We start from the raw sequence: 55,712 nt of genomic DNA, 5'->3' as shown, positions 1-55,712 counted from the left end.
CATAGGGCAGTCGGGTGACGGCGACGGTGAGGTCCTCGCCGCGCTGGAAGGCGACCAGGTGCGGGCCGGTGGCCAGCGGCCGGTAGGGGCCCAGCGGGCGCGGCAGGTGCAGCGCCGTGCTGGTCAGATGGCGCTTCTCGTGGTCGAGCTCGGAGAGTTCGGCCTCCCGGTCGCCGAACGCGACCGGCGCGCGGTTGTCCGGGTCGACCAGGGTGTACAGCATCCGCTCGCTTCCCTGGTAGAGGTCGGGCACGCCCGGCACGGTGAGGTGCAGCAGCGCGGCGGACAGGCTGTTGCTGCGGGCGTAGGGGGCCAGGAAGTCGACGAACGCGCCGATCCGATCGGTCAGTTCGGGGTTGGCCAGGGCGGTGCGGGCGTAGTCGACCAGCTCCGCCTCGTAGCCGGGATCCGGCGAGGTCCAGCTGGTGGCGAGCTTGGCCTCGCGGACCGACTTCAGCAGCACCGCCACCAGCCGCTCGACGTCGATCGGCCAGGCGGCCACCAGGGTCTGCCAGAGCAGCCACTCGGCGTTGCGGTCGGCCAGGTGGCCGGCCGCCTCCGCCCAGGCGGTGCACTCGGCGAGCCAGCGCTCCGGCAGCTCGGCCAGCACCGCCAGGCGGGCCCGGGCGTCCGCGCTGCGCTTGGTGTCGTGGGTGGAGAGCGCGGTCATGGTCAGCGGCCAGTGCTGCTGGATATCGGCGCACCAGCGGTGGAAGTCGGCCGGTTCGACGCCCGGGTGCGCGGGGTCACCGCCGACCTCGTTGAGACTGAGCAGCGGGTGCCAGCGGTAGAAGGCGGTGTCCTCGACGCCCTTGGCGGCCACCGCCGAGGCGGTCTGCGCGAAGCGGGTGCGGAACTCCTCCTTGGCCGGGCCGCCGCCGAGCCGCCCGTGCGCCAGCAGCTCCACGAACTGCTCGGTGCTCTGCGGCGCGGTGACGGTGCGCGGGGCGGGCGAGGGGTAGGGGCGGTAGACCGGGTAGCGGGTGAGCAGTTCCTCCAGAGCGGCGCGCACGGCCAGCGGGGCATGGTCGGCCAGCGCCGGTTCGGCGGCGCCGATCCGCCCGGCCAGCCGGACCAGCCGCTCGACCTCGGCGGCCAGCTCGCCGTCCGGCGCGATCATCTCGGCCCGCCCGCGCAGCGCGGCCTCGGGGGCGGCGGTGTGCTCCTCCCCGGTGTAGTGCGCGTACAGGTCGGCCAGGCGCTGGGCGCCGGGGCCGTCGGTCAGCACGCCGTCGATCCGGCGCAGCGCGTCGTAGCCGGTGGTGCCCGCGCACGGCCAGTCGGTGGGCAGCCGCTCCTCGCCGGTGAGGATCTTCTCCACCACCACGTACGCCCCGCGCCCGGCCCCGGCGAGGCGGCGCAGATAGCCGCGCGGGTCGGCCAGACCGTCCGGGTGGTCGACCCGGAACCCGTCCAGCACGCCCTCCTCGCGCAGCCGCAGCAGCACGCCGTGGGTGGCCTCGAAGACGTCCGGGTCCTCGGCGCGCACCGCGATCAGGTCGTTGACCGTGAAGAAGCGGCGGTAGTTCAGCTCGGTGTGGGCCAGGCGCCACCAGGCCAGCCGGTACCACTGGCGCTCCAGCAGCTCCGGCAGTGGCAGCCACTGGGTGCCGGGGCGCAGCGGGAAGACATGGTCGTGGTAGCGCAGGGTGTCCTGCTCCACGCTGAGCTGGTCGAGCACCGCGCCCAGCCGGTCGCCGAGCACCGGCAGCAGGACCCGGCCGCCCTGCGCCGCCCAGTCGATGTCGAACCAGCGCGCGTAGCTCGACTCCGGGCCGTCCCGCAGCACCTGCCAGAGCGGGGCGTTGAGCCGTTCGGGGACGGGCAGCGCCATGTGGTTGGGCACGATGTCGGCGATCAGCCGCAGCCCGTGCGCCCGGGCGGTGGCGGCCAGCTCGCGCAGGGCGCTCTCGCCGCCCAGCTGCTCGCTGATCCGGGTGTGGTCGACCGTGTCGTAGCCGTGGGTGGAGCCGGGGGTGGCCTCCAGCAGCGGGGACAGGTGCAGGTGCGAGACGCCGAGCGCGGCCAGATAGGGCACCGCGGCGGTGGCGTCCGCCAGGGTGAAGGACGGTTGCAGTTGCAGCCGGTAACTCGCGGTGGGTGCTGACGTCACGCTCCTATGACTACCCGCTGCGTCGGGACCGTACGACCCGGCGGCGGCGGCCGGGTGAACGGGCGTCAGGCGGGCCTCCGCAGCACCAGCAGCGAACGGTCCGTCAACCACAGTCCGTCCCCGGCCTTCACCCGCAGGCCGGTGCCGGGGGTGGGCAGGGTGGGCAGGGTGGTGTCCACCACCACCTGCCACTGCTCGCCGTGGTCGGCCGGCACGGTGAACTGCAGCGACTCGTAGTGCGCGTTGAACATCAGCAGGAAGGAGTCGTCGGTGATGGTGCCGCCGCGGCGGTCCGGCTCGGAGATCGCGCCACCGTTCAGAAAGACCGTCAGGGACTGGGCGTAGCTGGCGCCCCAGTCCCGGTCGGTCATCTCCTCGCCGCTGGGGGTGAACCAGGCGATGTCGGTGAGGTCCTCGTGGGTCCCGGCGACCGGGCGGCCGCGGAAGAAGCGCCGGCGCCGGAAGACCGGGTGGTTGCGGCGCAGCCAGACCATCCCCTGGGTGAACTCCAGCAGCTCGCTCTCCTTGGGCCAGGGCACCCAGGAGAGCTCGTTGTCCTGGCAGTAGGCGTTGTTGTTGCCGTGCTGGGTGCGGCCCACCTCGTCGCCGTGCGAGAGCATCGGCACGCCCTGGGAGAGCAGCAGGGTGGCGATGAAGTTGCGCTGCTGGCGGGCTCGCAGCTCCAGCACCGCCGGGTCGCTCGTCTCGCCCTCGGCGCCGCAGTTCCAGGAGCGGTTGAAGCTCTCGCCGTCCCGGCTCTGCTCGCCGTTGGCCTCGTTGTGCTTGTCGTTGTAGGAGACCAGGTCGCGCAGGGTGAAGCCGTCGTGGCAGGTGACGAAGTTGATCGAGGCGATCGGGCGGCGCCCGTCGTCCTGGTAGAGGTCGGAGGAGCCGGTCAGCCGGGAGCCGAACTCGGCCAGCGTCGCGTTCTCACCGCGCCACAGGTCGCGCACGGTGTCGCGGTACATGCCGTTCCACTCCGTCCACAGCGGGGGGAAGTTGCCGACCTGGTAGCCGCCCTCGCCGACGTCCCAGGGCTCGGCGATCAGCTTGGCCTGCGAGACCACCGGGTCCTGCTGGACCAGGTCGAAGAAGGAGGAGAGCCGGTCCACCTCGTGGAACTGCCTTGCCAGGGTGGCCGCGAGGTCGAAGCGGAAGCCGTCCACGTGCATCTCGGTGACCCAGTAGCGCAGCGAGTCCATGATCAGCTGGAGCACGTGCGGGCTGCGCATCAGCAGGCTGTTGCCGGTGCCGGTGGTATCCATGTAGTAGCGGCGGTCGGCCGCCAGCCGGTAGTACGAGGCGTTGTCCAGGCCGCGCATGGAGAGCGTGGGGCCCAGGTGGTTGCCCTCGGCGGTGTGGTTGTAGACCACGTCGAGGATCACCTCGATGCCGGCCGCGTGCAGCGCCTTGACCATCGACTTGAACTCCTGGACCTGCTGGCCGCGGTCGCCGACCGAGGAGTACGAGCCGTGCGGGGCGAAGAAGCCGATGGTGTTGTAGCCCCAGTAGTTGGTCAGCCCCAGGTCGCGCAGCCGGTGGTCGCGGACGAACTGGTGCACCGGCATCAGCTCGATCGCGGTGACGCCCAGCTTGGCCAGGTGCTCGATCAGCGCGGGGTGGGCGAGCGCCGCGTAGGTGCCGCGGATCTCCTCGGGGATGCCGGGGTGCAGCATCGTCAGGCCCTTGACGTGCGCCTCGTAGAGCACCGAACGGTGGTACTCGGTGCGCGGCGGACGGTCGTTGCCCCAGTCGAAGTACGGGTTGATGACCACCGAGTGCATGGTGTGGGTGGCGGAGTCGAGGTCGTTGCGGCGCTCGGGGGTGCCGAAGTGGTAGCCGTAGACGGACTCGTCCCAGTCGATGGTGCCGCTCATCGCTTTGGCGTACGGATCCAGCAGCAGCTTGGCGCTGTTGTGCCGTCTGCCGCGCGCCGGATCGTAGGGGCCGTGCACCCGGAACCCGTAGCGCTGGCCGGGCTGCACGCCGGGGAGGTAGGCGTGCCGGACGAAGGCGTCGGTCTCGCGCAGCTCCACGGCCGTCTCGGAGCCGTCCGCGAGGAGCAGGCACAGCTCGATCCGGTCGGCGCTCTCGGAGAACACCGCGAAGTTGGTGCCCACCCCGTCATAGGTGGCCCCCAGCGGGTAGGACTGCCCCGGCCAGACCTGCATATGCCTCAACCTCCTTGTCAGCCAAGGGAACTGACGCTCCCTCGGGACAGTCGCGCCACTGCGTGCGGTATGCCCGAACGGCGCGCCCGACATGTCTGCCGGATGCCCGCCGTGACGCACGGCACACCTGTCACTGACGCACTGTCATGGGCATCGTTGCCGCTTCCGCACCCTTTGTGACGCTCTTTCGGCCGTAGTTCGCCCGAACGGGTGTCCATCTGCTGCCGGACCCCCGGTGGACGACCCCGGCGGTGCTGCACCAACGGGCTGCGGCTGCGGCGCGCCGCGCAGTACTCTTGATCGTCAGGCCCCTCCGCGCGGGAGGCGGCGGCCGAGAGGTGAGGTAAAGCATGGTGTTCCCCGCCGATGAGTGGCCCGACGGGCTCGGCGGCAAGGCACCAGGCGCCCGCACGGAGGCGCCGACGATCGTGCTGGGCTCCCCGGGCGGCGGCCGGCTCATCCCCGCCCAGCTCACCCCCGACGCCGGCGCGCCGGGCTGGAGCCCCGAGCAGTGGCAGCGCGCCTACCAGCGGGTCAGACTCACCGGCCGGGCGTACGTCTGGCTCAACCTGGTGGAGCAGCGGCTGCGCTCGCTCCTGGACGACCTGCTGCGCCCGGTCTACGCCCCCGCGCACGGCGCGGACTGGGTGACGGCCGCGGCCGGCCCGGTCGGTGAGGAGTGGGTGCAGCGCGCCGCCGCCGTCCGCGAGGTCAGCCGCCGCAAGGGCTACCTGCTGGATCCGGCCGACGACGACCCGCTGGTCTTCCTGACGCTGCCCCAGCTGCGCGAGCTGATGGTGCAGCACTGGCCGTGCTTCGAGCCCTACCTCGACGACCGCCGGGAGATCGAGCTGGCGCTGGACGAGCTGGAGGTCGCCCGGCACGTGGTCTCGCGCAACCGCAGCCTCTCGCCCACCGTGCTGGCCCAGGCCGAGCGGGCCGCCGCCCGGGTGCTCGGCCTGCTGGACGGCCGTCCGGCCGGCACCGCCGGCCTGCCCTCGGACATCATCGAGGAGCTGGTGGCCGGCCGGTACGCGGATGTGGCCGCGGTGCACGCGGACCGGGTCCGGCTGCAGCGCGACCTGCCGATGGAGGACCTGCTGGACGGCGCCCGGCGGCTGGACGCGATCGGCATCGGCCTGGGGATGCTCTGTCAGAACTTCACCGGCAAGCGCCTGGTGCAGCTGGCCGGCGAGGGCTGCCGGGTGCGGCTGCTCTTCCTCAACCCGGCCAGCAGCGCGGTGCGCCGGCGTGAGCGCGAGCTGGGCCTGGGCCGCGGTGAGCTGTCCCGGTCGATCGAGATGAACATCATGCATGTGCGCCGGGTGCGGGCCCGGCTGCGCGATCCGGGGGCGTTCGAGATCCGGGTCTTCGACGAGATGCCGCGCTTCACCGCCTATCTGGTGGAGGGTCCGCGGGTGCTGGGCTCGCGGCGGCGCAGCGGTGACCTCGGGGTGGTGCAGCCGTATCTGCGCCGGGCGCGCGGGATCGAGTCGCCGGCGCTGGTGCTGCGGGCGGGGGCGGTCGGGTCCCAGGGGGCTGAACCCGGGCTGCTGGAGGTCTATCGAGAGGAGTTCGAGGGGGCCTGGGCAGACTCTCGGTCCGTCAGCTGAGGGAGTGACACGTGAGGTGGGCCTCACTTTGCCTTTCGGCCATCCCGACGTGGACGACCCATTCATCGCTGGGTAAGGTATGCCTAAGCTAAGCGGCGAAGCGCTGAGCGGGAACAGACGTTCTCAGGTACGTACCGGGCGGGTCCGGGGAGGAGTCCACTCTTTATGTGGGACGACGCTTTTCCTAGCTTTCTGATCGGGCTCAGAGAGGGACTCGAGGCCGGTCTGATCGTCTCGATCCTGGTCGCCACGCTGGTCCGCTCCGGACAGAAGTCCCGCCTGCCGCAGGTCTGGACGGGTGTGCTCGCCGCCATCGCGCTGGCCCTGAGCTTCGGTGCGGTGCTCACCTTCACCGCCGCCAACCTCTCGGGGACCGCGCAGGAGGCCTTCGGCGGCACGCTGAGCCTGATCGCGGTGGCCTTCGTCACCGCGATGGTGTTCTGGATGCGCCGCTCCGCCCGCTCGCTCTCCTCCGACATCCGCGAGAAGGTCGCCTCCGCCCTCACCATGGGCGGCGGGGTGCTCGTCCTCACCAGCTTCCTGGCCGTGGGCCGGGAGGGTCTGGAGACCTCGCTCTTCCTGTGGACCACCGCGCGCTCGGCGGGCGAGTCCACCGGCCCGGCGATCGGCGCCGCGGTCGGCCTGGTGCTGGCGGCGCTGCTCTGCTGGGGCCTGTACCGCCGGGTGCTGAAGATCAACCTGACCCGGTTCTTCACCTACACCGGCGCGGTGCTGATCGTGATCGCGGCCGGCGTGCTCAGCTACGGGCTGCGCGACCTTCAGGAGGGCGGCGTGCTGCCCGGCGTGCACGCCTACGCCTTCGACCTGAGCGGTTCGCTGGACGCCGGCTCCTGGTACGCCACGCTGGTGCAGGGCGTCTTCAACATCATGATCACCATGACCTGGCTGCAGGTCGCGGGGTATGTGGTCTACCTGGCGGTCGTGATGACGCTCTTCGTGCGCGGCCTGCGGGCCGCCGCGGCACCCAAGGCCGCGCCGGCGGCCGAGCCCGTCGCGGAGGTCGCGGAGGTTGCAGCGGTCGCGTCGAGCCGCAACCGCTGGCTGCTGCCCGCCGCCCTGGTGACCGTCCCGGCCGTGGTCGCCGTCGCGGTGATCGCCGCCAGCGGCGGCAAGCCGGCCGCCACCGCGACCGTCGCCGTCTCGGACGCGAAGGGCGACTGCGGAAAGGGTTTCAGCACGCCGCAGCCCGGCCAGCAGACCTTCCAGATGCACAACACCGGCGGCAAGACCTCCGAGGTCTACCTGGTCAACCCCACCACCAACGCGGTGTACGGCGAGATCGAGGGCCTGGCCCCCGGCACCACCCGTCCGCTGACCGCCACCATCGGCGCCGGCGACTACGCCTGGCGCTGCGTGCCCACCGGCGGCGACGCGGTCACCTCGGCCGCCGTCCACGTCAGCGGCGGAACGGCCGTCAAGGCGGTCGCCCCGGTCTCCGAGGACGACCTCAAGGCACCGCTGGCCGGCTACAAGGCCTACGTCCAGAGCGGCCTGGCCACCCTGCTGACGCAGACCCAGAAGCTGCAGGCCGACCTGCACACCGGCGACCTGGCCGCGGCCAAGGCCGACTGGCTCACCGCGCACCTGCAGTACTCCTCGCTGGGCGCCGCCTACGGCACCTTCGCCGACTTCGACAAGAAGATCAACGGCCGGGCCGACGGTCTGCCCGACGGCGTCAACGACAAGGACTTCAGCGGCTTCCACCGCCTGGAGTACGGCCTGTGGCACAACCAGGGGCCCGCCGAGCTGGCCCCGATCGCCGACCAGCTCTCCGCGGACGTGGACGGTCTCGGCAAGGCCTTCCCGACCCAGGACTTCGACCCGACCGACCTGCCGCTGCGCACCCACGAAATCCTGGAGAACGCCCTCCAGTTCGAGCTCACCGCCGACACCGACGAGGGCAGCGGCACCAACCTGGCCACCGTCCAGGCCAATCTGGCCGGCACCCAGGAGCTGCTGACCGTCCTGCAGCCGCTGATCCAGCAGCGTGACGCCGACGGGCTGGCCGTCATCAACGCCGAGATCGCGCGGGTGAGCGCCCTGCTGGCCGCCGCCCACCACGCCGACGGCAGCTGGACCCCGGTGCAGCAACTGGACCCGGCCACCCGCGCGCAGCTCAACGGCGCCACCGGCCAGCTGCTGGAAGACCTCGCCCCCGTCCCCGACCTTCTTGAGATCCGGAAGTCCGCCTGATGACCACCCAGAACGCAAGCAGCGGATCCTGCCCCTTCCCGCACGAGGCCCTGGCGGCCGCGAAGGCCGCCGAGGCGGCCGGCTGCCCGGCCGCCCCCGCGCGGCGCAGCTTCCTGGGTGCCGCTCTCGGCGTCGGCGCGGCCGGTGCCGCGCTGGCCGGCGGAGCCTTCGCGTTCGGCGGCTCGGACCGGGCGGACGCGGCCGAGCCGGCTGCGGCCGACCAGAGCGTGGCCTTCCACGGCGAGCACCAGGCCGGCATCCTCACCCCGGCGCCCAGCGCCGCCGCCTTCCTCTCCTTCGACGTGATCGCGACGGACCGCAAGGCGCTGGAGGACCTCTTCCACACGCTGACCGACCGGATCCGCTTCCTCACCTCCGGCGGCACCCCGCCGGACCTGGGCGTCGGCGCGCCGCCGTCCGACAACGGGATCCTCGGCCCGACCGTCCCCAGCGACAACCTGACCGTCACGGTCGGCGTCGGCGCCTCGCTCTTCGACGCCCGCTACGGCCTCGCCAAGGCCAAGCCGGTCAAGCTCGGCCCGATGAAGACCTTCCCCAACGACAACCTGCAGGCTGCCGAACTGCATGGCGACCTCTCGCTGCAGATCTGCGCCAACAGCCAGGACACCGTGCTGCACGCGCTGCGCGACATCGCGAAGCACACCCGGGGCGCGATGCAGGTGAAGTGGCGGATCGACGGCTTCCAGAACGCCCCGCGCCCGACCGGCGCGCAGCGCAACCTGCTGGGCTTCAAGGACGGCATCGCCAACCCGGACGTCAAGTCCGGGCGGGAGATGGACAAGCTGATCTGGGTCAAGGACGGCGGGGGCGAGCCCGCCTGGGCCACCGGCGGCAGCTACCAAGTACTGCGGATCATCCGGATGCTGGTCGAGTTCTGGGACCGGGTCTCGCTCGCCGAGCAGGAGAAGATGTTCGGCCGCCGCAAGGACACCGGCGCTCCGCTGGACGGCGCCAACGAGAGCGACATCCCCGACTACGCCAAGGACTCCAAGGGCGACGCGATCCCGCTGGACGCGCACATCCGGCTGGCCAACCCGCGGACCGACAAGACCGATGACTCGCGCATCCTGCGCCGCGGCTTCAACTACGACCGCGGCGTGGACAAGGTCGGCAACCTCGACATGGGCCTGGCCTTCTGCTGCTACCAGCAGGACGTCACGCGCCAGTTCGAGGCGACCCAGACCCGCCTGATCGACGAGCCGCTGGTCGACTACATCTCGCCCACCGGCGGCGGCTACTTCTTCGTGCTGCCGGGCGTGCGCGACGCCTCCGACTGGCTCGGCCGGGGCCTGTTCGCGGCGGTCTGACCAGCACTCGCTCCTGCCTGCCGGAGGCGTTGTCACAGGCAGGGGCGATGATGGGTCCCGTCAAAACCGCATCTCGACGGAAGGACCCGGGCGATGGCCGATCCGAACGCGCGCACGAGCTGGTGGCACCGGCCGCTGGTCGGCTTCGACCTGGAGACCACCGGCACCGATCCGGCGCAGTCACGGATCGTCACGGCGGCGCTCGTCGAGGCCGTCGGTGGCGAGCCGGTGCGCACCACCTGCTGGCTGCTCGACCCCGGGGTGCCGATACCCGCCGAGGCGCAGGCGATCCACGGGATCAGCGACGAGCAGGCGCGCACCCGGGGCAGACCGCCCGCCGAGGCGGTCGAGGAGATAGCCGCCGCGCTCTGCGCCCGGCTGGGCGAGGGCAGCCCGGTGGTGGCCTTCAACGCGCCGTTCGACCTGTCGCTGCTCGACGCCGAGCTGCGCCGCTACGAGCTGCCCGGCCTGGCCGAGCGCTTGGCGGGCCGCCAGGTGGTGCCGGTGCTGGACGCCCTGGTGATCGACCGCGCGGTGGACCGCTACCGCAAGGGCTCGCGCACCCTGCAGCGGGTCTGCGAGATATACGGGGTCGACCTGCTCGACGCGCATGACGCGGCGGCCGACGCGCTGGCCGCCGTCCGGGTCGCGGTCGCGCTCGGCGAGCGCTACCCGGGCCAGCTCGGCGAGTTGACGCTGGCCGCGCTGCACGAGCAGCAGGTGCACTGGTACCGCGAGTGGGCCGAGGGCCTGCAGGCCTGGCTGCGCAAGGACCGGGACCCGCTGGCGGTGGTCGACTCCCGGTGGCCGATGCGCTGACGCCAGGATGTGCCGACGCTAGCTCGGTTCGTCGAAGCGGGCCGCCGCCGCCCGGAGCAGCTCCAGCGAGTCCCGCGGTGACGAGGCGGCGGCCCGGACGTAGTCGTAGGAGCCGCGCAGGCGCGCCACGTTCTCCGGCCGGTCGATCAGGTGCCCGCCGAAGGCGCTCTCGACGCGCGCCATCGCCGGCCGGTCCGGGAAGGTCAGCAGGGTGAGGGGGCCCTCCATGGGCGGATGACCGGATTCGTAGGTCAGCACCTGGAGCACCAGCCGGCGGCGCTCCGCCAGCTCGACGAGACACCGCAGTTGGGCGGCCGTCACGGCGCGCGAGCCGATCGGGCGCATCAGGACGCTCTCGTCCAGGATCACCCACACCGTGGGCGGCGTCGGTCCCTCCAGCAACCGGCCCCGGGCGACCCGGCTTTGGACCAGCTCCTCGATCTCCTGCGCCGACCGGTCCGCCTGCGCCGCCCGGATGAGCGCGCGGGCGTAGGGCTCGGTCTGCAGCAGCGGCGGCACCAGGGTGGGCGCGTACTCGCTGATTGTCGCCGCCCGCCGCTGCAGGTCGGCGATCGGGAGGAAGTGGTCGGGCTCGGCCGGTCGGTCGGTCAGCGCCTGGCAGATCCGGGCGAAGCGGTTGCCGCTGCGCAGCTCGCGGTCGAACCTGATCGCCAGGTCGAGGGCGGGCCGGCGGCTGGCCGCCTCCAGCAGGCCGATGTACGACCCCGAGCAGAGCACCCGCCGGCCGAGCTCCTGCCGGGTCAGGCCCGCCACCTCGCGGTGCCGGCTCAACTCCGAGCCGAAGACCTCCCAGACGTTGTTGGACATCGCTGAACTCCTCTGCCTGACGGACCCGTTGTCCTGGGTTCTCGCCTGGCGAGCGTAGTGTGCGAGGTCTGCGCGAGGGGTGTGAACAGTGAGGATTCACTCGCACAGGGTGAGAAAAAGCGGAGGGGGCGTCAGCTCGCCGGGAAGTCGAAGGTGTAGCCCTGCTGGACCAGCCAGGGGAGCAACTGGGCCAGTGCGGCCACGGTCTGGCTGCGGTCGCCGCCGCCGTCGTGCATCAGGATGATCCCGCCGGGGTGCAGCTGCCGCTGGGCGGTGGCGACGATCGTGGCGACGCCCGGGCGGGACCAGTCGCGGGTGTCGACCGTCCAGCCGAGCGGGCGCAGGTCGTCCTGGACGGCGATCTGGCGGTTGTCGGCGCTGAAGTCGCCGCCGGGGGCGCGGAACCAGCTGACCTCGGTGCCCGGGCCGCCGGCCTTGGTGATCATGTCCTTGGCGGCGTCGATCTCGTAGACCTGCTTGTCGTGCGAGAGGGTGTGCATCGGCTGCGGGTGGTGCACGGTGTGGTCGCACAGGCGGTGGCCGGCGGCGCGGATGCGCTGCACGATCGCGGGGTCGCCGGCGGCCTGCGGGCCGATCTCGCAGAAGGTCGCCTTGGCGTGGTACTGGGCCAGCAGGTCGAGGATCTGCGCGGTGGCCGGGCCCGGGCCGTCGTCGAAGGTGAGGGCGACGGTGCGGCCGCCGGTCGCGGTGGAGTAGGCGATCGTCGGGCTGGGGGCGCCGACCGCGAGCACCGGAGCGGCGGCGGTGGTGGGCTGCGGGGGTGCGGGTGCGGGGGCGGGGTCGGCGGAGGCGGATGTGCCGGCCGAGGGGCGGGCACCGGCTGCCGCGCCGCCGGTCGACTGCGTCGGCCCGCAGGCGCAGGCGAGGGCGAGCGAGAGCACCGCCGCGCAGCCGGCGGTGGCGCGGCGAAGCAGGCGGCGGTGGGTGCCGTGGGTCGGCATGGCGGCGGCTCCTGGAGTGGTACGCGTCGCCCGGGGTGGATGCGACTGCCCTGTACGACGCCACTGTCTGACCGACAGTTCCGGTACGTTCATAGGAACTTCAGAGAATTCTCAGAGAACGTCAAAAGGCATACCAGCGGACTGTGCCATCCCCCTCGCGCAGTGAGGCGACCCGGCGGCGGAACTCGGCCAGGGCCGCCGGATTGCCCGGGGTCTGCTGGGCGACCCAGGAGGCGCTGGCCGTCTCGCGGGCGCCGCGCAGCACGGCGCAGCCGGACCAGTCGCGGACGTCCCAGCCGTAGGCGTCGGTGAAGGCGCGGTAGTCGGCGGCCGGGACGCCGTAGCGGTCGTGGCTGAGGGCGAGGACCACCAGGTCGTGCTCGCGCAGGTCGTCCGAGACGGTCTCCAGGTCGAGCAGGATCGGGCCGTCGGCGCCCAGGTGCACATTGCGCGGCAGCGCGTCGCCGTGGATCACGCCGGGGGTCAGCTGCGGTGTCAGGTCGGCCAGCTCGGCGGCGAAGCCGTCCCGGCGCCGACGTAGGAAGTCGGCGTCGGCCGGGTCGATGTGCCCTTCGGCGGCGCTCAGCCAGCGCTCCACCCCGGACAGCAGGTCGCGGCGCGGCAGCGCGACGGGCGGTGCGGGCAGCCGGTGCAGCGCGCGCAGCAGCGGCGCGAGGTCGGCCGGCCTGGCGGGGGCGATGGCGGGGGCCAGCCGGTGCCAGAAGGTGACGGGGTGTCCGTCCGCCGTCAGGGCCTGCGGCCGGTAGGCGCGGACCACCGGGATGCCCTGGCCGTCCAGCCAGCGCGCGACGGCGAGTTCACCGCGGGCCCGCTCGGCCAGCCCGGGACCGCGGCCGACCTTGGCGACCACGGCCGGGTCGCCCAGGTCGAAGACGGCGTTCTCGCCCAGCGCGATCAGCCGCGCGCCGCCCGGCTCGGGCAGCCCGGCCGCCGCGCAGGCGGTGGCCAGCAGGGCGCGGGCACGGGCCTCGTCGAAAAGGATCACCCGCCAAACGTACCGGCCGGGACCCGCGGTTGCGGGGCCCGGCCGGTCGCTGTGAGGGGGCGTCAGGCGGTGGTCAGCTGCTCGGCGTGGGCCGGGGACGGGGCTGGGGCTGCTGGGGCCGGGGGCTCGCTGTGCGAGAAGTCCGGGAGCCAGCCCAGCCAGCGGGGCAGGTACCAGTTGCGCTCGCCCAGCAGGCTCATCAGCGAGGGCAGCAGCACCCCGCGGATCACCGTGGCGTCCACCAGGACGGCGACCGCCAGGCCCACGCCCATCTGCTTCATGGACTGCATCGACAGCGTCCCGAAGACCGCGAAGACCGCGACCATGATGACCGCCGCACTGGTGACCACCCCGGCCGTCGAGCGGATGCCGTGGCTGATGGCGGCCGACGTGCTCAGACCGCGGTCGTGCGCCTCCTTGATCCGGGAGACCACGAAGACGTGGTAGTCCATGCTCAGCCCGAAGAGGATCACGAAGAGGAACAGCGGCACCCAGGACTCCACCGCGCCGACCCCGGCGGTGCCCAGCAGCGAGGCGCCCACCCCGTGCTGGAAGACCAGCGCGAGCACTCCGTACGCGGCGCCCACCGACAGCAGGTTGAGCACCACGGCGGTGACCGCGATCCCCAGGGAGCGGAACGAGGCGAGCATCAGCAGGAAGGCGAAGGCGACCACGAAGCCGAAGACCGGGAGCAGGCTGCCGGTCATCTGCTGGTTGAAGTCGTACGAGCCGGCCGTGCTGCCGGTCACCGGGGCCTCGGTGCCGGGCACGGTGAGCAGGGTGTGCGGGACCACGTCGGTGCGCAGGGTCTTCAGGGCCGCGACGCTGGCGGCGTCGTTGCCGCTGCCGTTGAGTGGGACGTCGATCAGGGCGACGTTCTGGGCGGCATGCACGGTGACGTCGATCGGCCCGTGCATCCTGCCGGTGGCCAGCGCCCGGGTCTCGAAGTCGGCGATCGCCTGCTTCATCGCGGGGGAGTTGATGTCGGCGGCCTTGACGACCACCGTGGCGGGGGAGGGGCTGCCGGGGAAGGCGGCCTGGATCCGGTTGGAGGTCTGCACCAGGGCGTTGCCCTTGGGCAGGTTCTGCTGGAACGTCAGGGTGGCGGTGTGCATGCCCACCAGCGGGCTCGCCAGGCCGAGCAGCAGGCCGCCGGCCAGCAGGGCGGCGGCGAGCGGGTGGCGCAGCACCGGGGTCAGCACGGCGTTCCAGACTCGGCCGCCGTTGCCGGTGTCGCGCTGCTTGAGCTTGTGCAGCAGTGGCACCCGGCCCTTGTCGACCCGGTCGCCGAGCATCGACAGCAGGGCGGGCAGCACGGTGAGCGAGCCGACCACCGCGGTGATCACCACGACGATGGTGGCGTAGGACATCGCCTGGAAGTCGCCGATCCCGGTCAGGAACATGCCCGCCATCGCGACCACCACGGTCACCCCGGAGACCAGCACGGCCCGTCCGGAGGTGGCGGCGGCGATCTGCAGGGCGGTCGCCGCGTCCCGGCCGGCCGCTCGCTCCTCGCGCTCGCGGCGCAGGTAGAAGAGGCAGTAGTCGACCCCGACGGCCAGGCCCACCAGCAGCATCACCGAGCTGGCGTCGTCGCTGGTGTGCAGGAAGCCGCTGCTCAGGGCGACCAGCCCGCCGGCCGCGATGAAGGCGGTCAGTGCCAGGCCGACCGGTAGTACGGCGGCGACCAGCGCGCCGAAGGCGATCAGCAGGATGCCGAGCGCGAGCGGCACGGCCGTCCACTCGGCGCTGGCGAAGTCGTTCTTGAACTGGTCCTGGCTCCACTTGTTCGCCGTCGCGTCACCGAACTCCTGCACGGTGAGGGAGGGGTTGGCCTGTTGCACCCTGGCCACCGAGGCGAGCACGGCCGGCACGTTGCGCACGGCGTCGTCCTGGGTGCCGGTCATCGCGAACTGCACCAGGGCGCTGTGCCGGTCGGCGGAGATCGCCCCGCTGTCGTAGGGCGAGCGGACGCCGGTGGCCTTGCCGCTGCCGTCCACCGCGGCCAGCACCTGCTGGACGGTGGCCCGGAACGCCGGGGCGTCCGCGGTCTGGGTGCCGCTCTGGACCAGGACGGTCTCGCCGGCCGGGCTCTTGAGGCCGGCGGCGTCCATGATCTGGGCGGCGCGGGCCACCTGGCCGGGCATGGACTCGGCGTCGGTGACCTGGGTGCTGCCGTGCATCCCCCCGAGGACGGCGGCGAGTACGACGAAGAGGAGCCAGCCGAAGACGGCCGTCTTGCGATGGCGGGCGCTCCAGGCGCCCATGGTGGCGGCCAGGCCCAGTTTTGATGACACGGGAGTTCTCCCCCAGGAGATGCGGCTAAGGGTGCGCGGCAAGTGCGGCCGACCGGTGCTCCGGCCTCGTAAAAGACACTAGGGATGGGGGAGTTGAGCGGTAATCCGGCCAGCGGGTGAGCCCACCCTGGGCCTTCCCCCAGCGCGGGGGTGGGGTTAACCCCAGGGTTGTCTCCGCCTTGGGGGCGGCGCGAACTCCACCCTGAGGGGGAGGGGTCTCCACCCGGAGTACGAGGTCAACTGGCACGCCCACAGGTCAGGATGGTCTAGGGGACGGCTGGACCGCCCCCTAGGGGAACAGTCGCGGGGGCCACAGTGGGGGTCACTTGCCGGTCGGCAAGTAAGAACCCGTAGGATGCTCCCGTTGTTCACTTACCTGCCGACCGGCTAAGGCGCTGCCGCCTCAGCCGGGTCACAGTCGTCGCCCGGCGTTCCGTCCCCCCAGGGCTGCGATGAGCCATGCCCAGGAGGCATCACAAGCATGTTCCATCGAATCGGGCAATTCGTCGTCCGTCGGGCCTGGTGGGTGATCGCCGCGTGGATCGTGGCGGCCATCGCCATCGTCGCCACCGCGCCGACGCTGACCGCGAACACGGACGAGAGCTCGTTCCTGCCGCGTCACTACGAGTCGATCCAGGCTGCGGATCTCCAGGCGAAGGCTTTCCCGGCCGCGTTCACGCCGTCCGCGATGCTGCTCTTCGAGCGCACCGACGGTGGCAACCTGGATGCTGCCGACCACGCCACCATGGAGAAGGTCGTCCAGGGGCTGACCGACAAGAAGATCAAGTACGTCCAGACCATCCTTCCGGTCGGCGACCGGTCGGTCTCCAAGGACGGCAAGTACGCGATCTCCTCGATCGGCTTCACGAAGGACGCTCCGCAGGGCCCGCCCACCGCGGACACCGCCAAGAGCCTGCGGGACGACGCCAAGGCGATAGCGGCCGGCAGTGACCTCAAGGTCCAGCTCGGCGGCCCGGCCGCGCAGCAGCTCGACCAGCAGGACTCCTCCAAGCTGGCCAACACCCTGATCGGTGTGGGCACGGTCGTCATCATCCTGCTGACGCTGTTCCTGATCTTCCGCAGCCCGCTCATCGCGCTGCTCCCGATCCTCTCGATCGTCATCTACTCGATGGTCGCCAACGGTCTGATCGCCGACGCCAGCAAGGCCTTCGGCCTCAATGCGGACAGCTCCTCCTCGGCCATCCTGATCGTCGTGCTCTTCGGTGTCGGGACGGACTACTTCCTCTTCCTGATGTTCCGCTACCGCGAACGCCTGCGAGCAGGCGACGACCGGAAGACCGCCGTGGTCAACGCGGTCGCCCGGGTCGGTGAGGCGATCGCCTCGGCGGCCGGTGCGGTCATCGTGGCCTTCAGCGTCCTGATCCTCTCCAGCCTCGGCATGTTCAAGGCACTCGGCCCGGAGCTGGCCATCGCGGTCTTCGTGACCGCGCTGGCCTCGATCACCCTGGTGCCGGCCGTGCTCTCGCTCCTCCCCGAGCGGGTGCTGTTCCGGCGGACCGTGATGTGGCTGCGCTGGGTCCCGCACTTCGTGGTCTCGATCCCGAAGGTGCGGCACTTCCGACTGAACCCGAGCTACTCCGACCTGCCGGGCTCGCTGATCCGCCGGCTGTGGTTGGTGCGTCGGCAGTTCTTCGCCGCCCGACCGCGCAAGACGTTCGCCGAGCCCTGGCTAGTCGAGCCCACCGGCGCTCGCTTCGCCGTGCTCGGCAGGACCGTCCAGCGCCGGCCGGGCTGGGCGGCCGTGGTCTCCGGCGGCCTGCTGGTCGTCCTCGCACTCGGCGCGTTCAGCTACAAGGGAACCTTTGACCTGGCTTCCGGTTCCATGCCGAAGACCAAGGAGTCGATGGTCGTCCAGAACACCGTCATGAGCGAGTTCTCGGCCGGAGCGTCGGCCCCCTCGCAGGTCTACCTGACCTCGACCAATGGCACGCCGCTCGACCCGGCCGCCTTCCCCGGCTACATCAACACGCTCAGCCAGGTGAAGGGCGTCGCCGCCGTCGCGCCGACGCCGACGGTGAGCAAGGACAAGCTGACCGCCGACTTCACCGTCACGCTGAAGGACGACCCGGCCTCCAATGCAGCGATCGACACCATCGGCGGTCTGCGCAGCGCGGCGCACAGCGCGGCGCCCCAGGGCTCCGAGGCGTACGTCGGCGGTATCACAGCCGTCTACAAGGACATCAACTCCGCGATGGCCCACGACTACTCGTTGGTCTTCCCGATCGCCGCTGTGCTGATCATGCTGATCCTCGGCCTGCTGCTGCGCAGTGCCGTCGCGCCCTGGTACCTGATGGCGGCCGTCGGCCTGGGCTTCGGAGCCACGGTGGGTGCCACCAGCCTGGTCTTCCTCAAGTTCCAGAGCCAGCAGGGCATCATGTTCATGCTGCCGATGTTCATCTACCTCTTCGTGGTGGCGATCGGCACGGACTACAACATCCTGATGATCGCCCGACTGCGGGAAGAGGCCCAGGAGGGCCACAGCCCCCGCGAGGCGGCCAGTCTCGCGATCCGGCACGGCGGCCCGACTGTCGCAGCTGCCGGCGGCATCCTGGCGGCGACCTTCGGGACCATGTGCTTCGCCGGGAACACCCTCTTCAGCGAGATCGGCTTCTCGGTGGCCTTCGGCATCGCGGTGTCGGCCTTCGTGATGGCGATGTTCTTCACTCCGGCGCTCACCGCGCTGCTCGGCCGCAAGGCCTGGTGGCCCGGCCACAACACGATCGAGGGCCACAGCGCCCCGGTCACGGCGGTGGGCGACTACCGCTACGAGGACGACGTGGAGCCCGCCGGGCTCCGCTGATCCACCTGCCGTACGGCGGGCCCGCACCCCGGTTGACCTGGGGGCGGGCCCGCCGTGCTGTTGCGGGCGGGGTGGCCGCCCGCGAAAATTATCCGATCAGTCCGGCCGTCGTCGTGCTACAGTCGACTCAGTTGCAGTTTTGGTTCCCATGAACGTTTGTGTGCACCTGCTGGTACCAACCAACAGGTGCATTTGTTTTGTCCGGTGTTATCTCCGGATGGGGATCGCGGCTACTTGAGGCCCGCGAGGTGCGGGTCTCGATGCCCCAGAATTTAGGAGACGGTTATGGCTACCGGCACCGTGAAGTGGTTCAACAGCGAAAAGGGCTTCGGCTTCATCGAGCAGGATGGTGGCGGCGCTGACGTGTTCGCCCACTACTCGAACATCCAGGCCAATGGCTTCCGCGAGCTCCTCGAGGGCCAGAAGGTCGAGTTCGACGTCACGCAGGGCCAGAAGGGCCCGCAGGCCGAGAACATTCGCGCCATCTGATTTTCCGGCATAACGCTGGAAAACGCACAACGCAAGCGAAGGCCCGTACCGCACGGTGCGGGCCTTCGCCCATGCCGCCGAACGGCCGGGGCGGCGCACTCTCCTGACGGCCGAAACCTCGCGTCACCGCTGGTGTGACCGCTCAGGATGGAGTTAGACGTATGACCGATCAAGCACGCCGTTCAACCGGTTCAACTGGTTCGACCGGCCGCGGCCGCCCCCGTACCGGTGGCAGTGCCTCCGGCAGCCGCAGCAGCTCGGGCGGGTTCAGCGACGCGCAGTCGCGGGCCGGCCGCAGCTCCGGTGGGCTGCGCGGCCAGAGCCAGGGACAGAGCCGCGGTCGCGGCGGTTCCGGCCAGAGCCGTACCCCCGAGGCCCCCGCAGACTTCGCCATCCCGGTCGGCACCCCCGCGCGTCCGCCGGCGGCCACCTTCGCCGAGCTGGAGATGCCCAAGGCACTGCTCAGCGCGCTGACCCGGGAGGGCGTCACCGAGCCGTTCCCGATCCAGTCCGCCACGCTGCCCGACGCGATCGCCGGGCGCGACGTGCTCGGCCGCGGCCGCACCGGCTCCGGCAAGACCCTCGCCTTCGGCCTCGCCGTCCTGGCCCGTACCAACGGCCGCCGGGCCGACGCCCGCAAGCCGCTGGCCCTGGTGCTGGTGCCCACCCGCGAGCTGGCCCAGCAGGTCACCGATGCGCTCACCCCGTACGCGACCTCCGTCAACCTGCGGATCGCCACCGTGGTCGGCGGCATGTCGATCACCCGGCAGGCGAACGCGCTGCGCCGCGGCGCCGAGATCCTGGTGGCCACCCCGGGCCGGCTCGACGACCTGATCAACCGCCAGGACGTCCGGCTCGACCAGGTGTCGATCACCGTCCTGGACGAGGCCGACCAGATGGCCGACATGGGCTTCCTGCCGCAGGTCACCAAGCTGCTCGAGCAGGTCGAGGAGAACGGGCAGCGGATGCTCTTCTCCGCGACCCTGGACCGCAACGTCGACCGGCTGGTCAAGCGCTTCCTGAGCGACCCGGTCACCCACTCGGTGGACCCCTCGCAGGGCGCGGTCACCACCATGGAGCACCACGTGCTCCACCTGGAGGCGGCCGACAAGGCCTCCGTCACCGCGCACGTCGCCTCCCGCGAGGGTCGCGTGATCATGTTCGTGCACACGAAGCACGGCGCCGACCGGCTGGCCAAGCAGCTGCTGGCCAGCGGCGTCAAGGCGGCCGCGCTGCACGGCGGCAAGTCCCAGCCGCAGCGCAACCGCACACTCGACCAGTTCCGCGACGGCAACGTCACCGCGCTGATCGCCACCAACGTCGCGGCCCGCGGCATCCACATCGACGGCCTGGACCTGGTCGTCAACGTGGACCCGCCGATCGACCACAAGGACTACCTGCACCGCGGCGGCCGTACCGCCCGGGCCGGCGAGTCGGGCACCGTGGTCACCCTGGTGCTGCCCGAGCAGCGCCGCGACATGACGAAGCTGATGTCCACCGCGGGCATCCGCCCGGTCACCACCAAGGTGCGCCCCGGCGACGCCGAGCTGAGCCGGATCACCGGCGCCCGTACGCCGTCCGGCGTCGCCGTGACGCTGGCCGTGGTGGCGGCTCCCGCTCCGGCTCCGAGCGCCAACCGCCGTCCGTCCGGCCCGCGTTCCACCCGCCCGACCGACGTGGACGCCAACGGCAACCCGCGCCGCCGCCGCCCCAAGCAGCGGATGGGCGCCGGTGCGGGTGGCGGTAGCGGCTCGGGCGCGCCGCGCCAGGCGGCCGGCTTCTCCGGCAAGGCGAGCAGCGGCGCCGCCCCCGGTACCGGCTCCAAGAGCGGCGGCAACTACGGCACCGGCCGCCAGCGCCGTCCCGCGCGCTGACGATCGCTTCTGCTTGAGGGCCCGCACGCTTCGGCGTGCGGGCCCTCGGCGTTTCTCGCGCTTTTATCCCATTCGACAACGACGGCGACGCTCTGCCAGGGTGCCCTGATGCGAACTCCTCGAAGCGCGGCTCGAACGGCGGTCCTGGCTCCGGACGGCGCGGTCTTCCTCCTGCGGTCCGACAACAGCGAGGTCGGCGTGCACTGGAACATGCCCGGCGGAGGGATCGAGCCGGGGGAGCGCCCCGAGGCGGCCGCGCGGCGTGAACTGGCCGAGGAGACCGGCTGGTTGGACGTCCCACCCGGCCCGCTGCTCTGCACCTGGGAGCACGACTTCACCTGGCACGGCACCCCGGTCCGCCAGCACGAGCACATCTTCCTCGGCCGGGGTCCACGCCGCGGCCCGCTCGGCGACGTGAGCGCGGCCCACGCGACGGACCACATCCTCGACTGGCGCTGGTGGACCCCCGCAGACCTCGCCGACCCGGCCGCCGACCCACTCTGGCCGCCGCACCTGCCGGCCCTGCTGGCCAACGTTCGGGAGAGCTGGCTGGCGGACGGCGGGCCCATCGACCCGGTGGCCCTCGGTTACGTCCCCAACTCCCGTTAGCGACAGCACTGGTGGCAGGGCCAGGCGTCGCGGTCGACGAGGGTGGGCCCGCCGGGTGTGACTGGGAAGTCGTAGGGGCCGACCTTGCGGAGCGTGGGGTTAGTCTCCTGGAGATGGAGAGTGCGGTCGGGCTGCGCCTGTTCTGAGCTGTGGGGGAACGAATGAGTAGGACCACACCGATCTGCTTCGGCGATGCCATGATCTGGGCCTACGACGTTGCGGTGGGTGTGCTGCTTGCCGAAGCCGTTCAGGTGGCCGGGGAAACGGCGGAGGCCCGGCGTCCGGACTGGTGGGGCGAGGTGGTCCAGGGCCTGCGGGTGAACGCGGTCGTGGGGAGTACCTTCGCGATCCTGCTGGACGAGTTCACCCCCGAGCAGCGGACGGCGCTGTTGGGATGGATCGACGAAGCGTGCACGCGCCTGACATCGCGCGGGGGCGTCACTGCTGCAGAAGCCTTGGAATGGGACGTCCTCGACGGGGAGACCGTCGATCTGCGGGGCGCCGAGCACGTGGCCGCCGAGCCGCTCGTCGAGTTGGGTCGTGCCATGGCCGAGCTGGTGGACGGCACCCTGCCGCCCGCCCCGGAGGGGTGCCACTGGTACTACGGGCAACCGTCCGGGCGGAGTGTCGTGTAGGGAAGGAGCATGACGCGGAATCGGCTAGGTTGCCTCGCGGTTCCGCCCTAAGGCAGACCTGACCGACGCGGGAGAGAGCTCACGTGACTCCTCCCCGCCCTAAGGGGACGGGGCTTCCTGTTACGCCGGGTTGGCGTCGCAGTGGACCAGCCCGGCCCGTAGAACGTTGATGGCACCCACCGTGTCCGCGTGGTCCGTGTGGCCACACCGTACGCAGTGGAACTTTGCCTGAGTGGTTCGGTTCTCCCCGGAGACGTGGCCACACGCGGGTTGTGGGCACGTCCGGGAGGTGTTGCGGGGGTCCACCGCGATAATCGTCCGGCCGGCGCTTGCAGCCTTGCTGGTGAGGATCGCGAGGAACACCCCCCAACCCGCATCTGTGATCGACTTGTTCAGCCCGGCCTTCGAGGCGGCACCATTGGGCAGGAAGCCGCCCGGCCGCGCGGGGTCCGGCTTTGGCTTCGGCGTCCGCACCATGTTGCTGATGCTCAGCTTCTCGTGCGCGATCAGATCGTGCCGGCGCACCAGGGTGAGGGCGGTCTTGTGCGCGTGGTCGAGCCGTTGGCGGCGGACCTTGCCGTGCAGGTCGGCGACCTTCTCGACGGCCCGGCGGTGCTTCTTGGCGCGCTTGTCCCGGCAAGCACGGGGGAAGGTGGCCAGGTGCCGCTGAGCCTGCGCGAGGGCCTCGGCGTTCTCCCGGCCGAAGCGCGGGTTGGAAACGAAGCCGCCGTTGGAGTCGGCGAGGAAATTGGCGATGCCCAGGTCGATGCCGACCACCGAACCGGTGGGTTCCAACGGTTCGGGCTTGGACTGCTCGGCGGTCAGCACCACGTACCAGCGCTTGCCCTCGCGCTTCACCGAGACGGTCTTGACCTTGCCGACCACCTGACGGTGCTGGTTGACCTTGACGTGCCCGACACCTTGGAACCGGACCCTGGGAGGGTGACCGGGCATCGAGTCCCACCGGCAGCCGTCCCCGTCCCTGGGGAAGTCCACCGTGTCGAACCAGTTCACGCCCCGGAAGCGCGGGTATCCGGGTTTCTCGCCGGACTTGACCCGACGGAAGAACGCGGCGAACGCCTTGTCCAGACGCCGAAGCGTCGCCTGCTGGCTGGAGAACGACCACCGGCCCTGGCGCTGCGGGTCGAACGCCCGAATGTCTTTGAGCTGCGCCGACTGCTGGCCGTACTTGACCGTCGTTTTCGAGGCGTGACGGTAGGCGTCGCGCCGTTCCTCCAAGGCCCCGTTGTAGAGCGAGCAGTGGTCGACCAGCATCGCGGCGAGGGCCTGGACCTGACGGGCGGTGGGTCGCATGAGGAACTTGTACGTACGGATCTGCGTGTCCAACGGGTCCACCCCCCTTTCTGGTCGCAGGTCACCTTAACAGCTGTCAAACTTGGCGGATGTCACCACGCTGGGAACCAGATCCTGATATCCGCCGGGGAAACCATGTCGTCTATCACCTGCACGCACACTTGGTGTTCGTCACCAAGTGCCGACGTGAGGTCTTCAACGACGAGATGCTGACGCGCTGCGAGGCGATCATGCGGGACGTATGCGAGAGCTTCGGTGCGGAGCTGCGGGAATTCAACGGCGAAGGCGATCACGTCCACCTGCTGGTGCACTACCCGCCGAAGGTCGCCCTGTCCAAGCTGGTCAACAGCCTCAAGGGCGTCAGCTCCCGCTACCTGCGGGCCGAGTACACCGGACGGATCAACCGCATCGGGACGGGCTCGGTGTTCTGGGCACCCTCGTACTTCGCGGGGTCCTGCGGCGGCGCGCCGCTAAGCATCGTGAAGGAGTACATCGAGAACCAGAAGCGGCCCGCCTGACGCTGCGCACCAGTCTTCGCAGCGAACTTCGCCGCTTCGCGGCTCCGGGCCAAGGATCGCATTCCCGCCCGGCCTGAAGGCCGGGATTCCCTGCGAAGATAGGGGGATGGCCATTGTCCACAACACCACTGTCACCCCGACCAAGCGGGAACTCCTCACCGAGTGGCTGCCGTCCCAGCCCTGGTATTCGGCGCACGCCGGGGCCCCGGAGCTGGTCAGGGGCGGCGGCTTCCGGTTGGACGACCCGGAGGGCGAGGTCGGGATCGAGTTCCTGGTCGTCGTCGACACCGCTGCCCCCGAGCACACGGCCTACCTGGTTCCGATGGGCTACCGCGGTGCCCCGCTCGAAGGTGCCTCCCGTGAGGCACTGGTCGGCACCTGCGAGCACGGGGTACTGGGCACCCGGTGGGTTTACGACGGTGTCCACGACCCGGTGGTGACCGCCCAGTTGCGGGCCCTGCTGCGCGGGCAGGCGGTGGCGCAGCACCAGGACGAGAGCGACACCCTCGACCCGACCGTCCGCGTCCACGGCACTGAGCACGACGCACACCACGACGCACAGCACGTCGAGATCCGGCGCGTCCTGAGGTCGGCGGAGGTCGATGAGGGGGCGCCCCGGCACCTCGTTGCCGGATGGACCTGGCCGGACGGAACCCCCGCGCGCGGGGTGTTCGCGACTACGACCCGGGAGTAGCGCGGCCTACTGGGCAGTTCAGGCTGCGGCAGCGGTGGCCACAGCGGCTGCGGCAGCGGCGGCGTCGTAGCGCTGCAGCAGGAGGCAGGCCAGCTCGGGGGCGGCGCCGAGGACGGGGGCCAGCACGTCGGCGTCGGCGTCGGTGGCTGCGGCGGCGATGCGGTCGGGGAGCAGTCCCGGCGCCAGCAGGTAGGGGGCGACCGCCGTCCGGGTGGCGCCGCGGGCGCGCAGCGCGGCCAGGGCGTCGGGGACGCGCGGGCCGCCGGCCGAGGCGTAGGCCACCTCCACGGCGGCCCAGCCGCGGGTGCGGCGCCACTGTTCGGCGAGCGCCCGGGTGGCGGCGTCGGCGGCGGGGTCGGAGGAGCCGGCCGCCGCGAGCACCACGCCCGTCCGGGCGCGCTCGGTGGCCGAGTGGACGGGCAGGCCGGCGTCGGCGAGCCGGCGGTCCAGCGCGTCGAGCAGCAGCGGTGAGGGCCCGAGCACGTCGGCCACGGGAAGCTCGCAGCCCGCCGCCAGCAGCGCCGCGGGGATGTCGTGCTTGGCGTGGAAGGCCCGGTTGAGCAGCAGCGGGACGGCCACCGCCGGCCGGCCCGCCAGTCGGCCCACCACCTGGGCGATGCGCGGCGCGCAGTGGTCGAGGTAGGCCGTGGCGAGGTCCGACTCCGGTCGGAGCAGCCGGACTTCGCAGGCCAGCGCCTCGACCGTGGCGGCGTGCCGGGGGTCGCGGCTGCCGTGGGCGATCAGGAGGAGGACAGGGGACATGGCTCAGCGGCCGGTGGCCAGCAGGCCGCGGCTGCGCAGCACGCGGCGTTCGATCGGCGAGAAGATCAGCAGGTCGATCGCCACACCGACCAGCAGGATCAGGATGATGCCGAGCAGCACGCCGGGCATGCTCATCCCCTCCCGCTGGTTCTCCAGGTAGCGGCCCAGGCCCAGGCCCAGATCCGGCGAGCTGGCGACCAGTTCGGCGGCCATCAGCGAGCGCCAGGAGAAGGCCCAGCCCTGCTTGAGGCCGGCCAGGTAGCCGGGCAGGGCGGCGGGCAGCAGGATGTGCCGCGCGTTGGAGATGCCGCTGGCGCCCAGGGTGCGTCCGGCGCGCAGGAAGAGCGGCGGCACCTGGTCGATGCCGGCCACCAGGCCGTTGGCGATCGAGGGCACCGCGCCCAGCAGGATCACCGCGTACATCATCGAGTCGTTGATGCCCAGCCAGATCACCGCGGCCGGCACCCAGGCGACCGAGGGCAGCGACTGCAGGCCCTGCAGGATCGGGCCGATCGCCGCGCGCACCGGCTTGACCCGGGCGACCAGCAGGCCGATCGGGGTGCCGATGGCGACCGCGGCGACGAAGCCGACGATGCCGCGCCACAGGCTGGTCCAGATGATCGAGAAGAGCGTCCCGGCGGTCCACAGGTCGTTCAGGCTGCTCCAGACGTTCGCCGGGCTGGGCAGGTTGTAGGAGGCGGTGACGTGCAGGCTGTACGTGAGCTGCCAGACGCCGAGCACCAGCAGCACGCCGATCAGCGGCGGCAGCGCCTTCTGGCGCAGCAGCTGGCCGATCGGGGCGCGCTGGATCTGCACGGAGTCCAGGGCGTCCAGGCCGGCCTCGACTCCGGTGAGGTCGTTGCGGGGAGGCGCGGCGGCGGTCTCAGTGCTGGCCATGGCGGCGGATCTCCCCACGCAGTTCTTCGGTGATCTCGACGGACAGGTCGGCCACGCCGGCCGACTCGATGCGACGCGGCTGCGGCAGGTCGATCTGCCACTCGCGGGCGACCCGGCCGGGCCGCGAGGAGAGCAGCACGACGCGCTGCGCGAGCCGCACCGCCTCGCGCACGTTGTGCGTGACGAACAGGACGGTGAGCTTGCGCTCGGCCCAGATCCGGGTGATCTCGTCGTGCAGCACGTCGCGGGTGATCGCGTCCAGCGCGGCGAACGGCTCGTCCATCAGCAGCACCCGGCTGCCCTGGGCGAGCGCGCGGGCCATCGCGACGCGCTGGCGCATGCCGCCGGAGAGCTCGTGCACCCGCTTGCCGTACGAGCCGCCCAGGCGCACCAGCTCCAGCAGGCGCTCGGCCTCGGGGCGGCGCTCGGCGCGGGCGACGCCGTTCAGCCGCAGCGCCAGCTCGATGTTGCGGCCGGCCGTCAGCCACGGGAAGAGCGCGTGCTCCTGGAACATCAGCGCGGGGCGCCCGGAGGGCACCTCGATCTCGCCGGCGGTGGGCTTGTCCAGCCCGGCGACGAGGTTGAGCAGGGTGGACTTGCCGCAGCCGGAGGCGCCGAGCAGGCAGAGGAACTCGCCCGGGGCGACGTCGAGGGTGATGTCGTCGAGCACCGGGTTGGCGGTGCCGGGACGGCCGAAGGACTTGTGCACGTGCGAGATCCGTACGGCGGGCGCATCGGTGGACGCGTCAGCGGGAGCAGGGACGTCGGCGGGCGTCGAGTCGGTCAGTGCCGTGCTCATGTGCGGGCACCTCCTGGCGTGTGTGTGGCGAGAAAGCTGAAGGGGGGCCGGGGGTCCGCCCCCGCCCGGTCCCTTGGATTGGGCATCGACCGGGACGGAGCGGGGGTGGACCACCGGAGCTACCGGGGTGGAACGGCGCGGGGGCCGCGGATCAGGAGGTGCCGAGCCCGTCGGCGGAGACGGCCGGTTGGCCGGCCGCCTTGAGCACCTTGTTGAGCAGGGTGAGGTCGTAGATTCCGGAGATGTTCGGCTTCTTCAGCAGCCCGGCGGTGACCGCGTGGTCGGCCTCGGCCTGCAGGGTGCCGGCCAGCGGGTCGTCCAGGAACTGGATGCCGGCCCACGCGGGGTCGAGCACCGCCGGGGGCAGCGAGCTGCCGCCGGCCGCCTTGATGGCGTCGTTGGCGTCCTGCTCGGCCTTGGCCGGGTTGGCCTTGATGAACGCGTTGGTGTTCACCGAGCCGCGCAGCACGGCCTCCACCACGTCCGGGTGGGCGGTCAGGAACTTCTGCGAGACGACGAGGTTGGTGATCACGAACTGCTTGTTGGGCCAGAGGTCGCTCTCGTCGAGCAGCACCTTGGCTCCCTTGGCCACCAGCGCGGAGGCGGTGGGCTCGGGCACCCAGGCGCCGTCGATGGCGCCGGAGGTGTAGGCGTCCGGGGTGACCTTGTTGTCGGTGCGGATCACCGAGACATCGCCCTTGCCGGACTGGGGGTCCTCCTTGAAGCCCTTCCCCGCAAGGTAGTTGAGCAGTGCCACGTCCTGGGTGTTGCCCAGCTGCGGGGTGGCGATCTTCTTGCCCTTGAGGTCGTCCAGCGAGGTGATCTTCGCCGGGTTGACCACCAGCTTGACGCCGCCGGAGGCCGAGCCGCCGATGATCTTCAGGTCCTGGCCCTGCGACTGCACATAGCCGTTGATCGCGGGCGAGGGGCCCACCCAGCCGATGTCGATCGAGCCGGCGTTCAGCGCCTCGATCTCCGCCGGGCCGGCGTTGAAGACCTGCGGCTTGATCTGGGTGGCGCCCAACTCCTTCTGGAACAGGCCCTCCTGGAGGCCGACCAGGGCGGTGCCGTGGGTCAGGTTGGCGAAGTAGCCGATCTTGACGCTGTCCGTGGAGAGCTTGGTGCCCGAGGGGTTGGCGGCCGGGATGCCGCTCGCCTGGTCGCCGCTCTTGGAGCCGTAACCGCTGCACGCGCTCAGCAGGGCGACGGCGGTCAGGCCGGCGGCCGCGGCGATCAGCGACCGTCTGGCCCGACCGGCGCCGGGGCGGGTGGGCGTATGCGTGGATGCCTGGGTGGATGCCATGGGAGGTCGTCCTCTGCGGGAGCGGGCTGGGGTGGTGGTCGTTGGTGCTGCAAGCCGGGCACCGTCTGTGGAAGACGGCGGGTCCGGTGACAGGTCGTCAGACGCCCTGTCCGCACGCACATCGGGTCATGCCGCCCTGGCCGCTGCCCAGGACGCCGCTGCCGATGCGGCCGCCTTCCTTGTCCATGCCGGAGAACGCCTCGCCGGACATCAGACCCAGTCCTCCTCGAACGCGTCGGGGATCGCCGCCACGGCGGTGCCCAGCGTCCCGCCGGCCATACCGGCGGTGAGCGTGGTGCCGTCGGCCGGGTCGATCAGCAGGAACGAGCCGGTGCGGCGGTTGGCGGTGTAGTCGTCCAGCGCCAGCGGCTCGGCGGTGCGCAGCACCACGTGGCCGATGTCGTTGACGTTCAACTCCTGGGAGCCGGTGCGCTGTTCGAGGCTGTCGATGTCGATCCGGTAGGAGATCTCCTTGACCAGCGCGCGCACCGTGCGGGTGGTGTGCTTGAGCAGCACCTTGTCGCCGGCGCGCAGCGGCCGCTCGTGCAGGTGGCAGACGGTGGCCTCGATGTCTTTGGTGGCCGGGGCCACCGGGCCCGAGGCGATCAGGTCGCCGCGTGAGATGTCGATGTCCTCGCTGAGGCGGACGGTGACCGACTGCGGGGCGAAGGCGATGCCGGTGTCGCTGCCGAGCACGTCGATGCCCGCCACCGTGGTGGTCCGCCCCGAGGGCAGCACGGTGACGGTGTCGCCGGTGCGCAGCACGCCGGAGGCCAACTGGCCCGCGTAGCCCCGGTAGTCGCGGAACTCACCGGACTGCGGGCGGATCACGTACTGGACCGGGAAGCGGGCCGGTTCGTCGCCCGAGGCGCCGGCCACCTGCACCGTCTCCAGGTGCTCCAGCAGGGTCGGGCCGCCGTACCAGTCCATGTGGGCGGAGGGCTCGACGACGTTGTCGCCGGCCAGTGCCGAGATCGGGATCGCGGTGATGTCGCCGATGCCGAGCGAGGCCGCGTAGGCGGTGAACTCGGCGGCGATGGCCGCGAAGACGGGCTCGGCGTAGTCGGTCAGGTCCATCTTGTTGACGGCCAGTACGACGTGCGGCACGCGCAGCAGCGCGGCGACGGCGGCGTGCCGGCGGGTCTGCTCGACGACGCCGTTGCGGGCGTCGACCAGCACCACGGCCAGCTCGGCGGTGGAGGCGCCGGTGACCATGTTGCGGGTGTACTGCACGTGACCGGGGGTGTCGGCGAGGATGAACCGCCGCTTGGGGGTGGCGAAGTAGCGGTAGGCGACGTCGATGGTGATGCCCTGCTCGCGCTCGGCGCGCAGGCCGTCGGTGAGCAGCGCCAGGTCCGGGACGTCCTGGCCGCGCTTGCGCGAGGCGTGCTCGACGGCCTCCAGCTGGTCGGACAGCACGGACTTGGAGTCGTGCAGCAGGCGGCCGACCAGGGTGGACTTGCCGTCGTCGACGGAGCCGGCGGTGGCGAAGCGCAGCAGCGAGGTGGTCTCGATGGTGGTGCTCATGGTTAGAAGTACCCCTCGCGCTTGCGGTCTTCCATGGCGGCCTCGGACATCTTGTCGTCGGCTCGGGTGGCCCCGCGTTCGGTGAGGCGGCTGGCGGCGATCTCGGTGATCACGTCGCCGATGGTGGCGGCGTCGGAGTCGACGGCGCCGGTGCAGGACATGTCGCCCACCGTGCGGTAGCGGATCAGGCGCCGCTGCACGGTCTCGGTCTCCTTGGGGCCGCCCCACTCGCCGGCGGTCAGCCACATGCCGTCGCGGGCGAAGACGTCGCGCTCGTGGGCGTAGTAGATCTGCGGGAGTTCGATGTTCTCGCGCTCGATGTACTGCCAGACGTCCAGCTCGGTCCAGTTGGAGAGCGGGAAGACCCGGACGTGCTCGCCCACCGCGTGCTTGCCGTTGTAGAGCGACCACAGCTCGGGGCGCTGGCGGCGCGGGTCCCAGGCGCCGAACTCGTCGCGCAGGGAGAAGACGCGCTCCTTGGCGCGGGCCTTCTCCTCGTCGCGGCGGCCGCCGCCGAAGACGGCGTCGAACTTGCCCTTCTCGATGGCGTCCAGCAGCGGCACGGTCTGCAGCGGGTTGCGGGTGCCGTCGGGGCGCTCGCGCAGCCGGCCGTCGTCGATGAAGTCCTGCACGTGCGCGACGTGCAGGCGCAGGTTGTGCTTCTCGACGGTGCGGTCGCGGTACTCGATGACCTCGGGGAAGTTGTGGCCGGTGTCCACGTGCAGCAGCTCGAAGGGCACCTGCGCCGGCCAGAAGGCCTTCAGTGCCAGGTGCAGCATGACGATCGAGTCCTTGCCGCCCGAGAAGAGGATCACCGGGCGCTCGAACTCGCCCGCCACCTCGCGGAAGATGTGCACCGACTCGGCCTCGAGGGCGTCCAGGTGGGAGAGCGTGAACGCGTTGCCGCTGCCGGTCAGCGGCGCCTGGGTGGTCGCGGTCGTCATGCCAAACCCCTGTTCGTCAGAAGGGCGTGCAGGTCGGCGGCGGACTCGGCGACCGACTGGGTGTGCGTCAGGATCCGCAGATCGGGGTTCTCGGGAGCCTCGTACGGGTCGTCGACGCCGGTCAGGTTGGCGATCTCGCCGGCTGCCTGCTTGGCGTAGAGGCCCTTGACGTCGCGCTCGGAGCAGACGTCCACCGGGGTGGCGACGTGGATCTCCAGGAACTCGGTGCCGTTCTTGGCGTGTTGGGCGCGGACGGCGGCCCGGGAGTCGGCGTAGGGGGCGATCACGGGGGCGAGCACCTTCACACCGTGCGAGGCCAGCCGCTCGGCGACGAAGCCGATCCTGGTCACGTTGGTGTGCCGGTCCTCCTTGCTGAACCCGAGCCCCTTGGAGAGGAACTCGCGGATCTCGTCGCCGTCCAGGACCTCCACCCGGTGGCCCTCGGCACGCAGCCGGTCGGCCAGGGCGAAGGCGAGGGTGGTCTTGCCCGCGCTGGGCAGCCCGGTCAGCCACACGGTGGCACCGCGCCCGCAGGGGTCGGCCGCGCGGGCCGCCTCTGCGGCGTCCCCGGCGGCCAGGGTGTCGGCTGTCGTCACTTTGTACGCTCCCAACGGTCTGACTAGAGATGGTCTGACTAGAGGTGGATGCCGCACTCGGTCTTGCCCGATCCGGCCCAGCGGCCGGACCGGCCCTGCTCGCCGTCCCCCGGCTTGCGGGTGCAGGAGAGCGGCGCGCAGCCGACGGAGGTGTACCCCTCCCACAGCAGCGGGTTGAGCAGCACCCCGTTGGCGTTGACGTACGCGTCCACGTCGTCCTGCGTCCAGCGGGCGATCGGGGCGATCTTGACCTTGCGGCGCTTGGCGTCCCAGGCCACCACCGGGGTGTTCGCCCGGCTCGGCGACTCGTCGCGGCGCAGCCCGGTGGCCCACGCGTCGTACGCCGACAGGCCGCGCTGCAGCGGCTCGACCTTGCGCAGCGAGCAGCACAGGTCGGGGTCGCGGTCGTGCAGGGCGGCGCCGTACTGGGCGTCCTGCTCGGCCACGCTCTGCAGCGGGGTCAGTGTGATGACGTTGAGCGGCATGGTCGCGGCGACCGCGTCCCGGGTGCCGATGGTCTCCGGGAAGTGGTAGCCGGTGTCCAGGAAGACCACGTCCACGCCGGGCAGCGCGGTGGACGCCAGGTGGGCGACGACCGCGTCCTCCATCGAGGAGGTGACGCAGAACCGCTTGCCGAAGGTCTCGGCGGCCCAGCGCAGCACCTCCTGCGCGGAGGCCTCCTCCAGCTCGCGGCCGGCCGCGATGGCCACCGACTCCAGGTCAACTGCGCTGGTCATCGCGGGTTCCCCCGTTCGGGGTCGACAGCAGGCCGAGGAACTTCAGCTGGAAGGCCCGTCGGCAGGACGCGCACTCCCAGGCACCGTGCCCGCCGCTCTCGGAGGGGCGCAGGTCCTCGTCGCCGCAGTACGGGCAGTAGAAGGGTGCCGCGCGCTCACTCATGAGAGCTGCTCCTCGCTGGCCCGGGCGGTCCACTGGGCGAACCGCTCGCCTTCCTGACGGTCGGCCTGGAAGCGGCCGAGCAGGCGCTCGACGTAGTCCGGCAGGCCGGCGCTGGTGACCTTGAGGCCGCGGACCTTGCGGCCGAAGCCGGCCTCCAGGCCGAGCGCGCCGCCCAGGTGGACCTGGTAGCCCTCCACCTGCTCGCCGTTCTCGTCGCTGACCAGCTGGCCCTTGAGACCGATGTCCGCCACCTGGATACGGGCGCAGGCGTTGGGGCAGCCGTTGATGTTGATGGTGAGCGGCTCGGCGAAGTCGGGCAGCCGCGCCTCCAGCTCGTCGATCAGGGTGCGCCCGCGCTCCTTGGTCTCGACGATGGCGAGCTTGCAGTACTCGATGCCGGTGCAGGCCATCGTGCCGCGCCGGAACGGGGACGGGGTGACCCGCAGGTCCAGCTCCTCCAGGCCGGCCACCAGCGACGCGACCTGGTCCTCGGCGATGTCGAGCACCAGCATCTTCTGCTCGGCGGTGGTGCGCAGCCGGTCGGAGCCGTGCGCGGCGGCCAGCTCGGCGACCTGGCCGAGCAGCTTGCCGTGCACCCGGCCGACCCGCGGGGCGAAGCCGACGTAGAAGCGGCCGTCCTTCTGCCGGTGCACGCCGACGTGGTCGCGCCAGACGCCGACGGGCTGCTCGGGGGCGGGGCCGTCGATCAGGTCGTACTTGAGGTACTCCTCCTGGAGGACCTGGCGGAACTTCTCCACGCCCCAGTCAGCGACCAGGAACTTCAACCGCGCGCGGTTGCGCAGCCGGCGGTAGCCGTAGTCGCGGAAGATGCCGATCACGCCGCCGTAGACGTCCGCGACCTCGTCCAGTGGGACCCAGGCGCCCAGTCGCACACCCAGCTTGGGGTTGGTGGAGAGCCCGCCGCCGACCCAGAGGTCGAAGCCCGGGCCGTGCTCGGGGTGGTTGACGCCGACGAAGGCGATGTCGTTGATCTCGTGTGCGACGTCCAGCTGCGGGGAGCCGGAGACCGCCGACTTGAACTTGCGCGGCAGGTTGGAGAAGTCCGGGTTGCCGATGAAGCGCCGCTGGATCTCCTCGATGGCGGGGGTGCCGTCGATGATCTCGTCCTCGGCGACGCCGGCCACCGGCGAGCCGAGGATCACCCGCGGGGTGTCACCGCAGGCCTCGGTGGTGGACAGGCCGACGGCCTCCAGCTTCTGCCAGATCGCGGGCATGTCCTCGATCCGGATCCAGTGGTACTGGATGTTCTGGCGGTCGGTCAGGTCGGCGGTGCCGCGCCCGTACAGCTCGGAGACCTCGGCGATCGCCTTCAGCTGGGCGACGGTGAGCCGGCCGCCGTCGATCCGGACCCGGAGCATGAAGTACTCGGCGTCCAGCTCGTGCGGGTCCAGGATCGCGGTCTTGCCGCCGTCGATGCCTTCCTTGCGCTGGGTGTACAGACCCCACCAGCGCATCCGGCCGCGCAGGTCGGAGGGGTCGATCGAGTCGAAGCCCTGCAGGGCGTAGATCGTCTCAATGCGTGTCCGCACGTTGAGACCGTCGTCGTCCTTCTTGAACTGCTCGTTGGCGTTCAGCGGGGTGTAGTGACCCATGCCCCACTGGCCCTCGCCGCGGTGGCGGGACACCTTGCGGGCGGCGGCAGCCGGACGCTTTGCGGCGTCGGCTGGCTGGTGCTCGGCCGGGTCGGAAGTGGTGGGCATGTGTCGTCCTTCGGGCAGGTGGCTTTGCCAGGTTCGGGGCATTCCCGGGCTCGTCGCTGCTGTGACCTGCGGATCTTCGACAGGATGTGGGAAGCAGTGACCTCGGCCGGTGGGCGCCTGCCCATCGGTTGCGCGCGATGGGTGACTGAGTGGCGCCAGTGCGGTGGCGGCGGCGGGATAAGGCTCAGGTCACCGGACAGATGGCGCTGGACACGCGAAGGAGATCGACGTGAAGTCGACCAACTAGGGTGGTTCCGGCGCTCGGCATGGCAAGAGATTCGCACGCCGAACGAGGCGCGGTCCACCAACGTCCAGAATCCGGACATCTTTGTTTCGAATATCGAGACTGCGGCGAAGGTGGCCTGGCTGTGGCGACCTGAACGGGCCGGTGCGATCAGGGGGGTCGGGCCGCCCGATACCGTTAGCGCTGTGCAGCCATCAGGTGAGACCAGCAGAGCGGACGCGGACCGCCCGTCCCGACGGCGCGGCAAGGGCGCGCGGCGGGCGAGCAGACGGTCCAGCTGGCGCGGCACGGTGTGGGCGCTGATCAAGGACACCGCCAACACCTGCGTCGAGTACCGGGTCACCGGGCTCGCCGCGGAGGCCGCGTTCTTCACCCTGCTGTCGATCCCGCCGCTGCTGCTCTGCCTGGCCGGCACACTCGGCTACCTGGACGACCTGCTCGGCGCCGGCACCATCCTGAAGCTCCAGCAGGACATCATCACGGCGGCTGGCACGGTGCTCTCGTCGTCCTCGATCGACCAGATCGTCAAGCCGCTGCTGAACAGCGTCTTCGAGAACGGCCGGCCCGACCTGATCTCGATCGGTTTCGTGTTCGCGCTCTGGTCCGGCTCCCGCGCGCTCTACATCTTCATCGACACGATCACCGTGATGTACGGGTTGGACGGCAAGCGCGGCATCGTCAAGACCCGGTCCATGTCGCTGGGCCTCTACCTCGGCGCGCTGGCGATCGGCTCGCTGGTGCTGCCGCTGCTGGTGGCCGGGCCCGGGCTGGTGGTGGCGGCGGTGCCGAACATCGCCGGGGTGGTGAGCGCGCTCTACTGGCCGGTGGCGATCCTGCTGCTGGTGGTCTTTCTGACCACGCTCTACCACCTGGCCGTGCCCGCCAGCACGCCCTGGCGCGAGGACCTGCCGGGCGCTCTGGTGGCGCTGGGGGTGCTGGTGATCTGCAGCGTGGTGCTGCGGGTCTACCTGATCCACTCGGTCGAGGGCCCGACCGTCTACGGCAAGTTGGCGGCGCCCATCGCGGTGCTGCTCTGGATCTTCGTGGTGGCGATCGCGGTGCTGATCGGCGCCGCCATGAACGCTGCCATAGACCGCCGCTGGCCCAGCGTGGAGACCGCCGACGCCCGGGCCGAGAACGAGCGGGCCAGCGAGCACGCCGCCGAGCTGCTGGTCCGCGAGGCCGGGGCCCGACGGGCCGCCGAACGGGCCATGATGGCACGCGCGTTGGGGCTCGCCGAGGGCGTCGAGGAGGAGGACGAGGACGAGGACGACGAGGTGCCGTCCGAGTACCCCGAGCGCTGGGCCGACTTCCTGCCGCCGACCAATGTGCGCGGGCGGCTCGGCGCCGCGCGGGGCGCCCGCCGCCGCCGGACGCCGCCGCCCCCGCCGGACAGCGACCGGCCCGGCCCGCGCCCCTCGCCGCACCACGCCGCGCGCCCGTTCCCGGGGCCGGGCGCTCCCGCGCCGGGTACGCCCGCGCCGGACGCGCCTGTCGAGCGCCCGGCGGAGCCCTGGGGTTCGGACGGCCGCTTCCCCGGCGGACTGGGGCCGGTGGACTCCTCGCTGCCCAGCTACCCGCCGCGGCCCCCGTGGGACGGGCCGTAAAGGAGAAAAAAATAGGGGTGCGCGGTCGGGAGCCGCTGTCATAGGCTGCGGATCGCGCACCGAGCACCGGTGTGCGCGGTCGCCCCACGCGACCACGACGTCAGGGCCGTTGAACACGGCTCGGGAGAAGAAACGGGAGGTGAGCCTCGTGGCTGTCACCGTCGTCACGGCTGCCCAGGGCAGCACCCTCACCCCCCTCACCCTCCCGGCCGCCGGCTGACGTTCCGCTCAGCCCCCCGGGAATCGCTTTTCCTCCCGAAGGGCCCACCGCGTTGTTCAACGCTGCTTCTGACACCGCTTCAACTTCGACGTCTTCTTCGCTGTCCGGCTACGGCTGGACTCCCGAGCTCGACGAGCTCTTCGCCCCCCTCGCTGAGGCGGGGCTCACCCCCGGCCGGCTCGCCCGAGTCGACCGCGGGCAGGCCGACGTGGTCGTCATCGACCCCGACAGCGGCGAACCGCGCACCATCCGCGCCGATACCCGGCCGGTCGGCAGCGCGGAGACCATCGACAACCCCTGCACCGGGGACTGGGCGGCCGTCGACCTTGCGGCCACCCCGATGCCCGCGGTCGCGGCGCTGCTGCCACGCGGCACCGCGATCATCCGCAAGGGCGCCGGCGCGCGCTCGGACGGCCAGGTGCTGGCCGCCAACGTCGACACCGTCCTGATCGCGGTCTCACTGGCCGGCGACCCGGACATCGGCCGGATCGAGCGCTTCCTGGCCCTGGCCTGGGAGAGCGGTGCGCAGCCGCTGGTCGTGCTGACCAAGGCCGACCTGGTCGACGACGCCGACTTCATCCGCGAGGACGTCGAGCGGGCGGCGCCGGGCGCCACCGTGCTGGTCGTCAGCGCCGAGACCGGCGAGGGCCTGGACGTGCTGCGCGCCTGCACGCCCGGGACCACGGCGCTGATCGGCCAGTCCGGCGCGGGCAAGTCCACCCTCACCAACGCGCTGACCGGCAGCGAGGCGATGACGGTCCAGCAGACCCGCAGCAGTGACCAGAAGGGTCGGCACACCACCACCACGCGCGAGCTGTTCGCGCTGCCCGGCGGCGGCGTGCTGATCGACACGCCCGGTCTGCGCGAGGTCGGCCTCTACGGCGGCGAGGGCCTGGCGCTGGCCTTCTCCGACATCGAGGACTTGGCCGCCGACTGCCGCTTCCACGACTGCTCGCACCGCGCGGAGCCCGGCTGCGCCGTGCTGGCCGCACTCGCGGACGGTTCGCTGCCCGAGCGCCGGATGGAGAGCTACCTCAAGCTCCAGCGCGAGAACGAGTGGATCGCCTCGCGGACCGACGCCCGGCTCGCCAGTGAGCGGGCCAAGGTGTGGAAGACCCGCGCCAAGGAGGTCCGGGGGCGGGTCCGGCCGTGAGGCCGCCCGGCAAAGACCGTTGCGGCCCGGGGCGGCAGGGTGGTGTCCGATATCCGCCAGTCCCGGGCCGGTCGGTGGCGCAGACTGGGTTGCGTGATCGACGACGAGACCCGCTACCGGGCCGTGGACAGCCGGGACGCCCGCTTTGACGGCGTCTTCTTCACGGCGGTGACCAGCACCGGCATCTACTGCCGGCCGAGCTGTCCGGCCGTGACGCCCAAGCGCGTCAACTGCACCTTCTATCCCACGGCCGCCGCCGCGCAGGGCGCCGGGTTCCGGGCCTGCCGGCGCTGCCGCCCGGACTCGGTGCCCGGCTCGCCCGAGTGGAACCACCGCGCCGACCTGGTCGGCCGCGCGATGCGGCTGATCGGCGACGGAGTGGTGGACCGCGAGGGCGTGGCCGGGCTCGCCGAGCGGCTCGGCTACAGCGCGCGCCAGTTGCAGCGCCAGCTGACCGCCGAGCTCGGGGCCGGCCCGATCGCCCTGGCGCGCGCCCAACGCGCGCAGGCTGCAAGGCTGTTGCTGCAGACGACCGGGCTGCCGGTGACCGACGTGGCGTTCGCGGCCGGCTTCGCCTCGGTGCGCCAGTTCAACGACACCGTCCGCGCGGTCTACGACCGCACGCCGAGCGGCCTGCGGGAGGAGACCGGCCGCGGTGCGCACAGCGCGACGGCTCCGGCGGGCACACTCGGCCTGCGGCTGGCCTACCGGGGGCCGATCGACAGCGAGCACCTGATGGACTTCCTGGAGCTGCGTGCCGTCCCGGGGGTTGAGGAGGTCGTCCCAGCAAGTGAGACGGCAGGTCTAGGGGTTCGGACCTACCGGCGCACGCTCGCGCTGCCGCACGGGCACGGCATCGCCGAGGTGGACTCGCTCGGGACTGGGGTCCCGGCGGAGCGTGGCTGGCTGGACTGCCGGCTGCGGCTGGCCGACCTGCGCGACCTCACCACCGCTGTGCACCGGCTGCGGGCCCTCTTCGACCTGGACGCCGACCCGGGGACGGTCGCCGAGCAGCTGGGCGCCGACCCGGTGCTCGGTGCGGCGGTCGCCGCCAGGCCCGGGCTGCGCTCGCCCGGGCACGTCGATCCGCACGAGCTGGCCGTTCGCGCGGTGCTCGGCCAGCAGGTCACCATCGCGGCCGCCCGTACGCTGGCCGGACGGCTCGCGGCCCGCTACGGCGTGCCGCTGCCGGAGCCGAGCGGCGGGCTCAGCCTGCTCTTCCCGACGGCGCGGTCGCTGGCCGAGGCCGACCCGGCCGACCTGGCGATGCCGGTCTCCCGGCAGCAGGCGCTGCGCGGACTCTGCGCGGCCCTCGCGGACGGCACGGTCCGGCTGGACGCGGGCGTGGACCGCGAGGACGCCGCCGCCCGGCTGCTCGCGTTGCGCGGCATCGGACCGTGGACGGTGAGCTACCTGCGGATGCGGGCGATGGCCGACCCGGACGTCTTCCTGCCCGGCGACGCCGGGGTGCGGCACGGTCTGCTGCGGCTGGGCCTGGCGGGCGACCCGAAGTCGGCGGCGCGGATCGCGGTCGGCTGGGCGCCCTGGCGCTCGTACGCCGTGCACCAGTTGTGGGCGCAGGCGTCGCAGGTGTCGCAGGTGTCGGCCTGACCTCGCCCGTCGGTCAGGCGATCCGTTCGCCGCTGTCGCCGCCGGTGTTGCCGCCGACGGTGCTGTTGCCGCCGACGGTGCTGTCGCCGCCGACGGTGCTGGTGCCGGTCGCGGGGGTGGCGCCGGCCAGGGCCTTGGCGAGCCGGTCCAGACCCGGCAGGGCGGCCATCACCGCGTCGTGGTCGGCGGCGGAGAGGGTGGCCAGCGCGTTGGCGATCCGCCGCTCATGCGCCTGCTGCCAGTCGAGCAGCTGCTGCTGCCCCGCCTCGGTGAGCGCGATCCGCGCCGTGCGGCGGTCGCCCGGGTCGGCCTGCCGGTCCACGAACCCGGCCTCCAGCAGCTTGCCGACCAGTCCGCTGACGGTGTTGGGCGCCAACCGCTGACGCGCCGCCAGCTCACCGACCCGCAGGGGAGCGGCGGCCAGCGTCTGCAGCAGCTCGACCTGGGCCATCGGCAGCGACTCCCACGGGTAGTCCGTGCGGATGCTGCTGCGCAGCGCCCGGCGCAGCCGGGTGACCACGTCGGTCAGCCGCTGGGCGCGCTCGATGGCCAGCACGTCCTCCAGGATCGAGCCGCGTCCGCTCGGGGCTGGTCCCTGCTGGCCGGTCGCGGACGGCGTGCGACGGGCGGAGGCTGAACCCGCGGGATCGGGGTGGGGCTGCGACGGCATGGGCGACAGCGTAGCGGTTCGTAGCACATGCCTCTGTTGCCGACCAGATCTCTGCGGGAGTACTTCCGGCAACGATTGGTTCGGGGTCCGACAGACTCGCCGACCGACAGAAAAAGGCCCGAGCCCGCCCGCTGCCCCGAGGGGCGGCGGGCGGGCTCGGCGCTGTGCTGTGTGACCTAACTGTGCGAGCTACTGGCTGAGCGGCAGCGGCTTGGCTCCGCGCTCGGCGAGCATCGTCGTCATCAGCTGGAGCTCCCCGGTCTGGCCCGCCACCATCGACTGCGCCAGGCTCTTCTCCGCCGGGTTCTTCGCGAGCTCCACATACCCCTGCGCCATCGCGATGCCGCCCGTGTGGTGCTGCATCATCAGCTGGAGGTAGAAGATCTCGGCGGCCTTGCCGCTGAGCGCACGCAGCTGGTCCAGCTGCGTGTTGGTCGCCATCCCGGGCATCAGCGAACCGTCGTGCGCCTGGTAGGGCGCCATCTGCATCCAGGCCATCGGCGCGGCCGGGGAGTTCTGGGTGAGCCCCCACTGGGCGAGCCAACCCATCATCATCCCGCGCTGGTTGGCCTGGGTGTTGATGATGTCGAAGGCCAGGTCGCGGACCTCCGCGTTGTCCGTCCGGTCCCGGATGATGAAGGACAGGTCGATCGCCTGCTGGTGATGCGTCGACATGTCCCGGGCGAACCCGGCGTCGGGCGAGTCGGTGGCCGGCGCGGTCAGCACCGTGCCGGAGGCCGTCGTACTGCCCGCGAGCAGCGCCGGCACACCCAGGCAGAGGGCGACGGCGGCCGCCAGCGCGGCCGGCCACCACAGCACCCGCCGCCGGACCGGGGCGCGCGAGCCCGCGAGGCCGTCCGTGCCGTCGGACTCGGTGGCCCCGGCGCTCTTCGTGCTGCGATTCGTCATGGCGGCGCTCACCCGGCGGTGCTGCAGGAGGCGCCCGGCTCCTGGGTCTGCGGACCCTGGACGTACTTGGTGAAGAACTGCTCCACCCGCGGGTCCTTGGCGCTGTCCAGGACGAGCTGGGTGCCCCACGCGGTCAGCGTGATGGTGCCCTTCTCGGTCGGGTACGGGCTCATCAGCGAGTACGGGGTGGCCTTGACCTTGTCGGAGAGCGTCGTGATGTCGTCCGCGGTGGCCTTGGCGTTGTAGGTGACCCAGACGGCGCCGTGCTCCAGCGAGTGGACCGCGTTCTCGTTCTGCACCGGCTTGTCGTAGACGGTGCCCATGCAGTTGAGCCAGACCGGGTTGTGGTCGCCGCCGACCGGCGGGGTCTGCGGGTAACTGACCGGCGTGGTCACGTGGTTGCGGGTGAGGTTGCTGTACGTCTGGACGCCCGCGATCGGCGCCTTGGCGGCGGCGACCTTGGCGGCCTTCTTGTCGTTGGCGCTCTTGATCACGTAACCGCCCGCGCCGACCGCGCCGATCACCACGACCGCGGCCACCGAGAAGGCGATGATCTTGTTGCGGCGCTCGCGGCGCTGCTCCTCGGCGCGCAGCTGCACGATCCGCTCGCGGCGGTCGGCGACCGCCTGCTTGCCGCCGGCGGACTTCTTGTTGGACTGCTTGGAGGCGGAACCCACGGGGATCTTCCTTGTCCCCGCCGAACGCTCTGCGCGCGGCGGAATGAGGTGAGGCAGGGGAGGAGGGACCGCCGGGTCCGTCCGGATCCCGATGCGCCCTGCGGGCAGGGCGCGGTGCGGGCCGGGCGGGATCGGCGGCGGGTTCCGCCTAGGTCCGGTTGACCTGGAGCAGGTGGAGATCGGGGGCCGTCGCGGTGCCGGGGGTGCTGCCCGCCGGACGGACGGTGGTCATCGCACGGAACGTGACCAGCTGCGGCGGCGCGGCCGGCTCGGGGTGGGGGGGAGCGTTCGGCAGCTGCGCGTCCTGGCTGCAGAACGGGAGGTTGGAGCAGCCGTCGCCCGGTGGGGGAACCGGGTCGTCGGCGGTGCACAAGGTCAGCGGGGGGAGCGGGGACGCCGCCGGGGGCGCCGGGTGGGCGCTGCGCGCGCCGGTCGGCTGCGGCTCCGGTTGGGCGTGGTGCTCGGCGGCGCCGATGGTGGTGGTGACCGCGGTGGTGGCGGCCGCGGCGTGCGCGGTACCGGCGCAGGGCAGCCCGACCAGGAAACCGATCAGCAGCAGGACCCAGAGCGCCCCCGCCGGGCGGCCCGCGAGTGCGGCGCTCCCCGTGGTCGGTCTCAGAGGTCCTGGCGCGGTCATGCGCACATATTAATGGGCCGAATGGGGGGAGCGGTCCCCCTCCTAAGCCCTCACTTTCGGATTCATCCAGCCGCCGTTCGGATGATTCGTCCTGCTTCGCTCCGGATTGTTTCGGGATCGGCTCGGGGTCGGATCGGCGTTGGCTCGGCATTGGCTCGGGATCATTTCTCGATCGGGCCGCGCTTCACTCGCGGACGGCCGCGAGCCGACCGACCTGGCCTGATCGGCCCCCGTCGTACCGAAAGCCCGGACACGGGCGACCGCCATGGGCAGAATGACGATCGACCCAGCCTCCGGCCGGTGACGGCATTCACGGACGAGGAGCCGGCAGATGAGCAACCAGGGTGCGCCCGCCGACGGATGGTGGGGCCAGGTCTACGAGGGCCCGGCCGGCAGCCTGCCGGACACTCCGACGGCCGACGCGGGGGAGGCGACGGTGGACGACTGGTTCGACTCGGTCGCCTCGATCGTCGGACCGCTCGGGGCGCAGATCGGGAGCGAGCCGGAACCCGAGCCCGAGCCCGTTGCTGAGCCCGAGCCCGAGCCCGTTGCTGAGCCGGAACCCGAGTCCGTCGCTGTGCCCGCGCCCGCGCCCGCGCCCGTACCGAAAGCCCCCGACGTGCCCCGGCCGGCCCCCTACGTCGGCGGCCGGCCTCCGACGTACGTCCCCGAACCCACCGTCCTCCCCGCCGCACTCCCCGAGCGGGTGGCCGCGGTCGTCCCCGACACCGTCCTCGACGGCGCCCAGTACGCCGGCTTCACGCTGCGCGCCGCCTCCGTCCGCGGCGACTCCGCCCGCTACCGCGGTGAGTCGCGCAGCGACGCCCTGCTGCTCACCCGCTTCGGCGAGGGCCCCGAGGGCCTGCTGCTCGCCGTCCTGGGCAGCCGCGCCCGCACCGCCGACACGGCCGACGCCGCCGACGCCGCCGATGTCTCGGACACCGTCCGCCAAGCCGTCGCCCAGCTCGCCGAGGCGATCGGTCGCAGCCGCGCCGAACTGGCCACCGACCTGCGCGAGGGCGCCCGCGACCGCCTCCGCTACGGCCTGCAGCGCCTCACCGTCAGCGCCTCCGCCACCCTGCGCTCGCTGGCGCCGGACGCCGGTGCGCTGCACTGCCTGCTGATCTCGCTCGACCCCGCCTCCACCCACCGCGCGGCCTTCGGCGTCGGCCCCGGCGGCCTCTACCTGCTGCGCGCCGGCCACTGGATCGACGCGTACGCCGCACGTCTGCTGCACCACCCCGACGGCCCGGTGGCCGCCCCCGAACCGCGCCCGTTCCGGTTCCGGCTGGTCCCCGCGACCCCCGGCGACATCCTGCTGCTCGGTACCCCCGGGCTGGCCGACCCGATCGCCGAGGAGCCCGCCGTCGCACACTTCCTGGCCACCCACTGGGCGCACCCGCACCCGCCGGGCTCGGTCGACTTCCTGCGCCAGGTCCAGGTCCGCGCCAAGGGTTACGCCGACGACCGCACCGCCGTCGCACTCTGGACCGACTAGCGCCCGGCCGGGTTCCTGTCCGGGGTTCCGTCCGGCTCGATCCCCAGCACCGCCGCCGCCACCGCCGCCACCCGGGCAGCGCTCTCCGCGCGCCGGACGCCGGGCAGGCCGACCGCGAGCGGCACCGAGAAGCCGTCCAGGACCGCCCGCAGCTGGACGGCCCGCTCGTCGGCCGCGCCGGGGGCGAACTCGCCGGCCGCCGAGCCGTCCCGGATCAGCGCCTCCAGGTCGGCCTGCCAGGGGGCCTCGATCGCCAGCTGCCCCTGCCGGATCTCCTCACTCGCCGGGGAGCGGCCCCAGACCTCGACCCAGAGGATCCAGCGCGGATCGCCCGGGCCGTCCGCCAGGTAGAGGTCCGCGTACGCGGTGAACCGGTCCCACGCGCTCAGCCCCGGCTGTCCGAGCACCGCGCGCCGGCGCTCGCCGAGCTGCTCCTCGCTCCAGCGCAGGGTCTCCAGCAGCAGCTGGTCCTTGCTGCCGAAGTAGTAGAGCAGGTGGCCGGCGCTCATCTGCAGCTGCTTGCCGAGGCCGGCCATGGTCAGTTTGGCCAGCCCGTGCTCGGCGATCGCCGCCATGGCCGCTGCCAGCACCTCCTCGCGAGGCCGTGCCGGTCGTCGCGGGCGGACCTCCGGCATCTTCGGCTCCTGCTGACGTGCTGACGTGTGCTGGCTGCGGACGCTCTCAGCCTAAGGCGTTCCGTGGGCGCCGCCGCGCTGCCCCGGACGGCTCGGGCGGCTCGGGGGACAGGTCCGGGACGCTCTCCGGCCTCGACGTTCCGTCAACACGCGGGCAGGAACCGGGCGGCCAGGCGCTGCGTCCCAGCAGGGACAAGATCACAGCGGGGCGAAAAGGAACGCGAGTATGTCAGGAACGGTCACGCGCTACCGGGATTATTCGCAGTGCATCGGGCTTCGGTCCGGTGGTGAAGCGAATCCTTGGCCTGTAGGCGCGGAGCGCCGGAGCGCGCTCCGCGCAGGGGGTAGGCCAAGGTCGAGGCCGTTCGGTTCTGCTGCTCGATGTACTGGCGGAGTGCGCTGATCGGTGCGCCGCCGACCTAGCCGGCGAAGTACGAGCCGGACCAGAGCTTCTGTGCGCGCCAGTAGTGGCCGGCCAGTTGCGGGAACTCCTGGCGCATCCGACGGGAGCTGACGCCTTTGAGGCTGTTGACCAGCTTGGACACGTCAACGCGGCCCGCGCCGTCAAGTTCGAGGGACGCCGTATCCGGGCGGCCCAGCAGCACATACCGGGGGACGTACCGGCCCTCACCGGGTGACCGAGTGAGGTAAACGCTTGCGGAGCCTGGTAAGACCCACCGGTCGGCAATCGGAGGGGCACGGGCACAACTCCCCACCACGGGGAAGGAACCAGGAACCAGGTAGCACGCCCCGCGCAGCGGATGCGCGGGACGCGCTAGGAATCCCCGGCGCCCACGCCAGGGAGACTGGGAGTCAAAACGATGTCAGCCATCTGCCCGCCGACCTGCGGTGGACCGGGTTCCCGCCGGAGCTGCAGATCTGAACCCCGGCGTCAGGGCGTCAGGGCGTCAGGCCTTGACCGCCCCGATGGTGAGGGGGTTGATGCTCAGGCCCGCGCAGTGCTGCGTCTGCCAGGGGAGGAAGAGCGCCGCCGTCTGGCCGGGCGGGTAGACGCGCAGGCCGTTGGCGGGCGTGAGCTGGCACTGCGTGGGGGAGTAGCCGCTGATGCCGTTGCTGTCGTGGAGCTGGGCGCTGGCGGTGCCGTGCGGCTTGAGCGTGACGGTGGTGACCGGGTCGACGCTGCTGCGCTGGGCCGGGTTGCCGGACTGGACGCCGTTGGCGCCGACGTACGAGACGCCCGGGTAGCCGGTGAGGGTGCAGCTGGTCGCGGAGGTGTTGGTGAAGACGAGGTCGGCGTAGAACTGGCCCGCGCCGACACCCTGGTTGGCCAGGGCCACGCTCAGCTGGCTGCTGGCGCACGCCGACCCCGCACCGGCCTGCGAGACGGGCTGTGCCGTCCGCGATCCCGCCGGCTGAGCGGACTGCGCAGACTGACCGGACTGAGCGGACTGGCCCGACGGTGAAACCGGCGCCGTCGAGGACGCCGGCTGCTGGCTGCTGCTGCCGCCGGCGGCGGTGCCACCGCCGGTCGAGCCGCTCGAGCCGCTCGACGAGCAGGCGGTCATGGTCAGTGCCGCCGTGGCCAGGACGGCGGTCGGAACCATCATTCGTGCCAGCCGTGAACGCATAGCGTCTCTCCTCCGTCGAGCCGATCCCGCTGCCTGGGACCCACTCTCTGGATCCCCGCTACGGTGGACCCTACGCGCGCAACCGCCCCGGTCAGCGGGTCCGTTACACGGCTACAGCAGAACCGGGCCGGTATCGGGACACCTCACGCCGGTGGTCGCACCCGGCGGGTATATCGCATGACAGTACCGGCTGGCGGCGGTGCGCCGCTGACCCTGCCGGTTACTCCCGCTACTCCCGCTCCCGGCGCGCCTCCGCAGCCGCATCGGCGATCCCGGCCTCGTGCCCCGCGGCGTAGACGCGCCGCACGAAGTCGGCCGCCTGCTCCTGGGTCAAGTCCTCCGTGAGACGCATCAGTTCATCGGTCCACCTGACCAACCAGTGTTGTGTCATACCCCCATCACACCCCGCCGCGCCCACCCCCGCGCGCCAGACTCCGCCGGTCAGGTGCCCGGAAAGGAGACGGGGATCGGGTCTCGCCAGATGTCCATCGGAACGGCGCGGACCGCGCGGCCGTCCGCGTCGAGGATCCGGCCCATCCGTTTCACGGTGCGTAGCGACACGCGGCGCTCGGCCACTCGCAGGTCGGGGAACCTGCGGGCGAGCGCGGTTTCCAGCCGGTGAACGTCGGCGAGGGAGCGCTGCCAGACGGAGAGGATGAGGTTGTGCGGGCCGGTGACGGACACGCACAGCCGGATCTCGGGGAGTCGGGCGAGCTGGAGGCCGACCTCATCGAGCCGGTCCGGGGGAAGATCGGCCCGGAAGGTCGCCATGACCGGCCGGCCGGCGTCGCGGGCGGCGATCTCGCAGCGGAAGCGGATCGCGTCGGAGGCGGCCAGCCGGTCGAGGCGGCGGCGCAGCGTGGACGGGCTGAGCCCGGTGGCGGCGGCCAGCTCGGCTTGGTCGAGGCGGCCGTCGACGCCCAGTCTGATGAGCAACTCCCGGTCTTCTTCGCGGACTTCGGCTCGTACGCCGGAGGGTGGCCCGTTGCCCGCCGGGTGATCGTCGTGCAGCTCCACGCGCTGGGTGGGGTCCAGTGAGTCCAGTCGCCAGCGGATCCCCTCGGCGTAGAAGCCGGTCGCCAGGTGGACGCGGACGGCGTTGACCCCGGGGAGCCGGCCGAGCCGTTCGGTGGTGTACCGGGAGACCATCGCCAGGTCGGTGAAGGCGGCGGTGACGACGAGGTCGCAGCCCTGGGAGAGATGTTCGATGCTCATCACGTGCGGGTCCTCGGCCAGCTCGTCGGCGATCTGCCGGAGCCGGCCGGGAGCGCAGTCGAGGTCGAGGTAGGCGACGCACCCGCGGTCCTCGGGGTGCGGCAGACCGTAGGCGGTCACCCAGGCGATCCCGGCCTCCGAGAGCCGGCGCCAGCGGCGGGCAGCGGTGACCGGGCTGATCCCGAGGGTCTGGCCGAGCAGCGACCAGGGTGCCCGGGGCCGCAGTTGCATCGCGTTCACCAGGGCGAGGTCCAGCTCGTCCACTGTCACCTCGTCCACTGCCACCTCGGGCGTCGGTCGCGGTCGACTACCGGTGGATTCGTTCATCAGAGCGCCTCCTCGTGGTGGGATCCTGCGAAATCGCGGGAACTCCCGCCGCAAGATCCAGAATCACCGAACAAGATCGCTCTGCACAAGTTCCCGCCACCCGCGGGTTCGATGGAGGTGCCTGTGTCCCTGCACGATGACGCGCTCGCTCTGGCCCCGGACCTGGTCCGGCTTCGCCACGACCTCCACCGGTTCCCCGAGCTCGGCCTCGCACTCCCGCGCACCCAGGAGCGGGTGCTGCAGGCCCTCGACGGACTGCCACTGACTGTGAGCCAGGGCTCCGCCCTGAGCTCGGTCACCGCAGTGCTGCGCGGCGGGCGACCGGGGCCGGCGGTGCTGCTGCGCGCCGACATGGACGGCCTGCCGGTCGTGGAGAAGGCTCCGCTGCCGTTCGCCGCCGACAACGGCGCCATGCACGCCTGCGGACACGATCTGCACACCGCCATGCTCGCGGGCGCGGCACACTTGCTGGCCGCACGGCGGGAGCAACTCCACGGCGACGTGGTCTTCATGTTCCAGCCCGGCGAGGAAGGCTTCGACGGCGCCGGCGCCATGCTGGCCGAGGGCGTGCTGGACGCGGCGGGCAGGCGCCCGGTCGCCGCCTACGCCCTGCACGTGGCGTCGGCCATGCCGCACGGGGAGTTCAGCTCCCGGCGCGGGCCGATCCTCGCCGCCTCCGATGCCCTGAACGTCACCGTCCACGGTGCGGGTGGCCACGGCTCGGTACCGCATCGGGCCAAGGACCCCATCCCGGCGGCCTGCGAGATGGTCACCGCCCTGCAGACCATGGTGACCCGCCGCTTCGACGTGTTCGATCCGGTGGTGGTCACCGTCGGGCTCCTCCAGGCCGGCACCCAGCGCAACATCATCCCCGAGACCGCCTACTTCGAGGCGACCGTGCGCAGCTTCTCCGCCGAGGCGCAGTCCAAGGTCGCCGATGTCGCGGTGGAGTTGGTCAGGGCCATCGCGGCCGCTCACGGCCTGCGGGCGGAGGTCGAGTACGTGCCCGGGTACCCGGTGACCGTGACCGACGGGGCCGAGACCGACTTCCTGGCGGACACCGTCCGGGAGGTCTTCGGCGAGGAGCGCTTCCAGACGATGGCGAACCCGATGACCGGGGCGGAGGACTTCTCCCGGGTGCTCGACGCCGTCCCGGGCTCGTTCGCATGGCTTGGCGCCGCCCCGAGGGGGACCGACCCCGACAACCTGCCGCTCAACCACTCGCCCTACGCGGAGTTCGACGACGCGGTGCTCCCCGACGGAGCCGCGCTCTACGCCGAACTCGCCACCCGCCGCCTCGCGGCCTGAACCCCCTGAACCCTGAACCCGTACCTCAAGTACCTCAAGGAAGGAACGATCAAGACATGACCGAACCGCGTGACGTGGTCGAGCAGCAGATCACCGCCTACAACAGCCACGACATCGACGCCTTCGTCGCCACCTATGCCGAGGACATCACGATCCACCGGGCCGACGGCAGCCAACTGCAGGGCCGGCAAGCCCTGCGCGACAGGTACGCCGGACAGTTCGTCGAAGGCCGCTGCCGGGCGGAGATCGTGGGGCGGCTCAGCGAAGGCGACTGGGTGGTCGACCACGAAGTCGCCCACGGCCTGGCCGACGACCCGGTCCGCGTCCTGGTGGCCTACCGAGTACGCGAAGGCCTGATCGACCGCGTCGACTTCCTCAGCTGAACCAAGGCATGATCGACCGCCGTGAGATCGTCGCGGGCGTTGCCGTCACCGGTCTCCTTCAACTCCTCGCCCCGCGCCTCTGAGCGGACACCGTCGGTGCTCTGCCCAGGTCACACCGCCAGTAGCGGCCGCGCTCGCTCGGAGAAGTCAGCCACGAGCCTGTGCGCCCCGAAGGGCTGCATGCGTCGCTGGAGATCGGCGACGGCTTCGACCGCGCGCGACGACTTGACCTGACGGGTGAGCGAGAGTGTCCGCAGGCCGGCCGCGTAGGCAGCGTCCAGATCGCGCTGCTGCAGGTGCGCGCTCGCCAACGCGGCCTGGGACATCGCGCCGCGGCGCGCGCGCTTCTGCATGCGGGCGTGGTCGATGCTTAGACGGGCGTGCTCCTGCGCGGCGGCCGTGTCACCGCTGTCCCTGAAGGTCACCGCGTGCTCGCCGTGCAGGTAGGCCGGGTCGATGAAGAGCGCCCACTCTGCTTCCGCCGAGTGGTCGATCTTGTTGGCGGCAGCGTCGGAGTGTGCAACCGCGAGCGCTGCCCCCTTCTTGTCGCCCATCGTGGCCAGCGCCCGGCCCTCCAGGGCCCACAGGTCTGCGAGGCAGGCGTCCGAGCCGCCTCGCAGACCGTGCCTACCGGCCTGAACGAGTCGCAGTCCTTCTTCGGGGTGCCCCAGCAAGGTGGCCTGGTCCGCCATGCCGGCGAGAACGTGTGCACCGAGCGGCGTGTTCCTCGACTCCTCGGCGAGCCGTAGTGACTGGATCAGGTATCGCTGGGCTGTGCCGTGCTCGCCGTTGTCGTATGCCATCCACCCAAGGAGGTAGGTCTGCTCGGCTGCGGCCTCGCACAGCGCGCGGCGGACCTCATCGGATCCGGCTCGTCGGAGCAGCGGGTAGACGTGGATGTTCAGGTACGCGGCGAGGAGCAGGCGTCCGCTTCCACCGCCCTGGAAGATGTCCATCCGCTGGAACTCGGAGAACATGTTGCGCACCGCAGTGACGTCCTCCAGTCGAACCCGGGGGCCCACGTCGGGCTGCTGGTCCAGGGTGCTCAGCAGCCAGTCCCGGGAGGGTCCGATGGCGGCGACGGCGGCGAACGGTGCAGCGGCAAGGAACTTCCTGCGATCCACGTCAGCTCTCCCCAGGTCAGCGACGGTTTCCACGGTAACCGCGTAGCTGCGGGAGTAAAGGAGCGAGCGGTCCTCTGCCGGACTCGCACCGAGACCGAGTTCGACCGTTGTGACCCGGTATCCGACGGCGGCCGAGATGACGTCGGCGAGGATCCCGGGGACCGGCCGCCTGGGCTGCTTGCCCTCCAGCCACCGGCGCACGGTGGTCGCGTCCGGCGAGATCTGCGGATGGCCGGCGTCCTGAGCTGCCGCTTTGATCTGGCGTGCGAGTTCGCGGCGACTCAGCCCTGACCGCTCCAGCCAGTCGGCGAGTGAGGTGTTCGGCTCCTTCATGTCTCCTACCTACCCCTCCGCGTCAGCCGAGGCTGAAGTGCCACCCTGTGCCACCCCTTACGCCGATGACCACAAGCAGTCACAGGGTGTTGCCTGGTTGTGATGGTAGACCTCCGTTGCAAGGAGAGGCAGATGGTGACGGCAGCCGAGTACCCGTTAGCCCTGAGCGTCGAGTTCCTCGCGGAATTGTCCGCGTGGACGTGGATCGACTCAACCCCCGAAGGACTCGTCGCCTTCCTGCTGATCGCGCACCCGCGTGGTGCTGCGGCCGAGTTGGAGGTCATCGCCAGATCTCTGGGCCTGGCGACACCGGACCGCGCCATGCCCGAGTTGGCGCCGGCTCTGAGGTGCGCCGACGACGACGGCGTCGTGCTGGTCATCCCGGCCTCGGATGTTGATCTTCGGATGCCGACGGCCAGGGAGTGGATCGCGTTCGTCGCAGCGGGCGCCCCGGTCGTCGTGTTGATCAGCGGCACCCCTCTGGCTCGGGACGCTGACCTCTCCACCGTCTCTGGCCACCTGCTCGCCGCCCTGCTGCCGGGGCATGTCTGGATGGGGAAAACCCGTGTTCGATGAGGTAGGCGAAGGCCCCAGGCTCTTCAGCGACGCACAGCTCGACGGCACCGCGTGCATCGGCTGCGGCACCGCCGACGGCCCGCTGCACCGTGGCGAGACCATCACCACCCGCGCGATGCCGGGCGTCGTGCAGGACACCACGGTCGTGCGCTGCACCCCGTGCGTGAAGGCTCGTCACTCCGCCCGCGTCAGGGAGGGGTCCTGATGGGGATCCTTACCGATCGGCGGCACACGGATGTGTATGTGGGGGCGCGGACTTGGATGGTGGAGCACGGGCTTCATCCGGAGCCGGACGGCTATCTCGGGCACGGGTATGTCGGGCTGTGCCTGCGGGCGTGGCCGGGCGCGTCGGGAGCGCCGCTGCAACTGGCCGTGGAGTGGGCGTTGTTGACGTGGCGGCTGGATGACGTGTTGGACAGTGAGTTGCGGGAGGCGGCGCCGCTGGAGGTGGGCGGGTTCGTCGGGCGGCTGGTCGACACGGTAGGGGAGTGTGTGCCGGTCGATGCGGGCGATCATCCCGTTGTGTGGGCGCTTGCCGATCTGGTGGAGCGGACTCGGGAGGTGATGCCGGGGGACTGGTGGGACCGGTACCAGGGCCATATGGTCGCTTGGATCGAGGCGGCGCACGGGAAGTTGGTTGATTTCGCGCAGCCGGGTCGGACGCCAACGCTGCGCGAGTACATGACGATCCGGCCGCCTGATGGCGGGATGGTGCTGGCGGCGATGTGGACGGAGTTGGCGCAGCAGGTGGTCACGCTGGACTGGGAGAGTCCGCTGGTGCAGTCGCTGTTGGCGGCGTTCTCGGCGTGTGGGTATCTGGCCAACGACCTGGCGGCCGACGCGGGGGACAGGTTCACCGCGCTGGACGCGCTGGCCCGCAGCGAGGGCCTGCCACCCACCGTCGCCCGGGAGAAAGTACGCGAGCAACTGCACGCCGAGGAGCGCCGGTTCTGGTGGCTGCGCTGCGCGTTGCGGGAGTACGCCGACGAGGCGCGCCCGTCGGCGGCGCGGGACGGCTTGCTGGAGGACACCGCCCGGTTCGCGCTGCACCTCGACTCGTTCCGGCATGCGCTGCGTGAGTGGACCTCCGTCAGCTCCCGATACGCGCCGGCCGGGGCCGTCATCCGCCGTCACTGAGAGGGTGACGGTGGATGACGGCCCCGGGCCGCTGACGTCGCAGGAGCTCAGCTCAGAGCTTCGGCCTCGGCTGCTGCTGGGTGATGCAGTGGATGCCGCCGCCGTTGGCGAAGATCTCGCGGGCGTCGACGAGTTCGATGGTGCGGTCGGGGAAGGCCTTGCCGAGGATGGCGGCGGCCTCCTTGTCGCGGGGATCGTTGAAGGCGCAGAGGATGACGGCGCCGTTGGCGACATAGTGGTTGATGTAGGAGTAGTCGACCGGCTCGCCGTCCTCGTCGTGCAGGACGGTGGGGGCGGGGACCTCGATGACCTCGAGGTGGCGGCCGGCCGCGTCGGTGGAGGCGCGCAGCAGGGCCACCAGTTCCTGGCAGACCGTGTGGTCGGGGTGGGCCGGGTCGGGCTGGACGTGGGCCAGGACGACGCCGGGGCGGACGAAGGAGGCGACGATGTCGATGTGGCCGCGGGTGCCGAACTCGTCGTAGTCGCGGGTGAGTCCGCGCGGCAGCCAGATGGCCTTGGTGGTGCCGAGGTGGGCGTGCAGCTCGGCCTCGACCTGCTCCTTCGTCCAGTCGGCGTTGCGGCCCTCGCCCAGCTGGACGGTCTCGGTGACCAGGACCGTGCCCTCGCCGTCGACGTGGATGCCGCCGCCCTCGTTGATCAGCCGGGAGGCGAAGCGCTGCACGCCGGTGAGGCTGGTGATGGCCTCGGCGATGTGCTGGTCGTTCTCCCAGCTGGCCCAGGACTGCGCGCCCCAGCCGTTGAACACCCAGTCGGCGGCGGCGAGTCGGCCGTCAGGGCCGGTGAGGAAGGTGGGGCCGATGTCGCGCATCCAGGCGTCGTCCAGCGGGCGCTCGACCAGCTCGACCTCGGCCGAGACGTAGCCGCGCACGGTGTCGGACTCGCCGAGGTTGACGATCATCGTCACCGGCTCGTAGCGGACGATGGTGTTGGCCACCTTCGCCCAGGCGAGCCGGGCGGCGTGCAGCTGATCAGCTGTGTCGAAGGTCTGGTTGTTGGTCGGGAAGGCCATCCAGGTGCGCTCGTGCGGGTGCCATTCGGCGGGCATCGAGTAGCCGAGCGAAGCGGGGGTGGTCATGGCGATAAGTCCTAAGGGGCGAGGGTGGGTTCAGAGGAAGTAGAGGCGGCTGAGAGAGACGCTCTCGGCGGGCTCGGAGCGGATCGGCGAACCGTCCAGCGAGACCAGGCCGGTGGCTGCCTCGACCTTCACCTCGCCGGTGCGGGCGTTGCGCACCATGTCGCGCGGGCCGATGCCGCGGGTGTTGCGGACGCCCACGCGCCGTCGCCGGGTGGGGAGTTGGTCGGCCATCTGGTCCAAGTACGAGGCATCGGCCGCAGCTTGGGAGACGAAGGCGACCGAGATGTCGGCGGCCGTAGCGCCGTGGGCGCCGAACTGCGGGCCGAGGACCAGGGGTTCGCAGCGGTCGGTGGAGGCGTTGGGGTCGCCGGTGACGCCGTACGCGGGGAAGCCGGCCTTCAGGACCAGCTGCGGTTTGGCGCCGAAGTGGTCGGGGCGCCAGAGCACGATGTCGGCGAGTTTGCCGACCTCGATGGAGCCGACCTCGTGGGCGAGTCCGTGGGCGATGGCGGGGTTGATGGTGAGCTTGGCGATGTAGCGCAGCACTCGCTCGTTGTCGTCACCGCTCTCGATGGTGCCGTAGGAGCCGGTGCCGTCCAGGGGGCCGAGTTCGGCTTTCATCTTGCCGGCCATGGCGAAGGTGCGGCGGACGGTTTCGCCTGCTCGGCCCATGCCCTGGGCGTCGGAGGAGGTGATGCCGATCATGCCGAGGTCGTGCAGCACGCCTTCGGCGCCCATCGTGCCGGCCCGGATCCGGTCGCGGGCCATCGCCGCGTCGCCGGGCAGGTCGAGCTTGAGGTCGTGGGCGGAGACGATCATGCCGGAGGCCTCGGCGAGGGCGTCGCGGCCGAAGGGGAGGGTGGGGTTGGTGGAGGAGCCGATGACGTTGGCGACGCCGGCCATCTTGAGCACGTTGGGGACGTGTCCGCCGCCGCAGCCTTCGATGTGGAAGGCGTGGATGGTGCGGCCCTCCAGCACCGCGAGGGTGTCCTCGACTGACAGGCACTCGTTCAACCCGTCGGTGTGCAGGGCGACTTGGACGTCGTACTGCTCGGCCACCCGCAGCGCGGTGTCCAGGGCGCGGGTGTGGGCGCCCATGTCCTCGTGCACCTTGAAGCCGCTGGCGCCGCCTTCGGTGAGTGCTTCGATCAGGGGCGCGGGGTCGGAGGAGGAACCGCGACCGAGGAAGCCGATGTTGACGGGCCAGGCGTCGAAGGCGTTGAAGGCGTGGCGCAGTGCCCAGGGGGAGTTGACGCCGACGCCCCAGACGGGGCCGAATTCCTGGCCGATGATGGTGGTGACGCCGGCGGCCAGGGAGGCTTCCATGATGCGGGGGGAGAGCAGGTGGACGTGGGTGTCGATGGAGCCGGCGGTGGCGATCATGCCTTCGCCGGAGACGATGGTGGTGCCGGTGCCGACGACCACGTCGACGCCGGAGAGGGTGTCGGGGTTGCCAGCGCGGCCGATGGAGGCGATCCGGCCGTCGATCAGGCCGATCGAGGTCTTGCGGATGCCCTGGACCGCGTCGATGACCAGGACGTTGCTGATCACGACGTCGCAGGTGTCGCGGACGGCGGCGGCTTTGAGGGCCATGCCGTCGCGGGCGGTCTTGCCGAAGCCGGCGAGGAACTCGTCGCCGGGTGCCTGGGAGTCGGACTCGACGCGGACGATCAGGCCGGAGTCGCCCAGCCGCACCCGGTCGCCGGTGCGCGGACCGTGGACCGAGATGTAGTCGTGCGGGCTGATGGCGGTCATTCCGCGACCTCCGGGTTGTCGAAGCTGGTCAGGTAGCCGGTGGCGCGGGCCTTGGCGAGGGCGGCCTCGCGGGCGCCGGGTGCGTCGAGGGGGCCGTCGACCAGGCCGGCGAAGCCGATGGCGATGCGGTCGCCGCCGATCGGCACCAGGCCGACCTCGACCACCGCGCCGGGGTCGAAGCGCACCGAGGAGCCGGCCGGGACGGCCAGCCGGGTGCCGTAGGCCGCCGAACGGTCGAAGGCCAGCCGGGGGTTGGACTCGAAGAAGTGGAAGTGCGAGGTGACCGAGATCGGCACCGATGAGGTGTTGTGCACGGACAGCACCACCGTCTCCTCGGTCGGGTCGTAGCCCGCGCCGTCGCCGGGCAGCGCCGCGCCGGGGCCGCCGTCGCCCAGCGAACCGCCGCCCCGGAACGGGTCGTTGACCACCGCAAGGCGGGTGCCGTCGTCGAAGACCGCCTCCACCTGGATCACGGTCACCACATCCGCCACCCCCGGCAGCACATCCTCCGCGCTCAGCACGCTGCGCCCGGCCTCGATGGCCTCGGCCAGGCGGCGCCCGTCGCGGGCGGCCTCGCAGACGGTGTCCGCGATCAGCGCGGTGGCCTCGGGGACGTTGAGTCGAACGCCCCGGGCGCGGCGGGCGCGGGCCAGCTCGGCGGCTGTGAAGATCAGCAGCCGATCCCGTTCGGTGGGGGTGAGTCGCACGGTGCCTCGCTCGCGCTAGCCGGGGAGAGGGAGAGGGGGAGGGGGACGAGAGTTAGAACGGCGTTCAAACTTCTGCTGGCCATTGAACCTGGATCGGCTCCCGGTGTCCAGCCTTGCCCGGGTTGTGAAGTTCTGCGCGCTGGGGTGACCGGCGCGGGTGTCACTCGTTTGCCAGAACGAGCGGTAGGAGAACGACATGGTGAGCCGGCGTGCGGTGCTGGGGCGTGCGGTGCTGGGTGCGGGAGCGCTGGGGGTGCTGCCCGGGGCCCGGGCCGGTGACCTGCCGGCTGCGCGGGCGGCGGGCGTCGGGCGACCGGGCAGCGCCGCCGAGGCGCTGCGGCGGTTGCGCGACGGCAACGACAACTGGGTGGCCAATCGCGCCCGCCACCCCGACGCCTCGCTGCCGCGCCGCCAGGACCTGGCCGACGGGCAGGCCCCGTTCGCCGTGGTCTTCTCCTGCATCGACTCCCGCGTCCCGCCCGAGCTGGTCTTCGACCAGGGCCTCGGCGACCTGCTGGTGGTCCGCACCGCCGCGCACACGCTGGAC

General features: G+C 71.6%; 52 protein-coding genes (2 of these 52 running past the window's edge). 21 read left to right on the top strand and 31 right to left on the bottom strand.

The features are described 5' to 3' along the window. Both treY and glgX read right to left on the bottom strand, forming a co-directional pair. Positions 1-2,113, bottom strand: partial view of a malto-oligosyltrehalose synthase gene (gene treY / locus P3T34_RS10520; RefSeq protein ID WP_280665756.1) — the 5' portion only. It extends 125 nt beyond the left edge of the window; only the first 2,113 of its 2,238 coding nucleotides appear in the window; it begins with the start codon at positions 2,111-2,113; its stop codon lies off the left edge, out of view. A gap of 65 nt (positions 2,114-2,178) precedes the next feature. Further along, positions 2,179-4,284 carry a glycogen debranching protein GlgX gene (glgX, locus tag P3T34_RS10515; protein ID WP_280665755.1) on the bottom strand — a complete coding sequence of 702 codons (2,106 nt, stop codon included), beginning with the start codon at positions 4,282-4,284 and terminating at the stop codon, positions 2,179-2,181. Positions 4,285-4,634: 350 nt separating this feature from the next. Here glgX and P3T34_RS10510 point away from each other — a divergent pair, with 350 nt between their 5' ends. The 4 genes from P3T34_RS10510 (at position 4,635) to P3T34_RS10495 (ending at position 10,258) form a co-directional block, all read left to right on the top strand. Next, positions 4,635-5,897, top strand: coding sequence for an SAV2148 family HEPN domain-containing protein (locus P3T34_RS10510; RefSeq protein ID WP_280665754.1), 1,263 nt, complete (start codon positions 4,635-4,637; stop codon positions 5,895-5,897). Between the two features lie 165 nt (positions 5,898-6,062). After that, on the top strand, positions 6,063-8,111 hold the full coding sequence (gene efeU / locus P3T34_RS10505) for an iron uptake transporter permease EfeU (RefSeq protein WP_280665753.1): 2,049 nt from the start codon (positions 6,063-6,065) through the stop codon (positions 8,109-8,111). Then, the gene (efeB, locus tag P3T34_RS10500; protein WP_280665752.1) at positions 8,111-9,439 is read left to right on the top strand and encodes an iron uptake transporter deferrochelatase/peroxidase subunit; all 1,329 of its coding nucleotides are present in this window, start codon (positions 8,111-8,113) and stop codon (positions 9,437-9,439) included. Before efeU ends, efeB begins: the two co-directional genes overlap by 1 nt. Positions 9,440-9,532: 93 nt before the next feature. Then, the gene (locus P3T34_RS10495; protein WP_280665751.1) at positions 9,533-10,258 is read left to right on the top strand and encodes an exonuclease domain-containing protein; all 726 of its coding nucleotides are present in this window, start codon (positions 9,533-9,535) and stop codon (positions 10,256-10,258) included. 18 nt (positions 10,259-10,276) lie between these two features. Here P3T34_RS10495 and P3T34_RS10490 read toward each other — a convergent pair whose 3' ends face one another. The 4 genes from P3T34_RS10490 to P3T34_RS10475 all read right to left on the bottom strand — a co-directional run bounded on the left by P3T34_RS10490 (position 10,277) and on the right by P3T34_RS10475 (position 15,321). Then, positions 10,277-11,086: a helix-turn-helix transcriptional regulator gene (locus tag P3T34_RS10490; protein WP_280665750.1), complete on the bottom strand. Its 810-nt coding sequence runs from the start codon at positions 11,084-11,086 to the stop codon at positions 10,277-10,279. A 131-nt stretch (positions 11,087-11,217) separates the two neighbouring features. Further along, entirely contained in the window at positions 11,218-12,048 is an 831-nt protein-coding gene (locus P3T34_RS10485) for a polysaccharide deacetylase family protein (RefSeq protein WP_280665749.1), read from the bottom strand. A gap of 121 nt (positions 12,049-12,169) precedes the next feature. Next, the gene (locus tag P3T34_RS10480; protein WP_280671944.1) at positions 12,170-13,051 is read right to left on the bottom strand and encodes an aminoglycoside phosphotransferase family protein; all 882 of its coding nucleotides are present in this window, start codon (positions 13,049-13,051) and stop codon (positions 12,170-12,172) included. A gap of 65 nt (positions 13,052-13,116) precedes the next feature. Then, positions 13,117-15,321, bottom strand: a complete 2,205-nt coding sequence (locus P3T34_RS10475) for an MMPL family transporter (RefSeq protein ID WP_280671942.1) — start codon at positions 15,319-15,321, stop codon at positions 13,117-13,119. A gap of 511 nt (positions 15,322-15,832) precedes the next feature. Here P3T34_RS10475 and P3T34_RS10470 point away from each other — a divergent pair. From P3T34_RS10470 to P3T34_RS10450, 5 genes are all read left to right on the top strand, one after another. Beyond that, the gene (locus P3T34_RS10470; protein WP_280665748.1) at positions 15,833-18,172 is read left to right on the top strand and encodes an MMPL family transporter; all 2,340 of its coding nucleotides are present in this window, start codon (positions 15,833-15,835) and stop codon (positions 18,170-18,172) included. 285 nt (positions 18,173-18,457) lie between these two features. Then, positions 18,458-18,661 (top strand): cold-shock protein, encoded by a 204-nt coding sequence (locus tag P3T34_RS10465; RefSeq protein ID WP_035805324.1) that lies wholly within the window; start codon positions 18,458-18,460, stop codon positions 18,659-18,661. Positions 18,662-18,822: 161 nt separating this feature from the next. Continuing rightward, entirely contained in the window at positions 18,823-20,535 is a 1,713-nt protein-coding gene (locus P3T34_RS10460) for a DEAD/DEAH box helicase (protein ID WP_280665747.1), read from the top strand. A gap of 108 nt (positions 20,536-20,643) precedes the next feature. Next, positions 20,644-21,144 (top strand): NUDIX domain-containing protein, encoded by a 501-nt coding sequence (locus P3T34_RS10455; protein ID WP_280665746.1) that lies wholly within the window; start codon positions 20,644-20,646, stop codon positions 21,142-21,144. A gap of 161 nt (positions 21,145-21,305) precedes the next feature. Next, the gene (locus P3T34_RS10450) at positions 21,306-21,779 is read left to right on the top strand and encodes a hypothetical protein (protein WP_280665745.1); all 474 of its coding nucleotides are present in this window, start codon (positions 21,306-21,308) and stop codon (positions 21,777-21,779) included. Between the two features lie 120 nt (positions 21,780-21,899). Here the strand turns inward: P3T34_RS10450 and P3T34_RS10445 are convergent, their stop codons facing one another. Further along, positions 21,900-23,093 (bottom strand): transposase, encoded by a 1,194-nt coding sequence (locus P3T34_RS10445; RefSeq protein ID WP_280665744.1) that lies wholly within the window; start codon positions 23,091-23,093, stop codon positions 21,900-21,902. 89 nt (positions 23,094-23,182) lie between these two features. On the opposite strand from P3T34_RS10445, the gene tnpA reads away from it, so the two are divergent. Further along, positions 23,183-23,611, top strand: a complete 429-nt coding sequence (gene tnpA / locus P3T34_RS10440) for an IS200/IS605 family transposase (RefSeq protein ID WP_280665743.1) — start codon at positions 23,183-23,185, stop codon at positions 23,609-23,611. Between the two features lie 106 nt (positions 23,612-23,717). Further along, positions 23,718-24,305, top strand: coding sequence for a 1,4-alpha-glucan branching protein (locus tag P3T34_RS10435; protein ID WP_280665742.1), 588 nt, complete (start codon positions 23,718-23,720; stop codon positions 24,303-24,305). 18 nt (positions 24,306-24,323) lie between these two features. On the opposite strand, the gene P3T34_RS10430 is transcribed toward P3T34_RS10435, so the two are convergent. The 11 genes from P3T34_RS10430 to P3T34_RS39895 all read right to left on the bottom strand — a co-directional run bounded on the left by P3T34_RS10430 (position 24,324) and on the right by P3T34_RS39895 (position 34,022). Further along, positions 24,324-25,067 carry a CbiX/SirB N-terminal domain-containing protein gene (locus P3T34_RS10430; RefSeq protein WP_280665741.1) on the bottom strand — a complete coding sequence of 248 codons (744 nt, stop codon included), beginning with the start codon at positions 25,065-25,067 and terminating at the stop codon, positions 24,324-24,326. Positions 25,068-25,070: 3 nt separating this feature from the next. After that, complete coding sequence (locus tag P3T34_RS10425; RefSeq protein ID WP_280665740.1) at positions 25,071-25,964, bottom strand: ABC transporter permease; 894 nt, start codon at positions 25,962-25,964, stop codon at positions 25,071-25,073. Beyond that, positions 25,951-26,763, bottom strand: a complete 813-nt coding sequence (locus P3T34_RS10420; protein WP_280665739.1) for an ABC transporter ATP-binding protein — start codon at positions 26,761-26,763, stop codon at positions 25,951-25,953. The genes P3T34_RS10425 and P3T34_RS10420 overlap by 14 nt, the downstream gene beginning before the upstream one ends. Before the next feature lie 151 nt (positions 26,764-26,914). Beyond that, positions 26,915-28,066, bottom strand: coding sequence for an aliphatic sulfonate ABC transporter substrate-binding protein (locus P3T34_RS10415; protein WP_280665738.1), 1,152 nt, complete (start codon positions 28,064-28,066; stop codon positions 26,915-26,917). Between the two features lie 210 nt (positions 28,067-28,276). After that, a complete protein-coding gene (locus tag P3T34_RS10410) occupies positions 28,277-29,593 on the bottom strand; it encodes a GTP-binding protein (protein WP_280665737.1) in 1,317 nt (438 codons plus the stop codon). A gap of 2 nt (positions 29,594-29,595) precedes the next feature. Continuing rightward, on the bottom strand, positions 29,596-30,537 hold the full coding sequence (gene cysD, locus P3T34_RS10405; RefSeq protein ID WP_280665736.1) for a sulfate adenylyltransferase subunit CysD: 942 nt from the start codon (positions 30,535-30,537) through the stop codon (positions 29,596-29,598). Further along, positions 30,534-31,115: an adenylyl-sulfate kinase gene (cysC, locus tag P3T34_RS10400; protein WP_280671940.1), complete on the bottom strand. Its 582-nt coding sequence runs from the start codon at positions 31,113-31,115 to the stop codon at positions 30,534-30,536. The genes cysD and cysC overlap by 4 nt, the downstream gene beginning before the upstream one ends. Before the next feature lie 56 nt (positions 31,116-31,171). Further along, the gene (locus tag P3T34_RS10395) at positions 31,172-31,870 is read right to left on the bottom strand and encodes a phosphoadenylyl-sulfate reductase (protein WP_280665735.1); all 699 of its coding nucleotides are present in this window, start codon (positions 31,868-31,870) and stop codon (positions 31,172-31,174) included. Further along, positions 31,854-32,033, bottom strand: a complete 180-nt coding sequence (locus P3T34_RS10390; protein WP_280665734.1) for a hypothetical protein — start codon at positions 32,031-32,033, stop codon at positions 31,854-31,856. The genes P3T34_RS10395 and P3T34_RS10390 overlap by 17 nt, the downstream gene beginning before the upstream one ends. Continuing rightward, the gene (locus P3T34_RS10385; RefSeq protein ID WP_280665733.1) at positions 32,030-33,754 is read right to left on the bottom strand and encodes a nitrite/sulfite reductase; all 1,725 of its coding nucleotides are present in this window, start codon (positions 33,752-33,754) and stop codon (positions 32,030-32,032) included. Before P3T34_RS10385 ends, P3T34_RS10390 begins: the two co-directional genes overlap by 4 nt. 184 nt (positions 33,755-33,938) lie before the next feature. Continuing rightward, positions 33,939-34,022, bottom strand: coding sequence for a putative leader peptide (locus P3T34_RS39895; protein WP_310593185.1), 84 nt, complete (start codon positions 34,020-34,022; stop codon positions 33,939-33,941). Between the two features lie 161 nt (positions 34,023-34,183). On the opposite strand from P3T34_RS39895, the gene P3T34_RS10380 reads away from it, so the two are divergent. The 3 genes from P3T34_RS10380 (at position 34,184) to P3T34_RS10370 (ending at position 38,589) form a co-directional block, all read left to right on the top strand. Next, positions 34,184-35,605: a YihY/virulence factor BrkB family protein gene (locus P3T34_RS10380; RefSeq protein ID WP_280665732.1), complete on the top strand. Its 1,422-nt coding sequence runs from the start codon at positions 34,184-34,186 to the stop codon at positions 35,603-35,605. A gap of 272 nt (positions 35,606-35,877) precedes the next feature. Next, complete coding sequence (gene rsgA / locus P3T34_RS10375; RefSeq protein ID WP_280665731.1) at positions 35,878-36,978, top strand: ribosome small subunit-dependent GTPase A; 1,101 nt, start codon at positions 35,878-35,880, stop codon at positions 36,976-36,978. Positions 36,979-37,071: 93 nt separating this feature from the next. Continuing rightward, positions 37,072-38,589, top strand: coding sequence for an AlkA N-terminal domain-containing protein (locus tag P3T34_RS10370; protein ID WP_280665730.1), 1,518 nt, complete (start codon positions 37,072-37,074; stop codon positions 38,587-38,589). A 13-nt stretch (positions 38,590-38,602) separates the two neighbouring features. Here P3T34_RS10370 and P3T34_RS10365 read toward each other — a convergent pair whose 3' ends face one another. The 4 genes from P3T34_RS10365 to P3T34_RS10350 all read right to left on the bottom strand — a co-directional run bounded on the left by P3T34_RS10365 (position 38,603) and on the right by P3T34_RS10350 (position 41,482). Then, positions 38,603-39,259: a MarR family transcriptional regulator gene (locus P3T34_RS10365; RefSeq protein ID WP_280665729.1), complete on the bottom strand. Its 657-nt coding sequence runs from the start codon at positions 39,257-39,259 to the stop codon at positions 38,603-38,605. A gap of 189 nt (positions 39,260-39,448) precedes the next feature. Next, positions 39,449-40,168 (bottom strand): DUF305 domain-containing protein, encoded by a 720-nt coding sequence (locus P3T34_RS10360; protein ID WP_280665728.1) that lies wholly within the window; start codon positions 40,166-40,168, stop codon positions 39,449-39,451. Between the two features lie 8 nt (positions 40,169-40,176). After that, entirely contained in the window at positions 40,177-40,845 is a 669-nt protein-coding gene (locus P3T34_RS10355) for a DUF3105 domain-containing protein (protein ID WP_280665727.1), read from the bottom strand. Positions 40,846-40,993: 148 nt separating this feature from the next. Further along, entirely contained in the window at positions 40,994-41,482 is a 489-nt protein-coding gene (locus tag P3T34_RS10350; RefSeq protein WP_280665726.1) for a hypothetical protein, read from the bottom strand. Between the two features lie 331 nt (positions 41,483-41,813). Between P3T34_RS10350 and P3T34_RS10345 the strand changes: the two genes are divergently transcribed. Continuing rightward, positions 41,814-42,980, top strand: coding sequence for a protein phosphatase 2C domain-containing protein (locus tag P3T34_RS10345; protein WP_280665725.1), 1,167 nt, complete (start codon positions 41,814-41,816; stop codon positions 42,978-42,980). Here P3T34_RS10345 and P3T34_RS10340 read toward each other — a convergent pair. The 5 genes from P3T34_RS10340 to P3T34_RS10320 form a co-directional block, all read right to left on the bottom strand. Beyond that, positions 42,977-43,615, bottom strand: a complete 639-nt coding sequence (locus P3T34_RS10340; protein ID WP_280665724.1) for a TetR/AcrR family transcriptional regulator — start codon at positions 43,613-43,615, stop codon at positions 42,977-42,979. The two genes, P3T34_RS10345 and P3T34_RS10340, sit on opposite strands and share 4 nt — an antisense overlap. A 419-nt stretch (positions 43,616-44,034) precedes the next feature. After that, positions 44,035-44,160 (bottom strand): transposase, encoded by a 126-nt coding sequence (locus tag P3T34_RS10335; RefSeq protein WP_280665723.1) that lies wholly within the window; start codon positions 44,158-44,160, stop codon positions 44,035-44,037. A 363-nt stretch (positions 44,161-44,523) separates the two neighbouring features. Beyond that, positions 44,524-45,204 carry a DUF4232 domain-containing protein gene (locus P3T34_RS10330; RefSeq protein ID WP_280665722.1) on the bottom strand — a complete coding sequence of 227 codons (681 nt, stop codon included), beginning with the start codon at positions 45,202-45,204 and terminating at the stop codon, positions 44,524-44,526. Between the two features lie 229 nt (positions 45,205-45,433). Further along, a complete protein-coding gene (locus P3T34_RS10325) occupies positions 45,434-45,556 on the bottom strand; it encodes a hypothetical protein (RefSeq protein WP_280665721.1) in 123 nt (40 codons plus the stop codon). Positions 45,557-45,645: 89 nt separating this feature from the next. Then, the gene (locus P3T34_RS10320) at positions 45,646-46,746 is read right to left on the bottom strand and encodes an AsnC family transcriptional regulator (RefSeq protein WP_280665720.1); all 1,101 of its coding nucleotides are present in this window, start codon (positions 46,744-46,746) and stop codon (positions 45,646-45,648) included. Between the two features lie 123 nt (positions 46,747-46,869). Here P3T34_RS10320 and P3T34_RS10315 point away from each other — a divergent pair, with 123 nt between their 5' ends. Both P3T34_RS10315 and P3T34_RS10310 read left to right on the top strand, forming a co-directional pair. Beyond that, positions 46,870-48,054 carry a M20 family metallopeptidase gene (locus P3T34_RS10315; protein ID WP_280665719.1) on the top strand — a complete coding sequence of 395 codons (1,185 nt, stop codon included), beginning with the start codon at positions 46,870-46,872 and terminating at the stop codon, positions 48,052-48,054. Between the two features lie 56 nt (positions 48,055-48,110). Then, complete coding sequence (locus tag P3T34_RS10310) at positions 48,111-48,437, top strand: nuclear transport factor 2 family protein (protein WP_280665718.1); 327 nt, start codon at positions 48,111-48,113, stop codon at positions 48,435-48,437. Positions 48,438-48,547: 110 nt separating this feature from the next. Here the strand turns inward: P3T34_RS10310 and P3T34_RS10305 are convergent, their stop codons facing one another. After that, the gene (locus P3T34_RS10305; protein WP_280665717.1) at positions 48,548-49,894 is read right to left on the bottom strand and encodes a transcriptional regulator; all 1,347 of its coding nucleotides are present in this window, start codon (positions 49,892-49,894) and stop codon (positions 48,548-48,550) included. Positions 49,895-50,026: 132 nt separating this feature from the next. On the opposite strand from P3T34_RS10305, the gene P3T34_RS10300 reads away from it, so the two are divergent. Genes P3T34_RS10300 through P3T34_RS10290 form a run of 3 tightly spaced genes read left to right on the top strand, consistent with a single transcriptional unit; the run spans position 50,027 to position 51,607 of the window. After that, positions 50,027-50,470, top strand: coding sequence for a hypothetical protein (locus P3T34_RS10300; protein ID WP_280665716.1), 444 nt, complete (start codon positions 50,027-50,029; stop codon positions 50,468-50,470). Beyond that, entirely contained in the window at positions 50,460-50,675 is a 216-nt protein-coding gene (locus P3T34_RS10295) for a hypothetical protein (RefSeq protein WP_280665715.1), read from the top strand. Before P3T34_RS10300 ends, P3T34_RS10295 begins: the two co-directional genes overlap by 11 nt. Further along, the gene (locus tag P3T34_RS10290; protein ID WP_280665714.1) at positions 50,675-51,607 is read left to right on the top strand and encodes a terpene synthase family protein; all 933 of its coding nucleotides are present in this window, start codon (positions 50,675-50,677) and stop codon (positions 51,605-51,607) included. The genes P3T34_RS10295 and P3T34_RS10290 overlap by 1 nt, the downstream gene beginning before the upstream one ends. 52 nt (positions 51,608-51,659) lie before the next feature. Here P3T34_RS10290 and P3T34_RS10285 read toward each other — a convergent pair whose 3' ends face one another. From P3T34_RS10285 to P3T34_RS10275, 3 genes are read right to left on the bottom strand one after another with little or no spacing between them, the layout of a single operon-like run. Continuing rightward, on the bottom strand, positions 51,660-52,703 hold the full coding sequence (locus P3T34_RS10285) for an agmatine deiminase family protein (RefSeq protein ID WP_280665713.1): 1,044 nt from the start codon (positions 52,701-52,703) through the stop codon (positions 51,660-51,662). A gap of 30 nt (positions 52,704-52,733) precedes the next feature. Beyond that, positions 52,734-54,458 (bottom strand): urease subunit alpha, encoded by a 1,725-nt coding sequence (locus P3T34_RS10280; RefSeq protein WP_280665712.1) that lies wholly within the window; start codon positions 54,456-54,458, stop codon positions 52,734-52,736. After that, positions 54,455-55,165 (bottom strand): urease subunit gamma, encoded by a 711-nt coding sequence (locus tag P3T34_RS10275; RefSeq protein WP_280665711.1) that lies wholly within the window; start codon positions 55,163-55,165, stop codon positions 54,455-54,457. The genes P3T34_RS10280 and P3T34_RS10275 overlap by 4 nt, the downstream gene beginning before the upstream one ends. A 196-nt stretch (positions 55,166-55,361) precedes the next feature. On the opposite strand from P3T34_RS10275, the gene P3T34_RS10270 reads away from it, so the two are divergent. Beyond that, positions 55,362-55,712, top strand: partial view of a carbonic anhydrase gene (locus P3T34_RS10270; RefSeq protein WP_280665710.1) — the 5' portion only. The gene runs 375 nt beyond the window's last position; 351 of the gene's 726 nt are visible here — the first part of the coding sequence; its start codon is at positions 55,362-55,364; the stop codon falls past the right edge of the window.

Origin of the sequence: Kitasatospora sp. MAP12-44, assembly GCF_029892095.1 — a bacterium.
Classification (GTDB): domain Bacteria; phylum Actinomycetota; class Actinomycetes; order Streptomycetales; family Streptomycetaceae; genus Kitasatospora.
This window is presented reverse-complemented; position numbering and strand designations above follow the sequence as displayed.

Excerpts from the sequence above, each read along its gene's own strand:
- P3T34_RS39895 (WP_310593185.1), bottom strand. The coding sequence starts at position 34,022 with ATGCCGAGCGCCGGAACCACCCTAGTTGGTCGACTTCACGTCGATCTC.
- P3T34_RS10410 (WP_280665737.1), bottom strand. The coding sequence starts at position 29,593 with ATGAGCACCACCATCGAGACCACCTCGCTGCTGCGCTTCGCCACCGCC.
- cysD (WP_280665736.1), bottom strand. The coding sequence starts at position 30,537 with ATGACGACCGCGACCACCCAGGCGCCGCTGACCGGCAGCGGCAACGCG.
- P3T34_RS10305 (WP_280665717.1), bottom strand. The coding sequence starts at position 49,894 with ATGAAGGAGCCGAACACCTCACTCGCCGACTGGCTGGAGCGGTCAGGG.
- P3T34_RS10485 (WP_280665749.1), bottom strand. The coding sequence starts at position 12,048 with ATGCCGACCCACGGCACCCACCGCCGCCTGCTTCGCCGCGCCACCGCC.
- P3T34_RS10450 (WP_280665745.1), top strand. The coding sequence starts at position 21,306 with ATGAGTAGGACCACACCGATCTGCTTCGGCGATGCCATGATCTGGGCC.
- P3T34_RS10360 (WP_280665728.1), bottom strand. The coding sequence starts at position 40,168 with ATGACGAATCGCAGCACGAAGAGCGCCGGGGCCACCGAGTCCGACGGC.
- P3T34_RS10390 (WP_280665734.1), bottom strand. The coding sequence starts at position 32,033 with ATGAGTGAGCGCGCGGCACCCTTCTACTGCCCGTACTGCGGCGACGAG.
- P3T34_RS10475 (WP_280671942.1), bottom strand. The coding sequence starts at position 15,321 with ATGGGCGCCTGGAGCGCCCGCCATCGCAAGACGGCCGTCTTCGGCTGG.
- tnpA (WP_280665743.1), top strand. The coding sequence starts at position 23,183 with ATGTCACCACGCTGGGAACCAGATCCTGATATCCGCCGGGGAAACCAT.
- glgX (WP_280665755.1), bottom strand. The coding sequence starts at position 4,284 with ATGCAGGTCTGGCCGGGGCAGTCCTACCCGCTGGGGGCCACCTATGAC.
- P3T34_RS10395 (WP_280665735.1), bottom strand. The coding sequence starts at position 31,870 with ATGACCAGCGCAGTTGACCTGGAGTCGGTGGCCATCGCGGCCGGCCGC.
- P3T34_RS10325 (WP_280665721.1), bottom strand. The coding sequence starts at position 45,556 with ATGCGTCTCACGGAGGACTTGACCCAGGAGCAGGCGGCCGACTTCGTG.
- P3T34_RS10340 (WP_280665724.1), bottom strand. The coding sequence starts at position 43,615 with ATGCCGGAGGTCCGCCCGCGACGACCGGCACGGCCTCGCGAGGAGGTG.
- P3T34_RS10280 (WP_280665712.1), bottom strand. The coding sequence starts at position 54,458 with ATGACCGCCATCAGCCCGCACGACTACATCTCGGTCCACGGTCCGCGC.
- P3T34_RS10385 (WP_280665733.1), bottom strand. The coding sequence starts at position 33,754 with ATGCCCACCACTTCCGACCCGGCCGAGCACCAGCCAGCCGACGCCGCA.
- P3T34_RS10290 (WP_280665714.1), top strand. The coding sequence starts at position 50,675 with ATGGGGATCCTTACCGATCGGCGGCACACGGATGTGTATGTGGGGGCG.
- P3T34_RS10320 (WP_280665720.1), bottom strand. The coding sequence starts at position 46,746 with ATGAACGAATCCACCGGTAGTCGACCGCGACCGACGCCCGAGGTGGCA.
- P3T34_RS10330 (WP_280665722.1), bottom strand. The coding sequence starts at position 45,204 with ATGCGTTCACGGCTGGCACGAATGATGGTTCCGACCGCCGTCCTGGCC.
- P3T34_RS10365 (WP_280665729.1), bottom strand. The coding sequence starts at position 39,259 with ATGCCGTCGCAGCCCCACCCCGATCCCGCGGGTTCAGCCTCCGCCCGT.
- P3T34_RS10435 (WP_280665742.1), top strand. The coding sequence starts at position 23,718 with ATGGCCATTGTCCACAACACCACTGTCACCCCGACCAAGCGGGAACTC.
- P3T34_RS10300 (WP_280665716.1), top strand. The coding sequence starts at position 50,027 with ATGGTGACGGCAGCCGAGTACCCGTTAGCCCTGAGCGTCGAGTTCCTC.
- P3T34_RS10425 (WP_280665740.1), bottom strand. The coding sequence starts at position 25,964 with ATGGCCAGCACTGAGACCGCCGCCGCGCCTCCCCGCAACGACCTCACC.
- P3T34_RS10285 (WP_280665713.1), bottom strand. The coding sequence starts at position 52,703 with ATGACCACCCCCGCTTCGCTCGGCTACTCGATGCCCGCCGAATGGCAC.
- P3T34_RS10460 (WP_280665747.1), top strand. The coding sequence starts at position 18,823 with ATGACCGATCAAGCACGCCGTTCAACCGGTTCAACTGGTTCGACCGGC.
- P3T34_RS10455 (WP_280665746.1), top strand. The coding sequence starts at position 20,644 with ATGCGAACTCCTCGAAGCGCGGCTCGAACGGCGGTCCTGGCTCCGGAC.
- efeU (WP_280665753.1), top strand. The coding sequence starts at position 6,063 with ATGTGGGACGACGCTTTTCCTAGCTTTCTGATCGGGCTCAGAGAGGGA.
- P3T34_RS10345 (WP_280665725.1), top strand. The coding sequence starts at position 41,814 with ATGAGCAACCAGGGTGCGCCCGCCGACGGATGGTGGGGCCAGGTCTAC.
- P3T34_RS10510 (WP_280665754.1), top strand. The coding sequence starts at position 4,635 with ATGGTGTTCCCCGCCGATGAGTGGCCCGACGGGCTCGGCGGCAAGGCA.
- efeB (WP_280665752.1), top strand. The coding sequence starts at position 8,111 with ATGACCACCCAGAACGCAAGCAGCGGATCCTGCCCCTTCCCGCACGAG.
- P3T34_RS10495 (WP_280665751.1), top strand. The coding sequence starts at position 9,533 with ATGGCCGATCCGAACGCGCGCACGAGCTGGTGGCACCGGCCGCTGGTC.
- P3T34_RS10415 (WP_280665738.1), bottom strand. The coding sequence starts at position 28,066 with ATGGCATCCACCCAGGCATCCACGCATACGCCCACCCGCCCCGGCGCC.
- P3T34_RS10310 (WP_280665718.1), top strand. The coding sequence starts at position 48,111 with ATGACCGAACCGCGTGACGTGGTCGAGCAGCAGATCACCGCCTACAAC.
- P3T34_RS10470 (WP_280665748.1), top strand. The coding sequence starts at position 15,833 with ATGTTCCATCGAATCGGGCAATTCGTCGTCCGTCGGGCCTGGTGGGTG.
- P3T34_RS10350 (WP_280665726.1), bottom strand. The coding sequence starts at position 41,482 with ATGACCGCGCCAGGACCTCTGAGACCGACCACGGGGAGCGCCGCACTC.
- P3T34_RS10430 (WP_280665741.1), bottom strand. The coding sequence starts at position 25,067 with ATGTCCCCTGTCCTCCTCCTGATCGCCCACGGCAGCCGCGACCCCCGG.
- P3T34_RS10445 (WP_280665744.1), bottom strand. The coding sequence starts at position 23,093 with ATGCGACCCACCGCCCGTCAGGTCCAGGCCCTCGCCGCGATGCTGGTC.
- P3T34_RS10420 (WP_280665739.1), bottom strand. The coding sequence starts at position 26,763 with ATGAGCACGGCACTGACCGACTCGACGCCCGCCGACGTCCCTGCTCCC.
- P3T34_RS10490 (WP_280665750.1), bottom strand. The coding sequence starts at position 11,086 with ATGTCCAACAACGTCTGGGAGGTCTTCGGCTCGGAGTTGAGCCGGCAC.
- P3T34_RS10465 (WP_035805324.1), top strand. The coding sequence starts at position 18,458 with ATGGCTACCGGCACCGTGAAGTGGTTCAACAGCGAAAAGGGCTTCGGC.